The organism is Pseudomonas sp. FR229a, assembly GCF_030209115.1.
Classification (GTDB): Bacteria; Pseudomonadota; Gammaproteobacteria; order Pseudomonadales; family Pseudomonadaceae; genus Aquipseudomonas; species Aquipseudomonas moraviensis_A.
Genome location: NZ_JARVSP010000005.1, coordinates 115,343 through 173,013, shown reverse-complemented (window position 1 = coordinate 173,013; position 57,671 = coordinate 115,343). Strand labels below are relative to the sequence as shown.

Sequence of the window (57,671 nt, the reverse complement as noted above, 5' to 3'; positions counted from 1 at the left end):
CAGTTGGCCGTTGTAATCGAGGTTGACCCGCACGTCCTTGCTCAACGCCAGACTGGCCTGCACGCCGACCAGCGCCGCATCGCGTACCAGCGCCGAGCTCTCCACCGCGTACGGCGTGCCGCCATTGGCAAAGCGCACATGTTGCTCGGAATCGATATCGCTGAGGCTGTGCTGCCAGCCGAGACGAGCGCTGACGTCCAGCGCTTGCTGAGTCGAAAGGTTGAAGGTTTTGCTCGCCCGTACGCCCAGAGTGCTCAGCACCACATCGCGCTGATCGCCCGAGCTTTTCAGCGCAGCGGCATCGCCCTTTTCGGTGAAGCCTTCGGTGTCCAGATGCAGGTAAGTCAGGTTGGCGAACGGTTCCAGCGCCAACGGTTGCAGCTGCAAGCGATACGCTGTCTCGCCGAAGACCTGGGTGGTGGTCGCATCAAGCTTGGCTTTCTGCTTGGCGCTGACTTCGTCGTATTGCAGATCGCGCTTCACATCGCCGCGATGCCAGCTATACGCCGCGCCGGTGCTCAAGCGCCACGGGCCGAGGTCGTGGCCGGCGTAAGCGCCGAGGTGATAGCTGTCGACTTTCGCCGAGGAATGCGTGCCCGAGCCCATGCTCAGCGAACTGTCGCTGTAGCCGGTGACCAGACCGATTCGGGTCTGCTCGTCGAGCGCGCCGTCGACACCGGCCAGCAGGCCGCCGATCGAGGTGTTGTAGCCTGCGGTGTCGTGGCCCGAATCGGTGCTGCCCCACGCGCCAAGGGCTTTGATCCAGCCGTTGCCGCGGGTCGCGGACTCATCGCGCAGGCGCTCGCCGACTGCATCACGCAACTGGCGGCTGTCATTGATCAGCATCGTGCCGAGCGCCGGATAAATCTCGCCGCTCAGCTGTTGAAAGGCTTGCTGCGCCGAGGCTTGGGTGGGTGCACGCAACACACTTTCGTAGACGGAATTACCGGCGCCCAAAGCTTCGACGGCCGCCGCCACCGAACGCTGGTTGGGCGTTTGCCCGACGCTGGCGAAGCTGGTCGCGTTGCGTTCGATGTTCAACTGAATGCCGCTTGCGGCGTAATCGAGGGCACCGCCGATGAACAGGTAGTTCGGTACTACCGAAGCGAACTGCCCCTGAACGCCGCCGGCCGCTTGCAGGATGTTGTACTGGCGACCGAGCAGGCTTTGCGCTTCGGCGCTGCTGAGCAGTGTCGGGCTATCTTCCAGCGCGAGACTGACGCTGGCGCCGCTGACGGTTGCCGTGCCGCCAGCAACGATACGGTCGCTGCTGCTTGGCGATAGCTCTACGGCGTAAGTCGAGCCCGGTGCGAATGTCACATCACCGGCGACGTTCAAGGTGCCAATGGAATTGCCCGGCGCGACCCGGCCGCCGCGGTTGGCGGTCAACGCGGCAATGCGTCCGGAGCCGCCGAGGGTCCCGCTGTCGTTGACGGTGACCGCTGAGGTCAGCGAACCGTTCACGGTGAGCAGCCCGCCGTTTACGGTGGTCGGGCCACGGTAGGTGTTTGCGCCGCTGAGCAGCAATTGACCGGCGCCGGACTTGATCAGGCTGCCCTGATACACCCGGTTCGCCGCTGCTGCATCGCGGAGCATGCCGACCGCGTAATCGGTCTGATCCTGCTGGCTGGCGCCGGCCGCAACGCCGTTCTGCCAGCCTTTATCCTGCAGGGTTTGCTGCCAGGCGCTGTGCTCGGCGAGGTCTTCGCTCTGACGCTGGATCAGCGCCTTGTCGGAGATGTCATTGCTCCAGACATCGCGCTGCCCTGCCTCCAGATTGGCATCGAACGCGCCGAGCAATTGCCCCGGCCCGCGCATGGCCCGGTTGAGGTTGGCGACGCCCCAGCCGACGCGCTCGTTCGGTGCGTCGGTGACCGAGCCATCGAGCTGGGTGGCGGTGGTCAGCAGCACTTCCAGCGCCTGCTGGTTGTTCATGTACGGATAGCGTTCCATCACCAGCGCCAGGGCACCGGTCGCGTGCGGTGCGGCCATCGAGGTGCCGGACTTGATCCCGTAACCGCCACCGGGAATGGTGCTGTCGATCTTCGCCCCCGGTGTGGTGATGCACCAGTATTTGGCGATGCCGCACTGGTTGTACTTCTGCTGATTGCTCTGATCGAGCCCGGACACCGCTAGCCAGTGGCCTTCCAGATCGGGCTGAAAGTACGGCAGCGCTGAGCGCACGCTGGCATTCGGGTAGCCGCTGTTTCCAGCGCTGAACACATTGATCACGCCGCGCCGCGACACATCGGCAGCGGCGTCGAGCCACGTGCCCTTGTTCCAGTGTTGCGCGTAGGCGGCGTGCAGATCCGCCAGCGTGCGGTAGCTGACATCCGGCGGCTGACTGCCCCAGCTGTTGTTGATCGCCCGCACGCCGGCGTCGGCCAGGCTGTCGTAGACCGCTTTGAAATAGCGCGGATCGGGGCCGGGGCCGAAGAGGAAACTGTCGTTCTTGTTGGTATTGCCGACGTAGATTTGCGCGTTATACGCCACGCCATGCATGCCGCTGCCGTCACGCGACGCGCCCATGGTGCCGACCACGTGGGTGCCGTGGGAGTCGTTGTTCGGGTTGAGCGTGCCGTCGACGTTGAACACTGAGCCATCGACGTAGCTGCCGCTGGCGGTTACCGGGTGATAACGGTCGGCGGAGAATTCGGGGTGGGCGGCATCGAAACCGGAATCGAGCGCGCCGATTTTTACGCCCTTGCCGGTGATGCCGGCGGCGTAGGCTTGATCGGCCTGCATGCGCTCCAGACCCCAGTCACGCAGAAACTCGGCGCTGCGCCAACTGGCCGGATCACCGGGCTGGCCGGATTCCAGGTATTGGGCCTGAACCTGGTTTGCAGAAATCACAAGCAACAGCGTGCCGACCGAGATCGGCTTGATGCGTACGTCCATGTTCATCACTCTCGTTTTTTGTTTTTTTGTACAAGGCTGACTGCGGTGTCGCCTGTTTCCCCTCACCCCAGCCCTCTCCCCAGGGAGAGGGAGCCGATTTGTGTTGATGTCAAAACCTGAGTTCGACGCGGTCGTTCATGTCGATGCAGCTATCGCAGGCAACTCGGTCGCTCCCCTCACCCCAGCCCTCTCCCCGAGGAGAGGGAGCTGATTTGTGTTGTCTTCAGTCATCCTCGACCTGAAAAAATAGCCGACTATGGATTCAGTGCCGCTCGTTCAAGTCGGTGTATCTTTTCAATCTCCCCGGATCGGTCCCCTCTCCCTCTGGGAGAGGGTTAGGGTGAGGGCTGTTGCGCAACCACAAATGCCTCATCCACCCGGGCCAGATCCTGCTCGTTCAGGGTGCCGGCGTAGTAATGCAATTTGGTCCAGGCCATCAGGTAGTCGTAACGCGCCTGGGCCAGATCCCGGCGGGTGGTGAACAGTTGCTGCTCGGCGTTCAATGCGTCGAGATTGGTCCGTTCGCCACCCAGAATGCTTTGTCTGGTCGACACCACCAGCGCTTCCGCCGACTTCAAGGCCTTCTGATAAGCGCGCAATTTGTTCACGCCCGACAGACAGGCGCTGAATTGTCGGCGCAGTTCGATCAAGGTCTCGCGGGTCTTGCCATCCAGTTCGTATTCGGCCTGTTCCATGGTGCGGCTGGCTTGACGGGTCGAAGCCGATACCCCGCCCCCGGCGTACAGCGGCACGCTGACTTCCAGGCCGATGGTGTTGGTTTCGTAGCGCTGGTTATAGGTATTGCCGCTCTCCGACTCGTTGTCGCGCATCGAGGCGTAGGCGCTCACCTTCGGCAGATGCCCGGCGCGGTTGCGCTCGACTTCATAGCGCGCCACCTCGACAGCCTGGCGTTGCGAAGCCAGGTTCGGGTTGTTGCTGATCGCCAGTTCATGCCAGGTGTCGAAGTTGGCCGGTTGCAGCGTGAAGGTCTGAAACTGCTGACCGAGCGGGGCCAGGTCGCCGATGTCCACCGCTGGCACGCCGACCAGCGCCCCCAGTTCGCGCAAGGCAGCATCCTGCTCGTTGCGCGCTTCGATCTCCTCGGCAGTTGCCAATTCATAACGCGACTCGGCTTCGAGAATATCGGTGCGGGTGCCCTCGCCCTGCTTGAACATGTGTTCGTTCTGCTGGAACTGTTGCTCGTAGGCCTTCTTCTTCGCCTGGGCGATGTCGATCTGATCTTGGGCAAACAGGGCTTTGGTGTAGTTATCCAGCACTCGCACCAACAGCTCCTGACTCTTGCCGCGAAACGCTTCGTCGGCGAACAGCGACTGGGCGACACCCTTGCGATACGCCGCGTAAGCCTCGTAATCGAGCAGCGGTTGTTGCACGGTCAGCGCCGAACCGTAACTGCTGTAGTTGCGCTCGTCGGTGCGGTTGCGTGCACGATCATCAAGGGACGTAGCCTTCGAAGAGTTGCGCCCCTTGTTGTAGGTGTAGCCGATCCGAGGCAGCAGCCCGGCGCGGCCGATGGCGCGGTTTTCCAGGCCGGCATCGCGCTCCTTGATCGCGCCAAGGAACACCGGGTCGTTACGCAACGCCTGTTCGTAGATCTCGAACGGCCCCATGGCCGCGACTGCCGAGTGACTGGCCAGCAACATGACTGCTGCCAGCATTGAAAGCTTATTCATACAGCCGAACATCCTTATTCCTCGGTCAACGCGGAACCGGCGCGATCGAGCAGCGGTTTGAACAGGTAGTTGAGGAGTGAACGCTCACCAGTGCGCACGAACATTTCCGCTGGCATGCCCGGTTTGATCACCAGGCCGTTGAGTTTTTCCATCGCCTGATCGCTGACGCTGCTGCGCAGCACGTAATAGGGCACGCCGGTTTTCTCATCGACCATCTGGTCGGCGGAGATCAGGCTGACTTCGCCGGGCACGCGCGGGGTTTTGCTCTGGTTGAAGGCGGTAAACAGAATGTCCACCGGCAGATGCGTGCCGACCTTGTCGATCAGGTTGATTGGCAAATGCCCTTCCACTTCCAGGGTGGTGCCTTGCGGAACGATCTCCAGCAGCGTTTCGCCCTGACGCACCACGGCGCCTTCAGTGTGCACGCCGAGATTGACCGCTACGCCATCGGCAGTCGCCAGGATCTCGCTGTGCTGCAAATCGAAACCGGCGGAGGTCAGTTGCTCGGACAGGGTCACGCTCTTCAACTGCGCGTCGGCCAGTTGCGTGCGGACCTCCTTCTGGTATTCCTCGCCGTGCTGTTGCAATTTCAGGCGCGACTCAAGGATGCCCTGCTCGACACGACCGCTTTCGCCGGTGTTTTCCGCCAGTTGCTGTTGCACTTGCGACAATTGCCGCTGGTAGTCCATCAAGCGGTTGCGCGGAATGTAGCCGTTGTCGGCCAGCGGTTGCAGGTTGCTCAATTGTTGCTGCAAAGAGCTGGCCTGGGCATTGAGGTCGCTGCGCGCGCGGCGCATCCCGGCCAGTTGCGCAGTGGCGCCTTCGATATTGGCGCGCAGTGCCGCCTGCTCCCGCGAGAACGCTTCGCGGCGGCTGCTGAACAGTTGCCGCTGGCCTTCCAGCACCAGCGCCAGACGCGGATCCGGGTCGTCGCTCAGTTCGGGCGGAAAGGTCACTTGTTTGAGGTTGTCGCGCTCGGCCTGCCAGCGCGCAAGGCTGGCCCAGGCCATGCGGTATTGCGCCTGCAGCGATTGCACATCGGCCGCCACTTGCGTCTGGTCGAGGCGGAACAGCGGCTGGCCCTGCTTCACGATTTCGCCTTCGCGCACCAGAATCCGGCTGACCACGCCGCTGCTCATCGACTGCACGGCCTTGCGCTTGCCCGAAACCACCACCGTGCCCTGCACCGGAATGCCCTGATCCAGCGGCGCCAGTGCCGCCCAGGTGAAGAAACTGCCAGCGCCGACGATGGCCAGAATCCAGCCCATGCGCGCGAAAAATTTCGCATCGCGTTCCGGACGCTCAGTGAGATAGGCGTGTTCCATGTTTGCTTCGTTTTCAGTGTTCATGCTGGCGCTGCTCATACACCCGAATTCCTGGTCGTGGGCTGATACTGCCGGCTCATGCTGAGCCCGCCCGGTGCTTGTGCAGCTTTTTCGCGTTGCTGTTCCTGTTGCCCGGACAGTGCCTTGAGCACATCCTGACTCGGGCCGAACGCCTGCAGACGACCGTCGTTGAGTACCAACAGCTTGTCAGCCTGGGCCAGTACCGAAGAGCGGTGCGTAACCAGAATCACGGTGGTGCCCTGCGCCTTGAGTTGTGCGATGGCACTGGCCAGTGCAGCCTCGCCGACCGTATCGAGATTGGAGTTGGGCTCATCCAGCACCACCAGACTCGGCGTGCCATACAGCGCACGGGCCAGTGCCACGCGTTGCTTCTGGCCACCGGACAAGCCACTGCCGTCCTCGCCCAGCTTCGTGTCGTAGCCCTGCGGCAGGCGCAGGATCATCTCGTGGACGCCGGCCTGTTGCGCAGCAGTGACGACTTTTTGCGAGTCGGTTTCACTGAATCGCGCAATGTTTTCCGCGATGGTGCCGCTGAACAGCTCGATGTCCTGCGGCAGGTAACCGATGTAAGGGCCAAGCTGATCGCGATTCCAGCGGTGGATATCGGCGCCATCCAGACGCACGGTGCCGCCCAGTACTGGCCACACGCCGACCAGCACCCGGGCCAGCGTCGATTTGCCGGAGCCGGAAGCGCCGAGCACACCGAGTACTTCACCGGCACCGAGGTTGAAATTGACCATATGCAACGTCGCGGAACGTTGTCCCGGTGGGCCGGCGCTGACCTGTTCGAAGGAAATCTGGCCCTTCGGCGCTGGCAGCGCCATGGCCTCGTCGCTTGGCGGGAACGCCTGCAACAGCGCATCCAGACGGCGGTAAGCCAGCTTCGCCCCGCTCCACTGTTTCCATACGGCGATCAACTGGTCGATCGGGCTGAGCACGCGGCCCATGAGGATCGAGCCGGCGATCATCATCCCGGCGGTCATATCGCCTTTGATCACCAGCAAAGCGCCCAGGCCCAGCACCAAGGATTGCAGGCACAGACGCAGGGTCTTGCTCAACGAACTGATCACCGCGCCGGTGTCGCTGGCCTGGTTCTGCAAGCCGAGAAAGCGCGAATGCACCCCGAACCAGCGTTTGCGCAGCGACCCGAGCATGCCCATGGCCTGAATGGTTTCGGCGTTGTGCAAATGGCTGGTAGCCAACTGACTGGACTGCTGGGAAAACCCGGCGGCCTCGCCCAGCGGCTTCTTGGTCATGTATTCGTTGAGGCACGCCAGTGCAATCAGCAGCAACGCACCCGCCGTGGCCAGCACGCCGAGCCAGACGTTGAACAGGTAGATGACAAACAGATAGACCGGAAACCACGGCGCATCGAAGAAGGCGAACAATGCAGGACCGGTGACGAACTGACGGATGTGGGTCAGATCGCCGAGCGACTGCCCGGCATTGCCCTCGCCCTTGAACAGGTTGCGCTCGAATGCAGCCTGATAGACCCGCAGGTTGAAACGGCGCTCCAGCTGGCTGCCGATGCGGATGACGATAAAGCTGCGGATCACTTCCAGCAGCCCGATAAAGGCGAAGAAACCGACGACCATCAGCGACAGCATCGCCAGGGTGGTTTCGTTCTGCGACGACAGCACCCGATCGTAGACTTGCAGCATGTAGATGGACGGCACCAGCATCAGCACGTTGATCAGCGCGGTAAAACAACCGACGCTGATCAAGATGTTCTTATAGTCGCCCAATGCCTTGATTAACGGAGCGGTGGCTGGGGCCTTCGCCATCTTCATTGATTATTCCTGAACATTATTCATCGCCCCTGCGAGGCGACACTTCAATTAATAAAGCGAGCCATCCGCGGATACACTTTCGCGGCGGCCACTTACACTTTCATAACAACTAACGCCGGATATTGCGGCGCAGTTGCCTTTATTGACCTTGCTTATAACCGTGTGACCAATCGCTATAGCTGTATTGGTTTGTAAAAAGGCCGATCAGTTATCGGGCGCCGTACGTTCCAGCGTGACGATCAGCCCGGACTTCAAAGTCGCCAGATACAACCCATCACGTTGTCGGCTGAAAAACTGGATTCTTGAGCCTTCGTTACCGGTGATCGACAAGCCGTCAGGATCAGGAAACCAGCCGATCGGAGCTTGCTCGAGCCACGCACCCAGACAGTCTGCTCCCTTGCCAACGGTCTTGTTGGCGAGCAGTTCGACGCTACAGGTATTGGAGGGTTTGTCCTGCAGCTTTTGCGTCCGCAGGTCCTCGACTGTGCTGGACAGTGTTGCCTGCCACTTTCCGGCAAACACGGAGGGCTCTTCGAGTCTGAGGCTGCTTGCCATCGCTGTTGCTCCTGAAATCGTAACGAGCGCCGCTGAAAGCCACGCCGATGCCTTGTAGGTAAAAGCTCTGTAGATCATGGGAAATTTCGCTCCAGCCCTTAGCGTTGCGTACAGCGCCTACCGATGCAAGTAAAGAAAGCGACGCCTTGGGCGCCGCTTTCCCTTCACATCACGCCACGATGTCGCTGGTCGCTGCCTGGCCAACGGTGCTGACGATGAAGTCCGCCACGCCGTGCCCGGAGAAATCCACCGACAACAGGCTGTTGCCGCCCGACGAGGTCAGCACTGCATCGCCAGCGGAACCGGTGAAGCTGCTGACGAAGTGCAGGCCCGCCCCGTTGGTGATGCCGGTCAGGTCGATTTTGTCCAGACCGCTGACGAAATCGAGGATCTGATCGATCGCACCCGGCTTGGAGTCCGAGCTGGCAGCGAACACGAAAGTGTCCGAACCGGCGCCGCCCCACAGCTTGTCGGCACCGCCCGCGCCGTAGAGGATGTCGTTGCCGGCACCGCCCTTCAGCTCGTTGGCCACACTGTTACCGATCAACAGATCGCTGCCCGAACCGCCAATGGCGTTTTCGATGATCGCGCCCTTGGCAATCGACACGTTGCCGACCAGCCCGCCCACGTCGGAGAACGAAGCGTCATTGAGGTTGATCTTCTGGTTCTGAGTGAAGCCAGAGAAATCCAGAGTGTCCTTGCCGCCGGCGTCCCACACCGAGAACACCACTTTGTCACTCGACGACGAAGCGCTGAGGAAATCGCGGCCGGCGTTGGAATTGAAGCCGTAGGTGGTGTCGCCGGTGCGGGTGCTGGTGTTGGCACCGTAGAGTTTCTGGATGGCGGCGATATCGTCCATCAGCGGGCCGGACGAATAGGCTTCGACGCCGCCCTTGCTGAAGTTCTGGTTGGTGTTGCTCTCGCTCCAGTAACTCATGACGCTGTAGCCGCGCGTATCCTGGCCGTAAGTAGCGTCATTGTAGGTCGGGTTGCCATTGCCGGCGTTGTAGTCGCCAGGGTGAGCCAGGCCCAGGGTGTGGCCGATTTCGTGGGTCAGGGTCTGACGACCGTAGTTGTTCAGATCCGGGTTCTTGTTCTGCGTGTAGCCGCTGTTGATCAAGTACCACGAAGTACCGTCATAACCTGCGCCGGTACCTGGCAGGTAGGCGAACGCCGCCGCGCCATCCTGGCCGCCACTGTAGTTACCGAACGTCATGTGGCCGTCGCCGCCCGAAGCTTTCTCGGTGAACGTGACATTGGCCACGTCGGCCCAGGATTGCATGGCGAGCTTGGCCTGCGCCTGCTGCTGCGCGCTGAACTGACTGAACCCACTGATCCCGTGCTTGTTCATCGTGCTGTTCGATGCAGACGTCAGGAACGTATAGGTGAGTTCGATTTTGCCGCTGCCGTCCTTGTCCTGGTAGGCAGCGCCATCACGCAGCAATTGCGTAGCCGCCTGATCGACGGTGTACGAGGGTTTGCCATTGACCGTGAGGTTGCCGCCACGATCGTATTGATGGCTGAAGCTATTGATCTGGTTGTACGCCGAGCTGAAGGCGGCCAATTGGAAAGCCTGTTCGGCGGAATCAACAGCGTTGGTTTTAACTTTTGACATAAACACACTTCCTTGTTTAGCAATGGAACAGTTTTTGTCCGACAGGACGATCTTTGGCGAGATCGTCCTATCACTCGCCCAATGAAGGCGTAACGAACCTGACACAATTTGAAATCTGTCGTAAAGGATTTTTTTGCGATCCAATTTCGATATATCAGGAAACTGCCGTAAACAAAGCGCACAGGGAGGAAAGATTGTTGTTAGTTGCTGGGGACAGGGCAAATCGTCTGACGATTTCCTATTTAAATATTAAATATCGGTAAGTTTGGATTTGTTGGGCAAGTCACACTTTCAGACAGCGGTGCCAGTGCTTTGATATCAACTACTGGCTTCACGCAATATCATTGTGGGAGCGAGCCTGCTCGCGAAGGCGCCTGCCCAGTCAACATAATTGTTGAATGACAGACCGCTTTCGCGAGCAGGCTCGCTCCCACAGGGGTCTTGTGTGTTCGTCCTGGAAAACTCAGCTACCGGTGCGGATCTTGTTCCAGACCCGCGTACGAATCCGGTCGATATTCAGCGGCATCGCCTCCAGCGCGAACAGCTTGCCCATCATTTCCGGGCTCGGGTACACCTTGGTGTCGTTCTTGATCGCCGGATCGATCAGGCCGTCCGCCTGTTCATTGCCATTGGCGTAATGCACGTAGTTGGTAATCCCGGCCATGACGTCGGGGCGCAGGAGGTAGTTCATGAAGGCGTAGCCGGCCTTCTCGTCCGGGGCGTCGGCGGGCATGGCGACCATGTCGAACCAGATCGCCGCGCCTTCCCTGGGAATCGCATAACCGATCTCGACGCCGTTTTTCGCTTCCCTGGCGCGGTTCTCGGCTTGCAGGATGTCCCCGGAAAACCCGACCGCTACGCAAATATCACCGTTGGCCAGGTCGCTGGTGTATTTCGATGAATGAAAGTAGCTGACATAGGGCCGGACTTTCATCAGCAGCGCTTCGGCTTTCTTGTAGTCCTCGGGATTCTTGCTGTGGTGCGGCAGACCGAGGTAGTTAAGCGCCGCCGGGAGCAATTCCGGGCCGTTGTCGAGAATCGCCACCCCGCACTTCTGCAGCTTTTCCATGTATTCGGGCTTGAAAATCAGGTCCCAGGAATCCACCGGCGCATTGTCACCGAGCACCGCTTTGATCTTGGCGATGTTGTAGCCGATACCGGTGCTGCCCCACAGGTATGGAAAGCCGTGCTCGTTGTTCGGGTCGTTGGTCTGCAAAGCCTTGAGCAACGCCGGATTGAGATTCTTCCAGTTCGGTAGCTGACTTTTGTCGAGCTTCTTCAGTGCCCCGCCCTGAATCTGCCGCGCCATGAAGTGGTTCGACGGGAAGACCACGTCGTAACCGGATTTGCCGGTCATCAACTTGCCGTCGAGGGTTTCGTTGCTGTCGTAGACGTCATAGGTGACGCCGATGCCCGTGTCTTTCTGGAAATTCTTGGTGGTGTCCGGGGCGATGTAATCGGACCAGTTGTAGACCTTGACCGTCTCGGCCGCGTGACTGACGGAAACGGCCAGCAGCAGCGGCGCCAATGCGAGGGTTTTCTGGATCATGGGGCGATTCCTGTATGGGCTTTTTTTGTTGGCAGGCAATCAAACGATCGAACAATCAGAAAATCAGCACGTAGCTCTTGCGCACGGTTTCCTGGATATCCCAGATCCCGAGCGTGTTGGCTGGCAACATCAGTGCGTCGCCGCCTTGTATGTGCAGGGTTTCGCCGCCACCGTCGGGGGTGAACGTGCAGCGCCCGGAAATGAAATGGCAGAACTCCTGCGCAGTGATCTGTCGCCGCCAGCGCCCTGGGGTGCACTCCCAGACGCCGGTTTCAACCCCGTCGTCGCGCTCGACACTGGTGGTCGAGGCGATTGCGACGGGCTCGCCGAGGGGCACGGCGACCGGGCTGGATTCTTCGAGGGCCAGCGTGGCGGTGTTCTTGAATTGGGTGATGCTCATGGCGTGACCTGTTTATTGAGGGAAACGGCGTTTAGTGCATGAAACCTTCCATGAAGCCGGCGACCCGGCTGGCCAGCTTGCGCCGCCAGGGTGCGGTGGCCGGGTTGGCCAAGGTCTGGTCTTCGTGCACGAAGCTTTTGATGATCGCGTTGTAGCCCAGCCAGCGGCACGGCTCCGGCTCCCAGGCGCGCAGCGCATGAATGCCGCCATCGGGCAGTACCCACGGCTGCCGGGTCAGTTCGCTGTCGCGTTCGAGAATCAGATCGGCCAGGGTGCGTCCGCCGAGATTGCTGGCACCGACGCCCTCACCGCCGTAACCGCCGGACAACGCGACGCCATTGGCACGGTCGCAGAGCATGTGCGGCTTGAAGTGCCGCGACATGCCGAGGTTGCCGCCCCAGGCGTGGGTGATCTGCACGTTTTTCAGTTGCGGAAACAGTTCGCCGAGCAGGTAGCGGCGCAGTTCGACCTCGTCGCCGGTCAGGTTGAAGTCATGACGCAGCTTGCCGGCGAACTGATAACCGCCACGGGCGCCGAAAATCAGGCGGTTGTCGGCACTGCGCTGGCCGTAGGTGACCTGACGGCTGAATTCACTGAACGCCTGGCCGCGATTCAGGCCGATTTCATCCCAGGTCGCAGCCGACAGCGGCTCGGTGGCGACGATCAGGCTTTGCACCGGCAACTGATAGCGGCCCAGCGGCGGCAACGTCACCGAATAACCTTCCACGGCCGGGACAATCCAGCGACCGCGCACGCTGGCTTTGGCGGTGCGCAAACTGCCTGACTGCCAGTGGCTCACCGGGCTGTTTTCATAGATTTTCACGCCCATGTTCTGCACGGTCTGCGCCAGACCGCGCACCAGTTTCGCCGGGTGAATGGTCGCAACGTGAGGGGCGAAGATGCCGCCGTAGGGTTTCGCCACGCGGATCTGCTGAGCCAGTTGCTCGGGGCTGAGCCAGCGGTAATCGTCGTCCGTCAGCCCTTGAGCGTGCAGCTTGCTCAGGTAATCGCGCAGCACAGTTTCCTGTTCGGGATAGCGCGCGGCGCAATAAAGCACCCCACCCTTGCGGTAATCGCAGTCGATGCCTTCACGTTCGATGACGATTTCCACTTCATCAGGAATGCTGTGCAGCAGGTCGTAAGAAGCCCGGCGTTGTTCGGGCGACAACCCTGCCAGCAGACGATCCTCGCCGAGCAGGTTGCCCATCAGCCAGCCGCCATTGCGGCCGGAAGCACCGAATCCGGCGGTTTGCGCCTCGATGATGGCGATATCCAGGCCGGGCGCGTGTTTCTTCAGGTAGTACGCCGTCCACAGTCCGGTGTAACCGGCGCCGATGATTGCCACGTCGACGTCCAGATCCCGCTCCAGCGCAGGCCGGGCCACCAGCGGCTCTTCGAGCTGATCCATCCACAAACTGATCGTGCGCCACGCCGACATGCCAGACTCCGCCACTGAAAACCTCGATGGCGTCGATCCTAGTGGTTGTCTTCAGTGGCTGTCTTGCGCGCGTGCCCGCAGAGAAATTTGTCTGGCGTAGGCCTTGGGTGACTGACCGGTATGCTCGCGAAAGCATTTGTAGAACGCTGACAGCGAATTGAAGCCGGCGGCGAACGCCAGCTCATCGATACGCAACGGCGGCGTGGCGCTGTCCAGGGCGCGCAGCAAATGCTGCAGGCGCGCCTGATTGACGTAGCGATAGAAGCTTTGCCCAAGCACTTGGTTGAGCAGATAGGAGATCTGATTGCGGCTGTACCCGCACTCCTTCGCCACCCGTTGCAGGTCGAGCTCAGGATCCAGATAAGGTTGCTGGTTTTCGAAATACTGCTGCAGGTCTTCGGCCATGAAACTCAATTGCCGCGGTGACAGCCCTAGACGACTGACCGCCGGGCGCTGGCTGGGTGCCGAACTGCCGTCGGCTTGCGTACGCACCAGCGAGGCGTACTCGTTGACGCGCCAGATCAAACCGTCCTTGACCGTGATCGCTTCGCTGGAACGGAACGACACCAGGCCATCGCCACCGCGCAAAGTCACCTCGTACTGAATGAACGCCGTGTTGCCGTCCACCCGGATGCGGTCGCAATGTTCGAGCAGTTCGTCGGATTCTCGCGGCATGCTGACGCGCACGTATTCGCGCAACTCGTCCAGAGCAAGCACGCGATTCTGAAAGAAATCGTTGTACTGGATATCGGCGTGATAAAGCGCCATGACGCTGTCCAGATCTCGGTGTTTCCAGCTCAGGTGATAGCGCATGACCGTGGCGGCCGTGGCTTGGGTCTGTTCTGGGCCGTCGTCATCGGCGTGCATAAGCGGCTCGGCGAAAAAGAACCGAGCTTGCCCAACTTCCTCTGCCGCTTCAATGAAAAATCCATGCTGGCGTTTTGGCGATAATCGATGAGCCAGTGACTTACATCAAAAAATGCGAATCAATCGCTAAACGGACTGAAAAAACTCACAGTTTTTCACACACGGATGCTACTTTTAAAGCTCAAGCACTGGTTGAGCCAATGAAGGCTCTTCCCACCTAACATGAGCAAAAGGAAGCGCTCGATGAAGCAGGCGGGCAACACCATGAATAAAGGGTCCAGCAAAGTCACCTTTCCCAACGCTTGCCAGCTGATGCGCTGGCATTTTCATCCCATGGGATTCGAAGCGACGATGGATGCACCGGGCAGCCTGATCGCCCGTCTGTTCGATCGTGCCAGCGGCGAAACCATGATCGCCATCGCTGGCATTCCCTGTGCGACGGTGATGAACGCGGCGGATGTCGAGCGAATCATCGAAGCCATCGAGGATGAACTGGAAGCCTTCACTCCTCCGGAATCTCTGAAGAACTACGCATAACCGACTGATTCAAAAAGAAAAGCCCGCAGCGATGCGGGCTTTTTTATGCTTAGACGGTGGTCTTCTCCGCGCGATGATCGACGAAGAATGGCTTGCCCCTGGTGACTCGATCCGAAGCTCTCGGCATATTCACCGCTTGGGGTTCTTGCGGTTCGACGTACCAGTAGCAATGGCTGACAGCCCGGGTAATGCCCACGTAGGCCAGACGCAGGATCTCGTCTTTTTGCGCACTGTCGTACGGCTCGCTGTCGCCGGTTTTGCCCAGTCCGGCCATGCGGTAGACCTGATTCTTGTACGGCGAACTGGTCAGGTGCTGGCAGTCGCCAAGCAGAAACACTGCATCAGCCTGCAAACCCTTGGCACTGTGATAGGTCAGTTGTTTCAGCCGTCGCGCTTCGTAGGGCAAGTTCGAATCTACATTAAGTACCGGCTGAATATGCTGTTCTATCAATAACTTATCGCTGCTTTTTCGATAGAGCATCAAGATCGAATCGCCGCGGCGGTAATGTTCCGCCAGTCGTTGACCCAGCGCCTCGTCATTCCGCTCAAGCACGTTGACCGGCTGCAATGGTTTGGGCTCACCACTGGCCTTGGCCTTCTTGCCCGCGATGGCCGGCGCTGCGCGGACAATGTGCTCGGCGGCATCGATGATGTGTTGATGACTGCGGTAGTTGTCACTGAGCATCACCCGCGTGGTGCTCGGCGAAGGAAACTCCTTGTTGAACTCCATGAAGTAGCTCGGCGAACTGCCGCGCCAGCCGTAAATGGATTGCCAGTCATCGCCGACGCACAACAGCGACGAACGCTGCGCACCGCGCCCGACGTGCATGGCCGGGCCACGGCTGCGGATTTCGTTAAGGCTGGCGCGTATCCACGAAACGATCTGCGGCGAAACGTCCTGAAACTCGTCGATCATCAAATGCGACATCGGTCGCAGCAGTTCATCGCTGAGCAACTTGAGGTTTTCCGGTGAATGCTCACTGAACAGGGCGAACATGCGGTTGTAGGTCATCACTGGCGGTTTCTGGTCCAGCAAGTGATCCTCGAACGCGCGCCAGAACAGGCTCAGGGCTTCGAAGAAAAACCGATCGGGATCGTCCTTGGCAAAGCTCATGCGACTGACCGCGTCGGGTACATCCAGGCCGAGGTTTTCGATAAAGCCTGCCGCGCCGACAAAACAATCGAGCAGCGGCGCCGATGCCAACTCGCCTTTAACCTTATAGTCGAAGCCAGGACCGGCGCTGGCATCGCCGGCCAAGGTCGCCAGAACACGCCTTGACGACTCGTAACTATCCAACCATATCAATGGCTTACGACAGAAAGCTTGAAACAGTGTGCGCTTGACTGCCCATTCTGCGCGGACGCTCAGTTTGGCGTTTGGCCGACATAGCTGGGCGTTTTCCCTAGAGTCAAACCCGAGCACCACCCAGGCATCTAGGCTTGGGATATAGCCGTGACAGTGGAACGTTGAACCGTTGATCTCGAACGTTTGCCGACTGGGTTCGATCCCCTTGATGGGCCACGCACCCGCGCGAAACCACAGATCCTCAATGACGTCGCACAGCTCTTCATCGCGCTTGGCCGCAAGCTCGGTGACCGCCATGCGCTTCTGCACATCGGGGTGATCGCGTTCCAGCTCCTTCAACTGCAGCCCGGCGCGGGACAGCGGCTGGATCAGCTGGCGGAAACGCTCATCTTCGTTGAACAAGCGGTGATAGCAGGCATTGATTTGCTGTCGCTGCGCGTCATTGATGCGCAGGTCGAACGGATTGCTGTCGACCTCTTCCGCGCTGCTCTGCGGACGATCACTGAGATTCTCGAACGCCTGCAGGCGCTCGAACCCCGGCAGACTGCGGACCATTGGCAAGATGCGCGAGTGGAAGGTTCGCACCAGCTCACGGGCCTGTTTGAGGTTCAGCGGCTGGCCCCACAGCGTGAAGATTTCAATGAGTTTGTTGATGAAATCCTTGCGCGATTCGCGGGTGAAGGTCACCACAGTCATCGAATCCAGCTCAAAACCCAGGTAGTGGCTGAGCAAGAGAATGCGCAGCACCAGCGTGGTCGACTTGCCCGCGCCAGCACCGGCCACCACCGAGGTGGACGGCGTGTCGCTGAAAATCATCTTCCACTGCGCGGCGCTGGGCTGGGCGTGGGCCGGGAGTAATCGGGCCACATCGGCCTTGATGCGCCTCTTCAGCTCCGCCGTGAGCGGCAGGCGCCAGTCATCGAACAGATTGTTATCGACGCCGGGCGGACGATGCTCGGTGTTGCGGCTGTCGCGAATCAGCAGGACCTGACGGCCCTCTTCCAGCCCCTCGAGCTTGCCTTCCCTGAAGCCGTATTCAACGCCAGCAGTGTGCCCGCTGCGAAACCCGTCGGCTTGCCCGTGCAGCCACGAGGCGCGGTGCTGGGCGCGCAGTTTTGTCAGGCCGTGGCCGAAGAAACGCGCGGCCAGACGCTTGAACCAAGGCATCTCGGCCAGTGGACGAAGTTCAGGAGGAAGATCGGGAATGTGTTGCACCACGCTGACGGACTCCAGGGTGTGAGGCTGTGGCGGCTATGGTGTCTGGATTTGTCGTCCAGTTCTAGCGAAATGCTTACAGGTCATCGGTTTAGGCGACGAATTGAAAGTCAGATGAAACGATTTCGAGGCTGAATTCCATCTAATAACCTGATCATGATGCGGCAGTTTTTGCGCTTTTTATCGATGATTGCCTGATAGATGATCGTCGTCATCAACCACGGGGCCCGCCCCCTGACGAACCTATTGAGGAGACGATCATGCTTGAACTCAGACCCTTCAGCTCGCTGGGCGGCGCCCATCATGGCTGGCTGGACGCGCATCACCACTTTTCGTTTGCCGAGTACTACGACCCGCAGCGGATGAGCTGGGGCAATCTGCGCGTGTGGAACGACGACATCATCGCTGCAGGCACAGGTTTTCCGCAGCATCCGCACCGCGACATGGAAATCATCACCTACGTACGTGAAGGCGCGATCACTCACCAGGACAATCTCGGCAACAAGGGCCGTACGGAAGCCGGCGACGTCCAAGTGATGAGCGCCGGCACCGGCATCGCCCACAGCGAGTACAACCTGGAAGACAAGGAAACCAAGATCTTCCAGATCTGGATTCTGCCGACCGAAACCGGTGCCCCTCCATCCTGGGGAGCCAAGCCGTTTCCCAAAGGCGAGCGCGAAGGTTTTGTCACTTTGGCCAGCGGTAAGGCTGGCGACGATGAAAGCCTGCGCATCCGCGCCAACGCACGTCTGGTGGCGGCGAACATCAAGGCTGGTGAAACTGCCGAATACCGTTTGGACGAGGGACGCCGCGCTTATCTGGTCCCCGCCACTGGCGTGATCGAGGTCAATGGCTTGCGTGCGCAAGCGCGTGACGGTGTCGCAGTGGCACACGAGCAAGTGCTGACGGTCACGGCGATCGAAGACAGCGAGATCGTACTGGTCGACCTGGCCTGATCCGCAGGCAACAAAAAGGGCAACCATTACGGTTGCCCTTTTTCATGCGTGCATCACTTGGTGGAAATAGCGCCATCCACCAAAGTTTGCGCTTCGGCCACCAATTGCTTGAGGTGGTCGTCGCCGAGGAAGCTTTCGGCGTAGATCTTGTAGATGTCTTCGGTGCCCGACGGACGCGCCGCGAACCAGCCGTTTTCGGTCATGACTTTCAGGCCGCCAATGGCCTGATCGTTGCCCGGTGCGTGGCTGAGAATGCTCTGGATTTTCTCGCCCGCCAGTTCGGTCGAAGTGACCTGCTCCGGCGACAGCTTGCTCAACAGAGCCTTCTGCTCAGGATTGGCCTTGGCGTCAACGCGCACCGAGAACGGTTCGCCCAGCTCATCGGTCAATGCGCGGTAGGCCTGGCTTGGATCGCGCCCGGTGCGCGCGGTCATTTCGGCGGCGAGCAAGGCAGGAATCAGACCGTCCTTGTCGGTGCTCCAAACGCCGCCATTCTTGCGCAGGAACGAGGCGCCGGCACTCTCTTCACCGCCAAAACCCAACGAACCGTCGAACAGACCGTCAGCGAACCACTTGAAGCCGACCGGCACTTCGTAAAGGCGACGACCCAGGCGCCTGGCCACACGATCGATCAGACCACTGCTGACCACGGTTTTGCCCACGGCGGCATCGGCGCGCCATTGCGGACGGTTCTGGAACAGGTAATCGATCGCCACCGCCAGGTAATTGTTCGGTGCGAGCAGACCACCGGACGGCGTGACGATACCGTGGCGATCGTGATCCGGATCACAGGCGAATGCCACGTCAAAACGTTCTTTCAGACCGATCAGGCCCTGCATCGCGTGGCTGGACGATGGGTCCATGCGGATCTGGCCATCCCAATCGACGGTCATGAAACGGAAAGTCGAATCGACCTGTTTATTCACCACTTCCAGGTCGAGACGGTAATGCTCGGCAATAGCCGACCAGTAGCGCACCCCTGCTCCGCCCAGCGGATCGACACCCAAACGCAGCTTGGCGTCGCGGATGGCATCGAAGTCGATGACGTTGATCAGGTCGGCGACATAGGTGTTGAGGTAATCGTGACGATGGGTCGTGCTGGCCTTGAGCGCTTGCTCGTAGCTGATGCGCTTGACCCCGGCCAGCTCGTTCGCCAGCAGTTCGTTGGCCTTGGCTTCGATCCACTTGGTGATGTGGGTGTCGGCCGGGCCACCGTTGGTAGGGTTGTATTTGTAGCCACCGCTCTGTGGCGGGTTGTGCGACGGGGTGATGACGATCCCGTCTGCCAGGCCAGAAGTACGGCCGCGGTTGTAGCAGAGAATGGCATGGGAAATCGCCGGGGTCGGCGTGTACTCATCACCTTCGGAGATCATCACGGTGACGCCATTGGCGGCGAGGACTTCCAGTGCGCTGGCGCCGGCCGGGGTCGACAAGGCATGGGTGTCGATGCCGACAAACAGCGGACCGGTGATGCCTTGGGCTTCGCGATACAGGCAGATCGCCTGGCTGATGGCCAGAACGTGCCATTCATTGAAACTCAAATCGAAGGAGCTGCCGCGGTGGCCGGAGGTGCCGAACGCCACTCGCTGGGTAGAAATCGATGCATCAGGCTGGCCGGTGTAATAGGCCGTAACCAGTCGCGGGATATCGACCAACAGTTCCGCCGGTGCCGGTTTGCCCGCAAAAGGACTGAGTGTCATGCAAAAACCTCTGAAATCGGAGTGGTTCAGGAAATGCTGCGCAGTTTACTGGCAGTTTGACCACTGTGCGACGGGATGTATCCAAACCTCGCCCGATGTTTTTTAACGTTATTTGCCCGGCGACAATCGCAGTGCATCGCCGAGAAGTCCGATCACGCCTGGCAAATCCCGATCGCCCTGGTTAAGCGCGCTCAAACGCAGTGAGTCCGCATACAGGCCTTGGAGGCTGAACAGTTCCCCCGGCGCCACGATGACCTGTTGCTTGAGCAGTCGATGAAACACATTCGACATGTCGACGGGGCGTAACGAGCGCACCCACACCGTCGCGCCGCCCCGAGGTTCGACAATCTGCAGCGTATCGCCCAAACGCTCGCGCAACACCTGTATCAACAGCGTACGGCGCTCACTGAGCAATCGCCGTAACACGCATAAGTGCTGATCAAGCCGTCCGCCGCTCAACAGCCTGGCAATCGCCTTCTGACGAATGGGCGACAGGCGAAACGCGCGTAACAGGAAATGACGTTGTAACTCGTCACGCCAATGCCGCGACAGCACAAAGCCGAAAGGCGCTTCGGCACCGATGAATTTCTCGAAGGTGGAAAACACCAGCAAGCGCTGAGGGTCGAGCCAGTTCCGCAGTCGCTGTGAATCACTGCACTCGTCAAGCTCGCTGTAGCAGTCATTCTCCAGCACCCAGACCCCATGTCGCTCCAGCATCCTGGCGATGGCCTGCTGCTGCTCATCACTGAAGCCACGGCCCAGAGGCATGCTCAATACCGATGACAACAGGATCAAACGTACCGGCTCGTTCTTCAAAAGCGATTCCAGTGCCGACAGATCGAGCGCGCCCTCAGCCTGCGAGGCCCACTCGATCACCCGCACGCCGGACGATTCGAGCAGGCGCAAGATCGCCCAGTCACAAGGCGATTCGACGACGACGGCGGCCTGACGCAATTCCAGTACCGAAATCAGAATCTCCAGTATTCCCCGCAAATCAGCACCGATATAGACATCATCGGCATGCCAGTAATGCTCCGTCGAACAGGTATAACGCGCCGCCAGAGCGACCCGCAGCTCCAGCTCACCGCAAGGCTGGGCCAATGTCTGGGGCTGACGCGGGTATTGACGCAACAGCTCCCGCTCCAGCGTCAATAAAGGGCTGTCCAGTGGTTGCAGCGACGCCGGCTCGTCGGCGCTCAAAACACACATGCCGGGACGTCTCGCATTGACGTAAACGGTTTCCAGCAGATCACTGCCATTGCCGAGCGAGTCCACGCTGAACAGCGCGTTCGCGTAATACCCTGATTTGGCTATGGAATAGACCCGACCTTCTTTTTCCAGGAGCGAATACGCGTATTGCACCGTTGAAATGGACACATTGAGCCGGTCGGCCAGTTGGCGCAACGAGGGCATGCGTACCGCCGTGCTCCCAGTGGCATCATCAATCAGCGTCGTCAGATATCGATAAACTGCCTGATAAACAAAATCATTGTCCCGCGCGCCCTTCACAACCTCGTTTCCGTAGACATTGGTTCACAACCCAACCCTTGGTTCACCGTCAGCGTTCCGTAGACCGCTCGACTCGCGAAACTGGCTCTGTCTCTCCCGGATCTGCATTTTCGCAGGCAAATTCTTCGGGCGCACAAAGCTGCACAGGTCCCATCGCATAGAGACGGATAACCAGTCTGACTGGCAACCCACTGACCTCCATGATCCATTTCAGCACTTGCTCAGGGGCATGCAGGCCTTGCAGGGCGCGGTGCAGGTCCGGCATCGCAACCAGCATGCCGGGGTGACAGTTGCGCAGGAACCGCTCGAGGCCTCTACCGCTGTCGATGAACGGTGCAAACAACAGGCACACCAACTGCGTTTCGTTCAGTCCGAAACCGTGCAAAAGGTAATCCTCCGCATGCATTCGCAGATGCTCGGGCTGCCGAACGTTGTCAAAGCACGACAGCAAATGTTCGCAGACGGACTCCGCCACCTGCTGTCGGCGCATGTCGGCCAGGGTATTACGCAGGTAGTCGTCGATACCTGCCTCATAGGTGCGCCCCTCGATGAACCGTGCGTACAGCCCTTGCACATGCGCCGAGATCAGGGGGTCGGCAAACACCGCTTCGCCTTGATACAGCGCCCGGTCATCCGGTTCAAAGCCGAGGAATTCGCCCAACAGGGGCCAGCGGTCCTCCAGCTTGCCTACCATCATGTCGTTGATGTCGATAAAACTGGTGCGCCGGCAGGCTTCGAACTCACCCTCAGGTCGCCAGGCAGTCCGGTCATCTTCAGCCCGCAGTTCGCGGTAGAAATCGTCGCCCAGCCCGTCCAGCAGCGGAAACAGCGCCTCGAATCCGCTGTGGACCAGTCCGGGACCTGCGATCGCCACTCGCTGCATCGCACGGTTGAGGCCTTCGAGGAAATGCTGCTGACTGCTCTTGGTTTCGGTACTGATCATGGCGTCGACACCATTGTTCCAGCGGGCGATCTGGCTGTAGTACTCGGCGGTGGCGAGATAGGCGTCATCCCACAATTGGGGCGCTTCGATCCAGGTCCGACAATGCCCGACCAGCAGCAGATTGATTCGACTGGCTTCACGACCGTCGTCGCTGACAGGCGTGCGGTGATCGAAGGCCAGCACCTCGCGGTTATCGACCATCAGCAGCTCGACCCGAGGGTCGTCATATAGAAACAGTGCACTGTAGCTGCGATGCAGGTTGTGCAGGGCAACGGGACTGTCGCCATTCCAGCGCAAGGCGGCGACGCGCAACTGGAACGTCGCAGGCGCACGGCTGGCAATCGTCAGTTGCGCTGCACGGAGCAAAGCCAGGGTGTAGCAGCTGTCACGCGAGCCGGACTGATGCACCAGCACCTTGAACTGCCCGATGTTGTCCATTCCGCCAGCAGCCACGACCAGGCGCTGAATCAGTAACTGCAACGCCGTGCGCTCGGCTCGGGAAAAGAAACTCAGCAAACGCTGCAATACTTGCTGATAGACATAGTTCATTGCCTGATCATGGATCGTGCTCATCGGTATTTACCCGGTATCAAAAGATTCATGCCACGCAAACATCACAGTGAGCGCAACAATTGGATCAATAAGTAATAGACGCTGAAATGCTAACACTTACAAAGTTGTAGTTATTTGAAACACTTCACCTGAAAAAACTGTCATGAAGGCCCGTCGGCGCGCTCAACCGCCCGTATTTGCTGGCCTTTCTCGAGCCAAAAATAATCTGAGGAAACTTCCCACAGCGTCCCACGACAATTCATTACAAGAAATAGAGAAGCAACTTCCGAATCGCCCTACAGCAATTAAACAGAAATTGACGAAGCCAGCCGAGCTAGCCGTTTGATATTGCCCCGGACAAATTGAATGCACAGCCATAGCTCATTCCTTGAGATGAAAGTAATCATTCAATTATCAGCGCTTAGAGTGTGATTAGAAGATACAGATGAACAGCAAAAACCAGTTCAGTTGCTGAAATGGTCGGAGGTGCGGGATGGGGAAGGTCTGCTGACTGGGGGAAACATAAACAAAAAAAGAGTCCGTGAGGCCACGGACTCTGATCTCCGGATCTACGCCGGCTCGACTTGCAGTGCCACCCGTTCGCGGCATGGGCATTCGTCCATGTAGCGGTGTGCTTCGACGAACTCGTTGAACGGGAATACACGGGTTTTGAGCGGAAGCAACACACGGTCAGCGGTCAATTGGTTGATGTCGCGCAAGGCGCGTTGCAACGCGACGTGGTCCTGGACAATGCCCAGCTCGGGTTTGCCGGTGAAGTTGCCGATACAGTGGACGAAGAACTGGATGTTCTTCTGAAACGCTGCGCAAGCCGGGAACGGGGTCTGATTACCGCCCTGCAGGCCATACAGGACCAGACTGCCGCGTGGCGCCAGGACATCACCAAGTAACGACATCTGCGGGCCGCCCAGGCCATCGAAAACCACATCGACGCCACGGTTGTCGGTGATCTTGTTGATGCGCATCAACAGATCTTCCTCTTCGGTGACGATGACTTTTTCCGCACCGAGGGACAGCAGGTACTCGCGTTCCTCCGCCGATTTGGTCGCCGCGATCACTCGCACCCCCAGCGCTTTACCGAGCTGGACAAACGAGGGGCCGGCGCAGTGACTGGCATCCGTCACCAGGGCAAACTGCCCGGGTTTGACCCGCGCCAGATCGGCATAGGCAAAGTAGGCAATCAGCAGCGGCGTGTAATGCACGCTGGCTTCGATCGGGCTGAGCACATCCGGGTAACGGGTCAGCGCCGTACGCGGCAGGACGATGGACTCGCCGTACACCGGATAGTCGTTCGGGCTTTCCGCCGGAAAACTGGCCACTTTGTCACCGACGGACAGGTCGTCTACATCAGCGCCCACGGCAGTGACCACACCGGCCATTTCGTGACCGAGGCCCGATGGCAGACGTGCCTGGGACGACGCCAGATTCTGACGCCACAGGGTGTCGTACCAACTGATGCCGATCGCCTCGACACGCACCTGCACTTCGCCAGGACCTGGCTGAGCGGCCGCATGCTCTTCGCATTTGAGCACCTCGGCCGGACCAAACTTGTGAAAACGGATCGTGCGGGACATCGCAAACCTCGTCAAAGTAACCTCTAATGCCATGAACTCTATCTGGGCTTTTGACCCAAGACCATCAGTGGCTATTAATAGTCGACATGCCTGTCATTGATTCCGCAGCAGGAGCGGCATTGGCAAAATCCATGAAAAAAGGCCTGCCACCGTCGCAGTAAAGCTGAATTTTCCGGTGCAGAGTACCAGCCTTTCCCCGTAAGATTCATGCCGGCCATTGTTCTCATATGGCCGCCCTCGTCAAGTTTGATGACTCTGCCAGGACTCCAGATGAATCGTAATGACCTGCGTCGTGTCGACCTGAACCTGCTGATCGTGTTCGAAACATTGATGCACGAACGCAGTGTGACTCGGGCCGCGGAAAAATTGTTCCTCGGCCAACCCGCCATCAGCGCGGCGTTATCGCGCCTGCGCAGCCTGTTTGACGATCCATTGTTTGTCCGCACTGGCCGCAGTATGGAACCGTCCGCGCGCGCCGTGGAAATCTTCGCCCTGCTCTCGCCCGCACTCGATTCGATCTCGACCGCCGTCAGTCGTGCCGCCGAATTCGACCCGGCGACCAGCACGTCAGTGTTTCGCATCGGCTTGTCCGACGATGTTGAGTTCGCGCTGCTGCCGATGCTGCTCAAGCGCCTGCGCGCCGAAGCACCGGGCATCGTCCTCGTGGTGCGCCGCGTCAACTACATATTGATGCCGGGCCTGCTCGCCTCCGGCGAGATTTCGATCGGCGTCAGCTACACCACCGACCTGCCGGCCAACGCCAAGCGCAAAGTCCTGCGCCGCAGCGCACCGAAGCTGCTGCGTGCCGACACCGTGCCGGGGCCGCTGAGCCTGGACGACTACTGCGCCCGACCGCACGCACTGGTGTCGTTCGCTGGCGACCTCAGTGGTTTTGTCGATGAAGAACTGGAAAAGCTGGGGCGCAAACGCCACGTGGTGCTGGCGGTGCCACAGTTCAACGGATTGGGCACGTTGCTGGCGGGAACCGATATCGTCGCGACCGTACCGGATTACACGGCGGAAGCACTGACGGCAGCCGGCGGCCTGCGTGCTGAAGATCCGCCACTGCCGACGCGCACCTTTGAACTGCACATGGCCTGGCGCGGGTCGCAGGATAACGACCCGGGGGAGCGGTGGTTAAGGTCGCGGATTCAGATGTTTTTTGGCGACCCGGATAGCCTGTAGCCGGATCTACTTGCCACCCGTCACATCCAGAAATGTCCCGGTGACAAACGAGGCCTCTGCGCTGGCCAGCCACAAGATGGCCCGCGCTACCTCTTCCGGCTGTCCGCCCCGACCCATCGGGATCGAATCCTTCACGCGATCAACCCGACCCGGTTCGCCGCCGCTGGCGTGCATGTCGGTATAGATGTGCCCCGGGCGAATGCAGTTGACCCGAATTCCTTCCCGCGCGACTTCCTTGGCAAAGCCGATGGTGAAGGTTTCCAGCGCACCTTTCGATGCTGCATAGTCGACGTATTCATTCGGACTGCCCAGCCGCGCCGAGGCAGACGAAATGTTGATCACCACGCCGCCCGCTCCGCCGTGGCGCTGAGACATGCGCTTCACCGCCTGCTGCGCGCACAGGATCGGTCCCAGAGCATTGACCGCGAAAATACGCTGCATGCGTTCGAAGCTCAGGTCTTCCATACGTGACTGTCTCGCCAGCACACCAGCGTTATTCACCAGAACGTCGATGCGCCCGAATGAACGATCGATGGCCGCGAACAGGTCAGCGACCTGCTGCGGGTCAGCACTGTCAGCACGCACCGCCAGCGCCTTGCGCCCCAATGCTTCAACATCGGCCACCACCGCCAGCGCGGCGGACTCGTTGGCGACGTAGCTGATGGCAACGTCGTAGCCTTGTGCTGCGGCAAGTCTGGCGGTGGCGGCGCCTACTCCGCGACTGCCACCGGTGATCAGAATCAGCGGTGCTTGCGAGGCCTTATCCATGTGACGTTCTCCTGAACAGTTGGGCTGTGTCAGCCGATGATGATGGCGCCGCAGGCGATGACCACGCACGCCAGCATTCGGCTGACGGTGAGCTTTTCGCCGAGGAACAAATAGCCGAGCAACGCAGCGAACAGCACGCTGGTTTCGCGCAGGGCCGATACCGCGCCCAGTGGCGCTTCGTTCATGGCGTAGATGACGATTGCGTAAGCCAGCAGCGAGACCAGTCCGCCGACCACCGCGGTGAGCATTCCGGGCCGCACGGAAAACAGGCTACGGGCGTCGCGCAGGCCGATATAGACCACCGGCATCAACACGCCCCACAGGGCACTCATCCACACCGTGTACGCGAGTGGCGCTCCGGAAAGCCTGGCGCCAATGCCATCGACGACGCTGTAGGCGGCAATGAAGCACCCGGTGCCCAGTGCATAAGGCAAGCTCGGCACCGACAGGCTGCGTCCCCGGAACGCCAACGAAATAATCCCCCCGGACACCAGGCCAATGCCGAGCAGCTCAGCGGGAGTGATGGTTTCTCCGGCAAACAGTGCGGCGCCGAGGGTAATCAGCGCCGGCGATGAACCGCGGGAAATCGGGTAGATCTGCCCTAGATCGCCAACCCGATAGCTGCGCACCAGAAACAGGTTGTAGCCGACATGCAGCAGTGCCGAGAGCAGCGCATAACCCCAGCTCTCAGGTGCAGGCGGGGCCATGAAAACGGCGGCGACGGCGCAGACGATGGCGATGGCGACGCACATCATCGTCATCGACCAGAGCCGATCGGCGCCGCCGCGCAGCAGCGCGTTCCAGCTGGCGTGCAGGAGCGCGGCGAACAGGACGAGGAGTACGAGATGGATAGGCATGGCGCATTCTAGGCATCCCCGGCGCCGGTGTTACAGAGAAGTCTGCTCATTGCACCATGAGCAGAAGCTCATACTTCACAGTTGTGCGCTCTGCACCTTCAACGCTTCCCCAAGCAACCATTGGCGAAATCTGAGGATGTGCGGCTGGGCTTCGATGCCTTTGGGGCAGACGAAATAGTAGGCAAGCGGCGATGGGAACGGCACGTCGAACAGCCTCACCAGGCGACCGTCGCCGATTTCATTCTCGACATGGCCGCTGCGCACCAGCGCCACGCCCTGGCCGAGCAACGCGGCTTCCACCGTCATGTTGGTGTCGCCGAACCTGACGCTCTCGCGCAGCGGCGAAAACCCGAGACCGATGGATTGAAACCACACCTCCCATTTCGGCACCAGCTCGGCGCCGTCGCGGGTCAGCAAGGGCATTTGCAGCAACTCTGCGGGACTGCCCGGCATGCCGACGCGCTGCAGCAGCTCGGGGCTCGCCACGGGAAACACCTGCTCGCCAAACAGGAACTCCGTGTACAGACCGGGATAATTGCCTTTGCCCAAGCGGATCGCGACGTCGGCTTCGCCGTTGGCGAAATGGATGATCTTGTCCGTGGTGTCCAGTGACACCAGCAATTCCGGATGCTGGCGTGACAGGCTCGGCAAGCGTGGCAGCAACCACTTCAAGGCAAAGGAGTAGGTGGTGCTGACGCGCAGCCGCACCCTGCCCTTTTGTTCGCGCAAATCGTCCAGCGTCGCCTCCAGACTGATGAAAAACTCGCGCACGATCGGCGCCAGCGTAGCCCCCGCTGCCGTGAGGCGTAACGCCTTGCCGCGTTCGAACAACTGCAGCCCCCACAGATCCTCCAGATGCCGCAGCTGATGACTGACTGCGCTCTGGGTCACGTGCAGTTCCTGCGCGGCAGCGGTGAACGTCGGGTGTCGGGTGGCGACTTCAAAAGCGCGCAGCGTTGCGGTCGGGGGCAGGTCTCGCATACAGAAGGGTTCCGGAGATGGGCGAAGGATCGGAGCATGAGTTTCCACTCATGTTAGAGCGAAACGCCACTGTTTTCAGGCAGACGTGGCTGGTCACACTGCCATAACGCGATGATGGCAAAGAGCCGTGACAAATCGCGCGATAGAGATTAAATTACCGCCGCCCCGCCGATGGAGGGTCGGGCATTCGCATTCAGTTAAGGAAAACGATGGCAATGGTCTATTGTCGTGCTTGCGCCAAGGAGCTCCATGAGACGGCGCTCACCTGCCCCCAATGCGGGGCGAGCCAACAGGCCTTTGTGCCATCTTCGCAAGCCGGGATTCCCTGGCTGGCCATCGTTTCGCTGATCTTCGGAATTATCTGCGCTATCACTCTGTTTGATGATTCCGATTGGGACTTCGAAACGATCCTCGGCGTCGGACTGTTCAGCGTCGCAGGTCTGGCTTGCGGCATCATCTGCATCAACGAAAAACACCCCGGAAGAAACCTCGCGATCGCCGGCATCATATTGTCAGGCCTGACCGCGCTGGTTCTTTTCTGTCTATCGATCCAATAATTTTAGGGAAAAAATATGAGCATGGTTTACTGCCGCGGTTGCGCCAAGGAAATCAGTACGCTGGCGCTGGCGTGCCCTCAGTGCGGCGCGCCTCAGGCGGCTCCGCAGGCCTACCCAAGCGGCCCTGCCATCACGACAGGCAACCCTTACCTTGAGGCGTTGAAGAATTACGCCGTGTTCAACGGTCGCGCCACGCGCCGTGAATACTGGTTGTTCTTCCTGATCAACATGGGCGTCGCCTTCGTGGTGGGCTTCATTGACGGCTTTGCCAACACTGGTGGCGTGCTGCAAGGCCTTTATAATCTGGCGCTGCTGATCCCGAGCATTGCTGTCGGCGTGCGCCGTATGCACGACACGGATCGCAGTGGCTGGTGGTTGCTGCTGCCGATCGTCAACATCGTTTTCCTGGCGCAGGACAGCCAGCCTGGGCCGAACCGTTTCGGTGCCAACCGCAAAGGCATCAACTGACACAACGGCAACACGCTGACCGGAACGGCCTTCACGGCCGTTTCTTCATTTATGGCCAAGGATTTTCAATTGCGGTGAATCATTGCGAATCGCGCAACACAGAATTGCCTTGAAGCCGATTGATAGGCACCTAACGAAAGGTGCATGCTAGAGGGCTGTCTCGGCGCTTATATCATTCCGAATGATAGTTACCTTCGCTTCATTCGATTCGTGCCATCACACCCCCGCCGAGCATCATCCGCCCATCTTCAATACTTCGGCGGATTGCATCCATGGAACAATCACTCAAACATTTGCGCTTCCCGTTGGCTATGCTGGCCGTACTGGTGATGAGCGCCTGCGGCAAAACTCCGGAGACTGCCGGCGCCCCGCCCGCTGCCAAAGTCAGCGTAGCCAAGGTGCTGGAACAACCGGTCAACGAGTGGGATGAATTTACCGGGCGTCTCGAAGCGCCGGAAACCGTAGAGATCCGGCCACGGGTTTCGGGCCAGATCGATCAGGTCGCCTTCACCGAAGGCGCACTGGTCAAGAAAGGTGACCTGCTGTTCCAGATCGACCCGCGTCCGTTCCAGGCCGAGGTACGCCGCCTCGAAGCCTTGGTCGCCCAAGCCCGCGCCACCGCCACTCGCAGCGAAAACGAAGCAGCTCGCGGTGAACGCCTGCGCACCAGCAACGCCATTTCCGCTGAACTGGCCGACTCGCGCACCAGCGCCGCCCAAGAGGCCCGCGCCGCCGTCGGTGCTCTGCAAGCACAACTGGACCTGGCCAAACTGAACCTGAGCTTCACCCGCGTTACCGCACCGATCAGTGGCCGCGTCAGCCGCGCCGAAATCACTGCCGGCAACCTGGTGACCGCCGACACCACTGCGCTGACCAGCGTCGTCTCCACCGACAAGGTCTACGCCTACTTCGACGCCGACGAACGCGTGTTCCTCAAATACACCCAACTGGCCCGCAACGGCCAGCGCGGCGCAACCACGCCGGTGTACATGGGCCTGTCCAACGAGGACGGCAACCCGCACCTGGGCCAGATGAACTTCGTCGACAACCAGGTCAATCCGAAAACCGGCACCATCCGTGGTCGCGCCGTGTTCGACAACGCTGACGGCACATACACCCCGGGCCTCTATGCACGACTGAAACTGGTCGGCAGCGGCACCTATAACGCCATGTTGATCAACGACGAAGCCGTTGGCACTGACCTGGGCAAGAAGTTCGTGCTGGTGATGGATGGCGACAACAAGACCGCCTACCGCGCCGTCGAGCTCGGTCCGAAGATCGAAGGCCTGCGCATCGTTCGTAACGGTCTGAACAAGGACGACACCATCATCGTCAAGGGGCTGCAGCGGGTTCGTCCTGGCTCTCCGGTTACCCCTGAAGTGATTCCGATGGCCAGCGAGCAGACCCTCGCCGCCCTTGCTCAACAACGTCAAGCGCTGGAAGCCAGCAACCTGCCCAAAGTTGCCCCTGCCAAGGGCGCATCGGGTTCGGCTGCGAAGCTGGCTGCTACGACCCCACGCGGTTAAGGGACGACAACTCCGATGAATTTTTCCCAATTCTTCATTTCCCGGCCGATCTTCGCAGCGGTGCTCTCGCTGTTGATCCTGATCGCCGGTGCGATCTCGCTGTTCCAGTTGCCGATCAGTGAATACCCGGAAGTCGTGCCGCCGACCGTGGTCGTACGCGCCAACTTCCCGGGCGCCAACCCAAAGGTCATCGGTGAAACCGTGGCCGCTCCGCTAGAGCAGGCGATCACCGGTGTCGAGAACATGCTGTACATGTCCTCGCAATCGACCGCAGACGGCAAGATCACCCTGACCATCACCTTCGCCCTGGGCACTGACCTGGACAACGCGCAGGTGCAGGTGCAGAACCGGGTGACCCGAACCGAGCCGAAGCTTCCCGAGGAAGTGACGCGCATCGGTATCACCGTCGACAAGGCTTCGCCCGACCTAACCATGGTTGTGCACTTGACCTCGCCGGACAAGCGCTACGACATGCTCTATCTGTCCAACTACGCGATCCTCAACATCAAGGACGAGCTCGCTCGCCTGGGTGGTGTCGGTGACGTGCAGTTGTTCGGTATGGGTGACTACTCGCTGCGGGTCTGGCTCGACCCGAACAAGACCGCTTCGCGCAATCTGACCGCGACCGATGTGGTGACCGCGATTCGCGAGCAAAACCGTCAGGTCGCCGCCGGTCAACTGGGCGCGCCCCCTGCTCCGACCGCGCAAAGCTTCCAGCTGTCGGTCAACACTCAGGGCCGCCTGGTCTCCGAGGAAGAGTTCGAGAACATCGTCATTCGCTCTGGCGACGACGGGGAGATCACCCGTCTCAAAGACATCGCTCGCGTCGAACTCGGCTCCAGTCAATACGCCCTGCGTTCGTTGCTGAACAACCAGCCGGCCGTAGCGATTCCGATCTTCCAGCGTCCGGGCTCCAACGCCATCGACATTTCCAACGAAGTGCGCGGCAAGATGGAAGAGCTGAAGAAAGGCTTCCCGCAGGGCATGGACTACAGCATCGTTTATGACCCAACGATCTTCGTCCGCGGTTCGATCGAGGCGGTGGTTCACACCCTGTTCGAAGCACTGATCCTCGTGGTGCTGGTGGTGATTCTGTTCCTGCAGACCTGGCGCGCTTCGATCATTCCGTTGGTCGCGGTGCCGGTATCGTTGATCGGTACGTTTGCGGTCATGCACCTGTTCGGTTTCTCACTCAACGCCCTGTCGCTGTTTGGCCTGGTACTGGCCATCGGTATCGTGGTCGACGACGCCATCGTGGTGGTGGAGAACGTCGAACGGAACATCGAACTCGGACTGACCCCGGTCGAAGCCACCAAACGTGCCATGCGCGAAGTGACCGGTCCGATCATCGCAACGGCACTGGTGTTGTGTGCAGTGTTTGTTCCGGCGGCGTTCATTTCCGGCCTCACCGGGCAGTTCTACAAACAGTTCGCACTGACCATCGCCATCTCGACCGTGATCTCGGCGTTCAACTCGCTGACCCTGTCGCCCGCGCTGGCCGCTGTGTTGCTGAAAAGCCACGACGCGCCGAAAGACCGCTTCTCGAAGGTGCTCGACAAGATCTTCGGCGGCTGGCTGTTCCGTCCGTTCAACCGCTTCTTCGACCGCGCCAGCCATGGCTACGTCGGCACCGTGCGCCGGGTCATCCGCGGCAGCGGCATCGCTCTGCTGCTGTACGCAGGCCTGATGGTGCTGACCTTCTTCGGTTTCTCCAGCACGCCGACCGGTTTCGTACCGGGCCAGGACAAGCAATACCTGGTGGCCTTCGCGCAATTGCCGGACGCCGCGAGCCTGGATCGCACCGAAGACGTGATCAAGCGCATGTCCGACCTCGCGCTGAAACAGCCAGGCGTGGAAAGCGCCGTAGCGTTCCCGGGCCTGTCGATCAACGGCTTCACCAACAGCCCGAACGCCGGCATCGTCTTCGTGACCCTGAAACCGTTCGACGAGCGTAAAGACCCGAGCATGTCCGCCGGCGCGATTGCCGGTGCCTTGAACGGTCAGTACGCGAACATTCAGGAAGCGTACATGGCGATCTTCCCGCCACCGCCGGTACAGGGCCTGGGCACCATTGGTGGTTTCCGCCTGCAAATCGAAGACCGGGGCAACCTGGGCTACGACGAGCTGTACAAAGAAACCATGAACATCATCAACAAGAGCCACAACGTGCCGGAACTGGCCGGTCTGTTCACTAGCTACACGGTGAACGTGCCGCAGGTCGATGCCGCCATCGACCGGGAAAAAGCCAAGACCCACGGCGTGGCCGTCAGCGACATCTTCGACACCCTGCAGATCTACCTGGGCTCGCTGTATGCCAACGACTTCAACCGCTTTGGGCGTACCTATCAGGTCAACGTTCAGGCCGAACAACAGTTCCGCCTTGAATCCGATCAGATCGGTCAACTGAAAGTACGCAACAACAAAGGCGAAATGATCCCGCTGGCGACCTTCATCAAGGTCAGCGACACCTCCGGCCCGGATCGGGTAATGCACTACAACGGCTTCATCACCGCGGAAATCAACGGTGCCGCAGCCCCCGGCTACAGCTCGGGCCAGGCGGAAAAAGCCATCGAGAAACTGCTCAAGGAAGAACTTCCGAACGGCATGACCTACGAATGGACCGACCTGACCTACCAGCAGATTCTGTCCGGCAACACCGCACTGTTCGTGTTCCCGCTCTGCGTACTGCTGGCGTTCCTGGTACTCGCCGCGCAATACGAAAGCTGGAGCCTGCCACTGGCAGTGATCCTGATCGTACCGATGACCCTGCTGTCGGCCATCACCGGTGTGATCATTTCCGGCGGTGACAACAACATCTTCACCCAAATCGGCTTGATCGTACTGGTGGGACTTGCCTGCAAGAACGCGATTCTGATCGTAGAGTTCGCCAAGGACAAACAGGAAGAAGGCCTCGACCCGCTCGCTGCGGTACTGGAAGCCTGCCGCCTGCGTCTGCGGCCGATCCTGATGACCTCCTTCGCGTTCATCATGGGGGTGGTGCCACTGGTGTTCTCCAGCGGTGCCGGTGCCGAGATGCGTCACGCCATGGGTGTGGCGGTGTTCTCCGGGATGCTTGGGGTGACCTTCTTCGGTCTGCTGCTGACGCCGGTGTTCTACGTGCTGATCCGTAACTTCGTTGAACGCAGTGAGCAGCGCAAAGCGGCCAAGGCACACACTCTTCAAAAGCCACTGGAGGCGCACCAATGAGTCTGAAAGTCTTCCTGCCGAGTCTGCTGGTGCTGGCCCTCAGCGCCTGCGCCGTCGGCCCCGACTACAAGACCCCAACCACGGAGGCGGCCAACATCACGACCGCCACCGACGGCGCCGCCGGACAAAAGAACTTCGACCGTTCGAAATTCGAAGGCATCTGGTGGCAGCAATTCGACGATCCGACCCTCAACCAGTTGGTAAGTCAGTCGCTGCAAGGCAACCGTGAACTGCGCGTGGCGTTCGCCCGCTGGAAAGCCGCCCGGGCGATCCGCGACGACGCCAGCAACGACGCGATGCCGACCATCACCAGCCGCGCCAGCAGTGACTTGGGCAAAGGCCAGATTCCCGGCCAGACCACCGACCGGGTCAATAGCGAACGCTATGACCTGGGTTTGGACATGGCCTGGGAGCTCGACCTGTTCGGGCGCATCCAGCGCAATCTGGAAGCCAGCGACGCCGACCAGCAGGCTGCCGAAGCCGATCTGTACCAGTTGCAAGTCACCATGATTGCCGAACTGGTCGACGCCTACGGTCAACTGCGCGGCGCCCAGCTGCGGGAAAAAATCGCCGTGGCCAACCTCAACAACCAGGAGGAGTCGCGCAAGATCACCATCAGCCTGCGTGATGCCGGTGTCGGTGATCAGCTCGATGTCGAGCGCGCCGATGCGCGTCTGGCCAACGTCGAAGCCACCGTGCCGCAGTTGCAGGCGGAACAGGTCCGGCAGAAAAACCGTATTGCCACCCTGCTCGGTGAACGCCCGGACAAACTGACCGTGGATCTGAGTCCGAAAGACTTGCCGGCGATTGCCAAAGCGCTGCCGATCGGTGATCCGGGTGAACTGCTGCAACGTCGTCCCGACATCCTCAGCGCCGAGCGGCAACTGGCTTCGGCCACTGCGCGCATCGGCGTGGCCAAAGCCGACCTGTTTCCCCGGGTCAGCCTCAGCGGCTTCCTCGGCTGGACGGCGGGGCGCGGCTCGCAGATCGGTTCCTCGGCGGCCAACGCCTGGGCGCTCGGCCCGAGTATTACCTGGGCTGCGTTTGACCTCGGCAGCGTCCGCGCTCGTCTGCGTGGCGCTGACGCCGATGCCGAAGGCGCACTGGCCAACTACGAGCAGCAAGTGCTGCTGGCTCTGGAAGAATCGGAAAACGCTTTCAGTGATTACGGCAAACGTCAGCAACGCTTGATTTCGCTCATTCGTCAGAGCGAATCCAGCCGCAAGGCTGCCGATCTGGCGGAAATCCGCTATCGCGAAGGCACCACCGACTTCCTCGTCCTGCTCGACGCCCAGCGTGAACGCCTGAACGCCGAAGACAGTCAGGCCCAGGCCGAAGTCGAGCTGTATCGCGGCATTGTCGCGATCTACAAAGCCCTTGGCGGTGGCTGGCAACCGGAGACGGTCGCCAGCCAGTAAAGATTGTTAAAGAGCTCCTTTGGTTGGCCGCAACCAACCAAATTTTTTGCCCCGCGCATCATTCGGTCGCGGGGTTTTTTTATGCCCTTGAGCAGCGCTTGAATTCCTTGTGGGAGCGAGCCTGCTCGCTCCCACAGTGGTTCATGGGCGGTCTTGAAATTTGTGATCCTCCAGGACCGTCACTGTGGCCGTCGTGCCCGCGCGCAGGCGGTTCTTGCCGGCAAAATCACCATCAATACCAATGCGCACCGGCACCCGCTGCGCCAGTTTCACCCAGGTGTAGCTCGGGTTGATGTTCGCCAGCAGTCGACTGCCCGGCGCGTTCTCGCGGTCGGCAATGGCGAAGGCGATGCTTTCTACCGTGCCGCCGAAGCTCTCGCCGCTCATCAACTGAATGCGCACCCGGTCGCCCTCCTCGATTCGCGGCAGCTTGGTTTCTTCGAAATAACCGCTGACGTAGAACGAATCACTGTCGACCAACGCCAGCAGTGCTCCGCCTGCCTGTGCGTAGTCACCCTGGCGGGTCAGCAGGTTGGTCACGTAACCGCTGACCGGCGATTCGACACGGGTGCGCTGCAGATCCAGTTCGGCTTGAGTCAGCGCGGCAATCGCCAGTTGCACATTGGCCTCAGCCAGCCCGAGGTTGGCCTGATTGCGCAACAGATCCGCCTGGGCAACCGCCACGTCGGTGCTGGATTTCTCCCACTCCTCACCGGAAATCGCGAAGCCCTGCTTCAGCGTGCGTCGCCGACGTTCTTCGCTCTGGCGTTGTTTGAGCAGGGCTTCACTGGCGACGATCGCCGCTTGCGATTGCCCCAGCGAAGCCTTGGACACTTCCACCGAACGCCGGGCATGCTCGACCGCCAATTGATAGCGCGCCGGATCGATCTCCAGCAGCAATTGGCCCTTGTCGACATGCTGGTTGTCCTGCACCGCCAGTTTGACGATACGCCCCGAAACATCTGCCGACAGCGTCACCACATCCGCCCTCACCCGGGCATCCCGCGTCCACGGCGCGCGGGTGTAATACTCCCAGGCGAACCAGCCAAGGACGATCGCCAGGATCACCACAGCCACGGTCATCATTCGTGCAACTAGCGCTTTCAAGACATCAGGCTCCCATCAACAGAATCAGCGTGGCACAGACACAGGCGTACAGCGCGCCCTCGAACAGCGCTTCATGCCAGACCAGGCGCAGTACGCCCAGGCGCCGCAGGCACCAGTCCAGCAACATGAAAATCGGAATCGCCAGTAACAGCGCTTGGGCAATCGGAGGCAGATAGACGCCGCCAATCTCGAAATCAATGGGCAAGTTGCGGTTCTCCTTGCAGAACTTGAGGTTGCAGATGCTCGCCGTGGCGCTCGAGGAACGACACCACAATCAGCAGCGCCACGCGCATACGGAACACCGACCATAAATGTTCGTGACTGTCGGCGTGCAGCTCGTCCAGCTCCTCTCCGAGTTGGTGCAGCGTGGCAAGCAGTGCGGCGAGTTGCACATCACCGCGTCCGGCAACCAGGCGACCGGTTTTGCGTAACGCCGACGCCAGGCGCTGGCCGAACGCGTCGGTGAGCAATCCATTGTTCAAAGCCTGCTGCCGCAGTTGATGCATGGCGACGCCCACGGCCACGCAAGCCAGACTGATTTCGTACAGGCGCTGCATGGCGCGGTCGTTCGCCGCTGGGAGCAGACCGAGCATGCTGGTCAGGCGATCGGTCATCCGACTCTCGAAGGCGAATTGTTGTTCATCGGTCGCCGGCATTTTGCTGAGCTGGTACACCTGCTCCCGCGCTTCGCCGTACAAACGGCGAATGCGCAAGTCCGGGCGGAAGGGAAAGATCAGTGCATAGACGATCAGGGCCAGCATCGCTGCACTGACATAAGCGCCGGCAAATTCGAACCATTGGATCGCCGTGTTCTGCCCGGTGCCGGTATTTTGCGGTCCGAGCATGAGAAAGCTCGACAGGCCGAGGCCCATGCCGATCCCGGCGGTGGCCGGACTGGAAATGCCCACGGCAATGGCATACAGCAGCGGCGCGAGCAGCAAGGCGAGCATCTCGAAATCACTGATCGCCGGCACCAGCATGAACTGATAGAACGCCGACACCACCAGCGCCAGGCCCAGGCCCCGCGCATAGCTTTGCGCAGCCATCAGCGGACGCGGGAAGGTCGCCATCAGCGAGCAGAGAATCCCCACCAGAATCATCCCGCCCCGGGCGCCATCCCACGCGGTTTCGATCCAGATCAGCCCGCTGACCAGAAGCGCGGTAAAAGCGCGAATTGCGTTCATCGAGGCCAGGGTGAAATCCAGGTGCAACGGACTGCTCTGGCCGCGATACAGACAACTGGCCGGGCGCCCTTCCTGTATGGCGTCGCTCAGTTCGAGAATCTGGTCGAGTTGCTGCAGCAGCCGCGCCTGCTCCCAACGCAACGCCCAGGCTAGTGAACGGAGGGTCGCGCTCATGTTCTCGGTCTGCTGCTCGGCCTTGTAGGCCAAGGCTTCGAACTGTTGCTGCAACGTGACGAAGCGCTGCCGATCGGCGCCAGACAGCGCGCGACCCTGTTGCGCCAACTGCTCCAGCAATGCCAGTTCCTCGGCCCGCAGTTGCTGAACCTCCAGCGGCAGATCGCCCTCCCAGCGCTCGATGAGCAATTCGCGTTGATGCCGCAGCGCGGTCAGTCGCGACGTCAGCAACGTCAGCTGATTGCCGAGCAGCAATACCAGGTTGTCGGCACTGCGCAGACGCGGCGCATCGAAATACAAATGGCGCCGCAACCCTTCCAGTGCGCTGATTTCACCGAGCAGTTGCATCTGCCGACGCTGGAACTCGGCTTCGCCTTCTTCCGTGCGAAGCACCTCGGCGGCGTGACTGGCCGCCAGTTTGATCACCTGATCGATTTTGGCGAAATAGCCCTTGGCGACCGCTTCAGGCCGGGCCGTCAGCAAGCTGACCACGCACACGCAGGCCACCGCCAGCAGGGTTTCGGTGACTCGGGTGACGGCGAGCAAAAAGGTGCCGTCCTGATCCGGAATCGCCAGCAACGCCACAACCACTGCGGTGTAGCCACTGAGCACGAACGCCTGGGAGCTGGTGTAGCGCAACAACGTGCCGCCGGCCGTGCACAGCGCCAGCCACAACGCCAATGTGGTAATGAACGGCAGCGGCGCCTGAGGGAATATCGCCATGATCAGCACTGCCACCGCCGCACCCACGGTGGTGCCGATCACCTGACCGAAACTGCGCGCCAGCGCCATCCCCGCCAGTGGCTGGCTGACAATCACCACCGCCATGATCGACCATTTCGGCTGTTCGAGATCGAAAATGAACGCCAGATAAAGGGTCAACAGCCCGGCGGCGATGGTCCGCAGGGCAAACAGCAAAACAGCCTGACCTGGATAAATCAAAGCCTTGAAATAGGTGAACAGCGCTGACATGGGCACACTCTTTAAAACGACTTCTGCAAGCGTAGACACTGCAACAAAAGCCTGACGGATTTCACAGTCGACACGTGTCGTAGGACGTTTCGCTGGCAAGGGTTTGACTCACGCGCCAAGCTGACCGAAGCTTGCCGCTCTGCTCAAGTTCGAAGCTTTCGGAAACCCGCATGACTCAGTCCCGCCGCAACCTGCTGATCGGCCTAGGCCTCGTACTGATCCTCGGCGTCATCTGGCTGTCCTTGCGCAGCAGCACAGCGACCATTCCCGATGCTATCAAACATGGCTACAGCGAAGCGCTCAACGCCGCCCGTACCGGTGAACCCGGAGCGGCGCGCCAGTTGTACCAGCAATTGGGCCGCCCGGACATCTCGGTCAAGCGCCGGGTCTGGCTGCATGGCGAGCTGCCCAATTATCCGAGTCCGCAGGCACTGAAACTCGCTGATATCGACTTGCACCACGACGCGCCACAAGTGCGCGTCGCGGCGATCAAAAGCATCGTCGGCCTCGTACCCGGCGGGCAGCGCAGTCTGTTGCTCGGGCCGTTGCTCGACGATGAAGAACAAACGGTCCGTTTCGCCGCAATCAATGCCCTGCTCGGCCTGACGCCTGACGAGCTGGGCCTGTATTTTGCGCCGCTGCAGCAGGCCATCGATGGCTGGCAGCAGAATCTCGAAAGCCAGCCGGAAAGCGCCGCCCATTATGCGCAATTGGCCCGCTTGTATATTCACAACGCCGAGTACAAACAGGCTCAAGAGGCCTTGGACAATACCTTGCGTCTGGAGCCCGGCAACCTGCCGGCGCTGGTCATGCAGATCGATGTACTCGATCGCCAGGGGCAAAGCGATGCCGCTCGCCAGTTGCTCGCCCGCCAGCTCAAGGCGCAGCCTGATTCGGCCTATCTGCAGCACGCCCTCGGTCTGTGGCTGCTGCATCACGGCCAGCGCGAATACGCCCTGCTTGGCCTGTCCAAAGCCGTCGAGCTGGAGCCCGACAACAAGGATTATCGCTACGACCTTGCCACCACTCTGCACAGCGCAGAAGAGCTGGAAGCGGCGCAGAAACAATTGCAGGAAATCGTCCAGCGCCACCCCGCCGACCGCAAGGCGCGGGTGCTGCTGATCAATTACTGGAAGGAAAGCGGCCAGTTGCAGAATGTACAGATTCTGCTGGCGCAACTCGAACAACTGAATCCAGACGACCCGGCCCTGCAACAAGGTCTTTAATCAAGCTATAGCGGGTGCAATCGGCCACCTGCCCAAAGAAAAAGCGGAACCGTGAACACGCCCTGAGGTCAAGTTACTCAGGCGGCTCACCTAAGCCAGCCGCCGATTACCCTAGTCATAAGAGGGCATTTTTTGACTACATCAAACGAGTTGATCAGTGCGAAAGCTGCCGTTGGCATCGCAGGTCTGGATGACATCCTCGCCGGTGGCCTGTCTCGCGGCCATGTGTTTTTGCTCGAGGGTGAACCCGGGACCGGCAAAACCACGGTAGCTCTGCATTTCCTCCGCGCCGGAGCGCTGGAGGGGGAACGCTGCCTGTACATCACTCTCTCGGAAACCGAGAAAGAACTGCGTCAAGGTGCACTCTCCCATGGCTGGGAGCTGAACGAGAACATCCAGATCTTCGAACTGACGCCGCCGGAAAGCCTGCTGAACGCCGAGCACCAGCAAAGTCTGCTGTACTCCTCGGACCTTGAGCTGGGTGAGGCGACCAAGCAGATTTTCGAAGTGGTCGAGCGCTTCAAACCGACCCGCGTGGTGCTCGACAGCCTCTCGGAAATCCGTCTGCTGGCGCAAAGCTCCTTGCGTTATCGTCGGCAGATCCTGGCGATCAAGCACTACTTTGTGCGCTACGACGCCACCGTCCTGTTGCTCGATGACCTGACCACAGAGTCCCTCGACAAAACCGTGCACAGTGTCGCCCACGGCGTCATCCGCCTTGAAGAGCTGACACCGAGCTACGGCGCCGAGCGTCGTCGAGTACGAGTGGTCAAGTATCGCGGACAGAAATACCGTGGCGGTTTCCATGACTTCACCATCATGGGCGACGGCGTCCACGTTTTTCCACGCCTGGTGGCGGCCGAACATCGCGGCGATTACGCACGTCTGCAGTTGTCCAGCGGTATCCCGCAAATGGACGCCCTGCTCGGTGGCGGTATCGAAACCGGCTCAAGCACGCTGATTCTCGGCCCGGCCGGTACCGGCAAATCACTGATTTCGATGATCTTCGCTGCCGCTGCGGTGGCTCGCGGCGAGAAAGCCGCGCTGTTCATTTTCGATGAAGAGCTGGGCTTGCTGTTCGAGCGTATGCGCCATATCGGCATCGACCTTAAAGCCTTGCAAGCGACTGGCAATCTGCTGATCGAGCAAGTGGACGCCGCTGAGCTGTCGCCCGGTGAGTTGTCGCATCGCGTGCGCCGTTGCGTTGACGAGCGCGACATCAAGACCGTCGTTATCGACAGCATCAACGGCTATCAAGCGGCGATGCCGGAAGAAAACGCGCTGGTGCTGCACATGCATGAGCTGCTGCTGTACCTCAACCGCAAAGGCGCGGCGACCTTCATGACAGTTGCCCAGCATGGTCTGGTCGGCGACATGCAGGCGCCGGTCGACATCACTTACCTGGCCGACACGGTGATCCTGTTGCGCTACTTCGAAGCCCTCGGCAAAGTCCGCCGGGCCATTTCGATTATCAAAAAACGCACCGGCAGTCACGAATCGACCATTCGCGAATACCGGATTTCCTCGCGCGGCATGACCATCGGTCAACCGCTGGAATCCTTCCAGGGCGTGCTGCGTGGCGTGCCGACCTACATGGGAGCGGGTAATCCGCTGCTCGAGGATGAAAGCTTGTGACGGTCAATACCCCGTTGGCCGAACGGGTGCTGATACTGGCGCCCATGGGTCGCGACAGTCAGATTGCGCTGATGATCCTCAATGAGGCCGGTTACGGTGGCCTGATTGCGCCGGATCTTGGCGCCCTGCGGACCGAGCTGGAACTCGGCGCAGGGCTGCTGCTGATTGCCGCCGAAGCGCTGCGCGGGCCGGAACTCGGTGATCTGATCGAATACCTCGATCAGCAACCCGCATGGTCGGATCTGCCAATCGTCCTGCTGACTCATCACGGCGGCGAGGAACAGGGGCCGCCGTCGCGACTGAGCGCACTGCTGGGCAACGTGACGTTTCTCGAACGACCTTTCCATCCCGCGACGCTGGTCAGTCTGGTCTCCGCCGCCCTGCGCGGGCGGCGACGACAATATGAAGCGCGCGATCGTCTGATCGACCTGAGTGAAAGCGAACGACGCCTGCAATCGACACTGGAAACCCTCGAGCAGCAGGTCGAAGAACGCACCGCACAACTTCGCCACAACGAAGAAGCGCTGCGCCAATCGCAAAAGATGGAAGCGGTCGGCCAACTCACTGGCGGCATCGCCCACGACTTCAACAACATGCTCACCGGCATTATCGGTAGCCTCGAACTGCTGCGCCGACGTCTGGCCAGGGGGCGTACCGAGGATCTCGACAGCCTGATCGATCTCGGCGTGACGTCCGCCAACCGCGCCGCCGGCTTGACCCATCGCCTGCTGGCGTTCTCGCGCCGTCAGTCACTCGACCCGAAAGCCGTGCAAATGAACACGCTGGTGCTGTCGATGGGCGAGTTGCTGCAACGCAGCCTCAATGAAAGCATTCATCTGGAAATGCGCCTGGACGACAACCTCTGGGTGGCCGAAGCCGATCCCAATCAACTCGAAAGCGCCCTGCTCAATCTGGTGATCAACGCCCGTGATGCGATGCCCGAGGGCGGGAAACTGGTGGTGGAGACCAGCAATCAGGTTCTGCATCGCGACTTCACGGCGGCCTACAGCAATCTGGAACCGGGCGATTACGTGATGCTCAGCGTCACTGACAACGGCAGCGGCATGCCGCAGAGCGTGGTCAGCCGTGCGTTCGATCCGTTCTTCACCACCAAGCCGATCGGCCAGGGCACCGGGTTGGGCCTGTCGATGATCTATGGCTTCAGCAAGCAATCACGCGGGCACGTTTCGATCGACAGTGAAGTCGACCAAGGCACCACCGTCAAACTGTACCTGCCTCGTTTCCGTGGTGAGGAAGTAGAAATACCCGCCTCGGATTCGCAGCAAGCTCCGTATGCGATGGATGGCGAAACCGTGCTCATCGTCGAGGACGACCCGGCAGTGCGCGTGTTGGTCAGCGCCGTGCTCAGTGAGTTGGGTTACGCGTTCGTAGAGGCCGGTGACGCCGATGGCGCGGTACCGATCCTCAACTCGACGCAGCGTATCGATCTGCTGATCAGCGACGTCGGCCTGCCGGGCATGAATGGTCGGCAACTGGCGGAGGTCGGTCGGCAATATCGACCGGGTCTGAAAGTCTTGTTCATTACCGGTTATGCCGAGCACGCGGCGGTGCGTGGTGGCTTCCTCGACTCGGGGATGCAGATGATCACCAAGCCCTTCACCTTTGATCTGCTCACCGCCAAGGTGCGCGAGATGATCAATAGCTAAAACAACGGGCGCCGTGATGACGGATTACGGCGCCCGTCGTATTAATCAGGCCAGCAATTCCTGAATCTTTTCCTGCAACACATCCAGATCGAACGGTTTTTCGAGAATCGGTGCCTTGTTGGTGATCGGACTGCCAGTCTCGCGGATTTCCTGCGGGTAGCCGCTGATAAAGATCACCTTGAGGTCCGGTCGCAATTTGACGGCCGGCTCGGCGATCTGCACGCCGGAGATTCCCCCCGGCAGGCGAAAATCGGTAATCAGCATGTCCAGGTGAGGTTTGCTGGCGAGGATCTCGAAAGCCTGCTCGCCATTTTCCGCTTGCAACACGCGATAGCCCTGCCCTGACAGGTAATCCGTCAGGACCATCAAGATAACCGGTTCGTCTTCGACGACGAGTACTACATCTTGCGCATCTACGCTCATGGGAAGCCTATGTTCGGTCAATAGCTGCTGATACGACCGTGTGGTCACTCAGAGGTTGCGTCGGATATGCCGTTTTCCTGGATCGGCAGACAAACGCGAAACAGGGCGCCCTCGTTGATTTCACTCTCGACGACGATGGAGCCGCCATGGGCGGCGACGATCTGCTCGGAAATGAACAGACCCAGCCCGAGCCCGGCCACCACCGTCTTGGCGGACACCCGTTCGAACTGCTGAAAAATACGCTTCTGATTCTCGGCGCTGATACCGATGCCGTGGTCCTGAACTTCGACCCGTGCCTCTTCACCTTCGCGATAAACGCGCACCTGAATCGGGCTCCGCCCGCCATAACGCAAGGCATTGGTCAGCAGATTGGACACCACTTGCTCGATGCGGAACTCGTCCCAGCAACCTTCGACCGGCGCCGCCGCTTCGAAGGACACACTGGTTTCCGCCGCTTCCATCTGCGGGGCAAAGTTCTGTAGCAGATTGCTGACCAGTTGCACCAGATCGAAACGACTCGGGCGGATCGACAGTTTGCCGGTGCGGATTCGCGAAACATCAAGCATGTCTTCGATCAGGCGAATCAGGCTTTTTATCTGGCGCTCATCGCGATCGACCATCGCCTGCATCTTGTCGAGGGTGAACGCCGAGGCGTTGTCCCGGGCCAGGTGCATCTTGCGCAGCTGGGTTTCGAGAATCAGGCCATTGAGTGGTGTGCGTACTTCGTGGGCAACGATGGACATGAAGTCATCGCGCATGCGCACCGCTTGCTCGAGCTCAAGCTGAGTGCTTTGCAGCTGTTGCAGCAGCGCTTCCTGCTCACGGCGGGCCTGCTCCAGCGCCTCGACCTGCTGCTTCATGGCTTTGCTCTGGCGATACAGATCGACGAAAACGTTGACCTTGCTCTTCACCGCGTGGATATCCAGCGGCTTGTGCAGGAAGTCCACCGCACCGCTTTCGTAGCCTTTGAACGCGTAGTTGAGTTCACGGCCGGCGGCGCTGACGAAGATGATCGGGATGTTCTTGGTCTTCTCGGTGCCACGCATCAACTCGGCCAGTTCGAAGCCATTCATGCCGGGCATCTGCACGTCGAGAATGGCCATGGCGAATTCGTGTTGCAGCAGCAGCGACAGCGCTTCGTCCGCCGACAGAGCCTTGTAGACCGTGCGATCCTCGCGCTTGATCAGCGCTTCCAGCGCCAACAGGTTTTCTGGCAGATCGTCGACGATCAACAGTTTGGCTTGGATATTACTCAGCATGCGATTCGTTCCAGCTCGACTAGCAGACGGCCGATGCCGTGAATGGGTAGGACATGATCCGGCTGCAGAACGTTCAGTGCAGCCTGGGGCATGGTGGCGACTTGTGCATCCTTGGGATCTTGAACAATGCTCAGGCCGCCGCAGCGCTTGACGCAGGCCAACCCGCGCGCGCCATCCTGATTGGCGCCGGTCAGCAGTATGGCGGCGAGTGTCGGGCCGTAAACGTCGGCGGCGGACTCGAACAGGTAATCGATTGAAGGCCGCGAATGGTGCACGCGATCCTCGAGACTCAGCGACAGGCTGCGATCCGCTTCGATCGACAAGTGATAACCGGGCGTGGCGAAGTACACTGTGCCGGCTTCGATATCCTGCTTGTCTTCGGCTTCTCTGACCGGCATCGCCAGGCGCCGGGAAAACACTTCAGCCAGATGACTGCGGCGCTCCTCCGGCAGATGCAGAACGATGATGATCGGCAGCACATAGCCTTTGCGCAGCGGCCCGAGCAGGGTCAGCAAGGCTTCGACACCGCCTGCGGAGGCGCCGATCACGACAGCCTCGATGCGAGGCAGGCTCGGGGTGTCGTTCATAGTTTGCGGTAGATCCGTTCTTGTTTGACCAACGCTTCGAACTGGTTCGAGTAGTTGGAAAAATCCAGGGTTTCCTTGCTGCCCAGCACCAGAAAGCCGCGATGCGACAGCGATTCATGAAACAGCCCGAACGCCCGGTCCTGCAGCTTCTTGTTGAAGTAGATCAGCACATTGCGGCAAGAGATCAACTGGGTTTCGGAAAACACGCTGTCGGTCGCCAGGCTGTGGTCGGCGAACGTCACGTTCTCGCACAGGCTCTTGTCGAAAATCGCGTAGCCATAGGCTGCGGTGTAGTAATCGGCAAAGGAACGCTGGCCGCCCGCCTGCTGGTAATTGGCGGTGTAGGCGCGGACATTTTCCATGGAGAAAATCCCTTGCTTGGCCTTTTCCAGCGAGCGCGGATTGATGTCGGTGGCGTAGATGATCGTGCGGTCGAGCAGGCCTTCTTCGCGCAGCAGAATCGCCATCGAGTAGACCTCCTCGCCCGTGCTGCAGCCGGCGATCCAGATCTTCAGCGACGGATAGGTACGCAGCAGCGGCACCACTTCGTTGCGGATCGCCAGAAAGTGCGAGGGATCGCGGAACATCTCGCTGACCGGGATCGTCAGCAGTTGCAGCAGTTGCATGAACGCCGTCGGGTCGTGCAGGACTTTCTCCTGCAGCGCCGAGATGGTCGCGCATTCGAACTGACTCAGCGCGTGCTGCACCCGGCGCTTGATCGAGGCGCCGGAGTAGTCGCGAAAGTCATAGCTGTATTTCAGGTAAATCGCCTCGATCAACAAGCGTAATTCGATTTCGCTGTTGCGCTCGGCTGAACTGCTGCGTTCCACTAGATGCGTTCCATTTTCGGTAACCACACACGTATCAGCGAGAACAGACGATCCAGGTCGATGGGCTTGGCCAGGTAATCGTTGGCGCCCGCCTGCAGGCAGCGCTCCTGATCGTCCTTCATGGCCTTGGCCGTCACCGCGATGATCGGCAGCTTGCGCCAGCGCGGATCCTTGCGGATTTCCATGGTGGCTTCGAAGCCATCCATTTCCGGCATCATCACGTCCATCAGCACCAGGTCGATGTCCTCGACTTCGTGAAGTTTCTCGATCGCTTCGCGGCCATTACGGCCGATCACCACGACCGCGCCCTTGTGTTCCAGTGCGCTGGTCAGGGCGAAGATGTTGCGCACATCGTCGTCTACCAGCAGCACTTTGCGACCTTCGAAGACCTTGTCGCGGCTGCGCGCGGTCTTGAGCATCTTCTGCCGTTCATGGGACAGCTGCGATTCGACTTTGTGCAGAAAGAGTGTGACCTCGTCCAGCAGCCGCTCCGGCGAGCGCGCGCCCTTGATGATGATCGAACGCGAATACTTGCGCAGTTCGGCCTCTTCATCGCGGGTCAGGTTGCGTCCGGTGTAGACAATGACCGGCGGGAACGAGCAGATGTCCTCGGTGGACATGCGCTTGAGCAGATCGTTGCCGAGCATGTCCGGCAGCTTCAGGTCGATGACCATGCAGTCGTAGATGGTCGTGCGCAGCAGCTCCAGCGCGTCCTGTGCCAGACCGACCGCGGTGATTTCGATGTCTTCATCGCCGATCAGCCGCGCGATGCTTTCGCGTTGCAGATCGTCATCCTCGACCAACAGCACGCGCTTGACCTTCTGCGTCAGCTTGGCTTCGAGACGGGCGAACACGTCCTTGAGCTCTTCGCGGGTGGTCGGCTTCACCGCGTAGCCGATGGCGCCCATGTGCATGGCGGCCTCGACGCGGTCTTCGACGGAAATCACGTGCACCGGAATGTGCCGGGTTTCAGCGCGTTCTTTCAGGCGTTGCAGCACGGTGAGGCCAGAGTGATCCGGCAGGCGCATGTCGAGCAGGATCGCATCCGGCACGAACTCGCGGGCCAGGTCGTAGCCTTCGTCGGCGCCGTGGGCAACCAGGCACATGTAGCCCAACTCATGGGCCAGGTCATAGAGGATACGGGCGAAATTCGGCTCGTCTTCCACCACCAGAATGCAGCGGGTGGCGAACGGCGCCTTGTTGCGGTCATCGGCGAAGCGCGGGATGACCGCCGGAATTGCCGATGCCACCGGCGCCGCAACGGCAAGCGGTGTCGGCGTCGCAGGTGCGGGGTGGAAGGTCAGCGGCGCCGCCGGCGAGTCACCGAATTCGTGGTACTGACGCGGCAACACCAGCGTGAATGTACTGCCCTGCCCCGGTACGCTGTCGACGCTGATCGAACCGCCCAACAGTGTCGCCAGATCCCGCGAGATCGACAGGCCCAGACCGGTGCCGCCGTACTTGCGGTTGGTGGTGCCATCCGCCTGACGGAACGCCTCGAAGATACTTTCCTGCTGATCGGCGGCGATGCCGATCCCGGAATCCTTTACGCTGAAGGCAATGTGGTCGTTCGGCTGCGCGGTGATGGTCAGACTGACTGCGCCGTGCTCGGTGAACTTGATCGCGTTGGACAGCAGGTTCTTGATGACCTGTTCCAGGCGCTGCCGGTCGGTGAACAGCAAGGCCGGCGCGTCCGGCTGAACCTCGACGCTGAAGGCCAGTTTCTTATCGGCGGCCAACGGCTCGAACATCGAGCGCAAGCCGTCGACCAGACGATCGACGCGGGTGTTTTCGGCCAGCACTTCGAGCTTGCCGGCCTCGACCTTGGAAATATCCAGAATGTCGTTGATCAGGTTGAGCAGATCGTTGCCGGCCGAATAGATCGATTCGGCAAACTTGACCTGTTCCGCCGAAAGATTCTGCTGCGGGTTTTCCGCCAGCAGCTTGGCCAGAATCAGCGAACTGTTCAGCGGCGTGCGCAGTTCGTGGGACATGTTGGCAAGGAATTCGGACTTGTACTTGCTCGAGCGTTGCAGCTCTTCGGCACGCTCTTCGAGCTGGATCTGCGCCTGATTCAGTTCGGTATTTTTCTTGTCCATCGCATCGCGCTGTTCGGCGAGCTGCTCGTTGGTCTGCTCCAGCTCCACCTGCTGGGTTTCCAGATGCGCCTGGGATTCCTTGAGAATCCGCGACTGCTCTTCCAGCTCTTCGTTGGCAGTCTTCAGCTCTTCCTGCTGCACTTGCAGCTCTTCATTGAGCTGCTGGGTTTCGGCCAACACTTCCTGCAAACGTTGACGGTAGCGTGCTGCTTCGATCGAGGTGCCGATGTTGCCGGCAATCAGCTCCAGCAGCTCGATGTCGCGCTCGCTCAGCGGACGCAGGAAACCCAGTTCGATCACACCGTTGACCCGGTCGTCATCGCTGGTCGGCACCACCAGCACACTGTGCGGCAGGCCGGCGCCGAGGCCGGAGCTGACTTTGAAATAGTCGGCCGGGACCGAATCGAGACGGATCAAGCGTGCTTGTTCTGCGACCTGGCCGACGATGCCCTCGCCACTGTAAATCGTTTGATTCAGCTCTTCCTGCTCGCGGGAGAAGCCGTAAGTAGCGACGCGCTTGAGGCCGCCATGCTCTTCGCGCACATAGAGAGCGGCGACGGCGGTGCCGAGGTATTGCGCACAGAATTGCAGGATGTTGCGCCCCAGCAGATTGAGCGTCAGTTGCCCCAGCACCTGCTCGGCCAGTTGTGTCTGGCCGTTGCGCAGCCACGCCTGTTTCTCCAGGCGCTCGGCGCTGGCCTGTTGCGCAGCGAGGTTGGCGCTGTAATTGGTCGAGAGATTGACCAGGTCCCGTCGACCGATGTAAGCCAGCAACCCGCTGATACCAACGATGAAGATCACGTAAAGCGTGATGCTCCAGATCGTGGTGCGGCGCACGTCTTCGTTGCGTGTGGCACGCAGCACCTGCTCGGTCTCGATGACGTCTTCGAACTGCTTGCGAATTTCATCGGTCAGGCGCTTGCCCCGCCCGGCCTTGACCGCACCGCGATAATCGCCGCTGCTGCGCTGCAGATCGATCATCGACTGCGCGTAATTGGCCCACTCCACCTGCAACGCCTGCAAACGCCGCAGACGATCGGTCTGCACCGGATTGTCGGCGGTCAGCTCCAGCAACGTATGGAGGGCGACATCGATACGCGGTTTGGCGATTTCATACGGGTCGAGGAAGTGCTCGTCACCGCTGAGCAGATAACCGCGCATGCCGGTTTCCAGATCGACAGTGAGTTTCACCGCCTCATTGGCGTTATTGATCACCCGGTCGGTGTGCTCGACCCATTGGATGACGGACAGCAAATAAGTGATCAGCGAGACGAAAAACACCGCACTGAGCACGCCGACGCCCAGCGGCAGGCTGACGTTGCGACTCAGGAGTTTGCGGAACCGTTGTTCATCAACCGAGGACGGAGAGGACATGGGGCAGCCTTGTCGAACTGTTGAAAACCCGAGAGTTTGCCCCAAAACCCTGGCATGGATCCATTTTTCTCACACATTTGATGGCATTTTCCTACGCACGCCTGCGCATTGGACGACGCCAACGGTTATCCTTGCCGCACCGCACGTACGTGTTCTTTTTTGTATCAGCCTGGGAACTTGTGGCTATGCGCCACTTACTCATGCAAGAGCCCGGCAATTTCGATCACCCGGTATCCCCCGATTTCATTTTTTGAGAGTCCCGCCATGTCTGCCAATGCCCCCACCATCCTTGTCGTAGAAGATGACAACATCGTGCGCATGCTCATCGTGGATGTGCTTGAGGAGCTGGGATTCACTGTGCTGGAGGCTGAAGACGGTAACGCGGCACTCAAGATTCTCGCGAAGGCTGGCAAGCAGATCGATTTGATGATGACCGACCATGGCCTGCCTGGCATGGATGGCCGCGAACTCGCTGACAGGGCGCGGGAACTGCGCCCTGCTCTGCCCATCCTGTTTGCCAGCGGTTATGCCGAAAATATTCCGGTGCCCGCCGACATGCATGCCATCGGCAAACCGTTTTCCATCGATCAATTGCGCGACAAAGTCAAAAGCATCCTGAAAAAATCCTGATAGTTGTTTCACTGGAAGCAACTTGTCATATCCGATAACACCCGGTAATCAACTATCACCGCCATTATCCGAGCTGCATCTCTATCCTGAATGAACTTTGGCCACGTTAATAAATAACGAATACCGCCAAGGAACTTTCCATATTCATTCAGGATAGAGCCCATGCAGTTCATCTCATCCGACGTGCCTGCCGCCGTCGATCGCTCCGCATACAACAAACAGGAACGCGCCCTTATTGCCGGGGCGCTTGCCAAAGCTCTTGAAGCGAGTGAATTCAGTGTCTCTGCCGGTGATTACTCGGCAAGCGCCTCACTGCCTTCCAGCAGCGTATTCAATGTGCAGGATCGTTTCGTACCCAGGGTTATCGGCAGCAGTTTTGATGAACGCTGTGAGCCGGCACGCAATGCCTTTGAAACAATGATCGAGGCCCCCGAGTTTGCTCAGCTATTACGCAAACACTCGTACGCCGCTGATATCCAGCTAGGAGTTGACGCCAACGCCAGCATTTTCATTGTTTATGCTTCGGAGTTTGAATCCCATCGGTTCAGCGTTGCATTCGATAGCGCGCAAACGTCAATCTTTTCCGAAGAAGTCAACATGCTTGCCGATCTGGCAAAAAGCATTGGCGGAGTGGTTTATTCCGGCCAAGTGATCGGCATAGTGCAGTGGTTGAGTTTCCACGGTTATAACGTGCCGACCACTATTGGCGAGACCAGGTCATTGATTGAATGGCTGGCCTTCGAACTGCCTGAGCCACCCATCCTGGGCGATTACCACGAACTGCTCCACGCCGATCAATCCTCGCCGTTTCATTTATCGATCACAGACCGCCACGTCATCACCCATACCGTGCATGAGTTGACCCGAGGTGCGACTAGCCTGTTGCAGACACTGGCGTTCGCCAACTTCAACCTGATCCCGGCGCCGGACATACGCGAGCACGCAGACAAGTTTCTGCAAAACTTCCTGCGTGGCAAGACCGCGCGCGCACTCGGAGCCACGTTGCATGAGCGGCTCGGCTGGCATCTGGAAGCCGATGACCCGGACGTCCGCGATCGCCAGCTCGACGAGTTGGTGCTGGCGGCGCTGATCATCGACATGCAATTACGCTCCGATCAACCCCTTGTCGCGGGTTATGACTTCTATCAGCCAGCGAATGCCGGACGAAGCGCCGCGCAAGTCCGCGTCTTGTTCGAACAGCATCTGGTTGACCAAGGCCTGAGCGAAGCGCACAACGCCCCACTGGCAGCGCATCTGTTACTGGCTGGCGGAGCTCCGGAGCTGCTGATCGGACAGATCCCGCCCGGGCTGATACTGGACAAGCCTGGCTGGGTGACTGTTCGCCAGACCGTCGCGGTCATCGAACATGCCGCCCCTGGCAGCACGCGCGCCATGACATTTGCGCAACTCAAGACGTTTTCCGAGCTGACTCCGGCCTCCCCTGAGCTCGACAAGCTGTACGAAACGGCAGCGATCGCGGCGGTGGTGGACTGGGCGGTACTGACCGGGGTTATCCCCTACCGCAGTGCCAAGGACTACGACAAGGCAGCGGTGATCAACGCCAGCGCGTATTTTTCGCGCTACATGGGAGCCCTTGCCCAATCCGAGAGCGGGTTGTCCAGCGCGCCCCCCGACCGGCGCAAAATCGCCTTGCGGGCACTGGAGGAAGTGATGCCCGCCGGCCCCTATCTCGAACAGCAGGCCTTCGAAATAAAGTACCTGGACAGTTTCGGCGAACGTAGCTGGCTGGAAGGTCTCAAGGCTGCGCATCCAGCGGGAATCCTCAGCGAGTTCTGGGACTTCCTCGCCAGTGCCACTGACAACAACGAATACGCAATCAATGGTCTGCTGCGCATGCGCCTGTCGATTCTCGATCTGTATCTTTCCGGGGATCTGGTTGAGGACGGACAGCTGTCGGACAAATTCAAGACCCGCGATAACTTCCACCCCCCAGCCGATGCTTTCGCCCGCCTCGCCGAACTGCAATCGCCGTTGCCATTGTTTGAACAGGCGTTTGATCGTTACTACGAGAATGTGCGCGAGGGCTTGTCGTCGCTGATCAAAATGGCGATCACGCAAATGCCGGAGCGCGATCGTCTCGCCTTGACCCGCGGAAAAATGACTCTTTACACCGTCAGGAAAGAAGTCAATCCACTCAATCCGAATCAGGAAACACAAATCCAGCGGGATGAAGCCAACGGGCGTTACGGGATCATTCTGTGCTGCACCCACGGCGATCAGGTCCGCGCCTACGAACTGTTCACGCTGCGCGGCCTCTGCTGCGAGCGTCCCGATCTGGCGGTCCGGTTGCAAGACAGCGGCCTGCTCAACCAGCGTCCGACCCTCTCGTATACCGGCAGCAAATACGATTTCCAGGACAAAAACAAAGCCAGCGAGTGGCCCCTGGATTACGCCGCCTACCGCGAAGGCAGCGAACCACGTCAGGGCGTGACATCCAGAGTGGTGGTTGAAAAGCTTTGGCAGTTGCAACTCGAAGCGACCGATGTGCGCGCGGTTCCGCTGTTCTTCTCAGCGCAACTGGATGAGATCGCCGAGTGCGTGCTGGACAACCATCCGGTTGCCCGCCGCGAAGAGCTGTATGCCGCTCTGGATGTACGCAACGGCCTGGAAGAATGGCGCGACACCAGGGAAACCGTCGAGAACCTGGCAGTCAATGTCATCGTGCCGTTCAAACAGTGCATTGAAGACATTCGTTCCGGACGCACAGATCGTGTGGCCGAAGGCATCGGTGGCTGCGTTCTGGACGGCCTGTCGGTCATCGGTCTGCTGGTCGGTCTTGGCGCGTCGGCAGCGAGCATCATCGCCAAGACCGGGTCGACCACCCTCAAACTGCTGAAGGTCGCCAAAGCCGTGGCCCGCGCGGCCGTGTCGTTGATCAACCCGCTCGACGGCTTGCCCACCCTCGCCCGCAAGGGCTTGCGTCTGGTCAAGCGCGGTGTCGTATTTGCCGGGGAAAACGCGCTCGACGCCGCGCACAGCGCCAGCGTGCAATTGAGACGATTGATGCATGGCACTGAGGGTCGTGACTGGATCAAGCTTTCCCACACCCGCGATGTGCGTCAGGCGACCTGGCGAGGGGCCGACGCGCTTGGCGAGGCGATCGACATCGCAGTGCTCGAGCGCAACCACGATTGGCACGCGCTGAACATCCGCACCGGCGGCGCCTGGGGGCCGCGCCTGAAAATACTCGACCTCGGGAATTTCCCCCCGCTGCGGCGCCTGTTCGGCCGCTTCAAGCCGTTCAGTTACACCCGGGGCTATCTGAAAAAAGCCATTCCCCGTGCCCGGACCAAACTGGACAACGCCATCAGCGCGCTGTCGCAGCGGTCATCCAACGACGACATCAGCGCGGTGCTCAAGCATGTATTCGGCAACGATTCCGATGAAGTGGTCCAACATCTGTCAAAACACTTCAGCACCATGCGCAAGGATCTCGAATCGATCAGCTTCAGTAACGTAACGTTCCGCCCCCATCAGCCGGACGTGATCGCCTCGCTGTCGCCTGCGGCGTACAAGCGCTGGAAGACGGCGCTGCGCACCGGCGAGAAAATCGACGAATCCGCCGTCAGGTTTCTGTCGATCTATCCGGACAATCTGAACGAGTTCTACAAGTCGTCACGCTACGACGTCGGTTGCGTCGCCGACGTTTTGATTCATGAGATGTCCCACGGTGGCCCGGACACCCTCGATCTGTATTACGGCAAGGTCTACCCCGAGTTGTATCACGCAGAATTCGATGCCGTCGGATTGCTCGAGCTGGCCCGTGATGCGCGCAAGGCACATCCGGACAACCTGATCAATCCACATCATGCAAGTGCGCACCGGGAGGGATTCGTCGAGTACGACCGGGTGAAGGCCAGTCTGCCGAAACTGGTGCAGAAACATCCTGCGCTGGCCAACGCCGAGTCCTACATGCTCGCGGTGTCCCTGCTCGATCAAGCGCAAACCCGTCCGGCCATCTTGAGCTTCAATATGAAGACCATCGATGAGGCCGTGAGGAACACCGCTGCTGGCAAGTTCCTGCAGGGGCCGCTGCTGCTCAATCTCGCCAAACCGGTCAGCTAAGCACTGAAACGGCCTGGCGGTGAACAGGGTGCAATCCGATCACCTCGCTGTGATTTAATTGCGCCCTTTTCCATGGGTCAGAGGATCAGTCGTGAGCCATTCGCATAACACCAAAGTTCTGGTCATCGGCTACGTCTGGCCCGAGCCCCGATCCTCAGCGGCCAGCGGGCATGTCATGCAGATCCTCGAGACGTTCCTCGAGCAAGGATGGAAAGTCACCTTCAGCAGCCCGGCCGGCCCGGGTGAGCACAAGGCTGACCTGACAGCGATGGGCATTGAGGAAGTGCCGATTCAGCTCAACAACAGCAGTTTCGACGCGTTCATCAGCGCGCTGGCGCCGGATATCGTGCTGTTCGATCAGTTCATGATGGAAGAACAGTTTGGCTGGCGCGTGGAGAAACACTGTCCGGACGCCCTGCGTATCCTGGAAACTTCTGATCTGCAAAGCCTGCGTCATGCGCGTCATCAGCGCCTCAAGGACCGGCTGAAAAGCAACGACGAGCAGACTGATTTCACCGGGCTGTTTGCACCGGCATTGCACGAAGAATTCCAGTTGATGGCCGGCACCGATCTGGCCAAACGGGAAATCGCTGCACTGTATCGGTGTGACTTGAATCTGATGATTTCCGAAGTCGAAATCGACTTGCTCGCAGGGCAATTCGGCCTGCCAGGGCAAATCCTGCACTGGTGTCCGCTGATGATCGATCTTCCGGACACCGCCCTGCCAGGCTTCGCCGAACGCGCGCATTTCCTCAGCATTGGCAACTTCCGCCACGCGCCGAACTGGGACGCCGTGCTCTGGATGAAAACCACCCTGTGGCCGCTGATCCGCGCGCGGCTGCCTCGCGCGCAACTGCATGTCTATGGTGCCTATACGCCGCCCAAGGCCACAGCGCTGCACAATCCCGCGCAGGGCTTTCACATCATGGACTGGGCCGAAGATGCCCTCGAGGTGATGTCTGCAGCCCGAGTCTGCCTGGCACCGTTGCGCTTTGGCGCCGGTATCAAGGGCAAACTGCTTGATGCCATGCTGTGCGGCACGCCCAGTGTCACCACGCCGATTGGCGCCGAAGCCATGCATGGCGACACGCCGTGGCCGGGAGCCGTTGCCCTCGACGCGAACACCTTTGCCGAACAGGCCGTGCAACTACACGAAAATCCGCTGCGCTGGCAGCAAGCGCAGCTTGAGGCGTCGACACTTTTGCAGCAGCGTTATCAGCGCAGCGTGCACGGCCCTCGTCTGATAAACAGGATCAACGATTGCCGACAAAACCTGGCACAACTTAGAAACGACAACTTTACTGGTGCCATGTTGCGGCACCATACACTGAAAAGTACCCAGTACATGGCTCAATGGATTGAGGCCAAGAACCAACTACATCCAGCGGAGCGATAATTGCTTCAACTACATCACTTGCATTAAAAGCACACTTTCTCGACCCGTTGAATATGCTTATAAACATCCTGCGCGCAACTTTTTTATCAACTTCATTCGCAGGATATGCAACATGGAAAACTTCGAAAACATTCAAACCTATCAGTGGATGGCTGACGCTCCAGACATTGACAATCTTTCACTCTTCGAAATGACTTTGCCCGGTGCGCATAACGCCGGTTGTGACTGGGACGCCTCTTATGCCCTGATTCCCGGGAAAAACTGGCTTGCCTGTCAGGACGTTTCCTTTTATTCGCAGTTGAATCGCGGCGCTCGCGCACTTGACGTGCGCCTCGTTTACGACAACAAAGCAAAACAGTTGGCCAAATTCCGTTTTCACCACAATGGATATACCTCTTCACGAACTCTCGAAGACCTTATACGGGACGTGAAGGGATTTTATGAAAGAAGTCCGGATGAGTTCATCATCCTCGACTTTCATGAACTTTCCGGCGCTAAAGATCCATTCAATCACGCGGAATTCAAAACGGCGCTAGTGGAAAACCTTGGTGAGCGACTGATTCCCACCGATAATCTGCATCTGACGCTGGGCCAACTAAAAGCCATCAATCCGTTGCAACGCATCATGGTGGCCGCGCCGATGACCTGGGACACGCGGGACTATCGTTTCTACAGCCAGATCAATCACAAATGGATCGGTCAATCGCACGTCAGTACCTCGGATCTGCATGGCTATATCACCAACGTATTGAGCACAGCCGTCAGTACGCTTCGCCCGTGGTCGCTGTCGGCAACCAGTTATACCCTCGGCGGCCCGCAGCGAATCCTCGACAGTCTCGACAGTTGGTTCGACCCGGCTCAGTCGGATTGGGCGCGCAAGTGCAACATCATCAATTTCGACTTCATCAAAAACTCGCACATCGTGCGTTTCTGCCAGATGGCCAACCTGCAAAAGGCTCGCGCCAGGCTCAACCAAGCGGCGTAAACGGGCGACCGTGCAGAAGTGGCACAAATGTCGAAAAACGAGGCATGATCGCGCAGCGATAATAAAAAAGTGCCCGTCATGACCCGAACCGCTCGCGTGACCGATCCTTCCTACGAGTTGATGGACGACCATAACGGTTTGTCCATCATCTACCGCCAGCACGGCTTCCCCTGCCCGCTGGTGCGCTGGCATTTTCACAAGGAATACGAACTGCACCTGATCGTCGCCAGTTCCGGCAAGGTGTTCATCGGCGACTACATCGGCAACTTCTATCCGGAAACCCTGTTTCTCACCGGGCCCAACCTGCCGCACAACTGGATCAGCCAGGTCGCCGAAGATGAAGTGGTTGAGAAACGCGACATGCTCGTCAACTTTACCGACGAATTATTCGAAAGCGGGCACCAGGTTTTCGCTGAACTGAAAAGTCTCGCGCCGCTGCTTGAGCGTGCGCAATACGGCATCGAATTCCGCTGCAAACGCACGATCCGCCAGGCGATGACGCTGATGCAACGCATCGCCGACAGCAGCGGCATCACCCGCCTCGGGCACTTTTTCATCCTGATGGAACTGCTCGCGGCCAGTGACGACTTCCAGTTGCTGTCCGGCGCCAC

The 57,671-nt window shown here is 59.7% G+C and carries 42 protein-coding genes (2 of these 42 running past the window's edge); 16 read left to right on the top strand and 26 right to left on the bottom strand.

Annotated features, from left to right (window positions below; translation table 11 throughout):
- From eprS to QRN33_RS04290, 10 genes are all read right to left on the bottom strand, one after another.
- Positions 1–2,898, bottom strand: the 5' portion of a protein-coding gene (gene eprS / locus QRN33_RS04335; RefSeq protein ID WP_285407318.1) for an autotransporter serine peptidase EprS. Its footprint begins 54 nt before the window's first position; only the first 2,898 of its 2,952 coding nucleotides appear in the window; its start codon is at positions 2,896–2,898; its stop codon lies off the left edge, out of view.
- A gap of 335 nt (positions 2,899–3,233) precedes the next feature.
- Positions 3,234–4,601, bottom strand: coding sequence for a TolC family outer membrane protein (locus QRN33_RS04330; protein ID WP_042610046.1), 1,368 nt, complete (start codon positions 4,599–4,601; stop codon positions 3,234–3,236).
- Between the two features lie 2 nt (positions 4,602–4,603).
- On the bottom strand, positions 4,604–5,953 hold the full coding sequence (locus QRN33_RS04325; RefSeq protein ID WP_042610047.1) for an HlyD family type I secretion periplasmic adaptor subunit: 1,350 nt from the start codon (positions 5,951–5,953) through the stop codon (positions 4,604–4,606).
- The gene (locus QRN33_RS04320) at positions 5,950–7,725 is read right to left on the bottom strand and encodes a type I secretion system permease/ATPase (protein WP_285407316.1); all 1,776 of its coding nucleotides are present in this window, start codon (positions 7,723–7,725) and stop codon (positions 5,950–5,952) included. The genes QRN33_RS04325 and QRN33_RS04320 overlap by 4 nt, the downstream gene beginning before the upstream one ends.
- Positions 7,726–7,929: 204 nt before the next feature.
- Entirely contained in the window at positions 7,930–8,358 is a 429-nt protein-coding gene (locus QRN33_RS04315) for an AprI/Inh family metalloprotease inhibitor (protein ID WP_285407314.1), read from the bottom strand.
- A 91-nt stretch (positions 8,359–8,449) separates the two neighbouring features.
- Positions 8,450–9,895: a serralysin family metalloprotease gene (locus QRN33_RS04310; protein WP_042610050.1), complete on the bottom strand. Its 1,446-nt coding sequence runs from the start codon at positions 9,893–9,895 to the stop codon at positions 8,450–8,452.
- A 463-nt stretch (positions 9,896–10,358) separates the two neighbouring features.
- On the bottom strand, positions 10,359–11,444 hold the full coding sequence (locus tag QRN33_RS04305) for a polyamine ABC transporter substrate-binding protein (RefSeq protein ID WP_285407311.1): 1,086 nt from the start codon (positions 11,442–11,444) through the stop codon (positions 10,359–10,361).
- A gap of 55 nt (positions 11,445–11,499) precedes the next feature.
- The gene (locus QRN33_RS04300; RefSeq protein WP_042610052.1) at positions 11,500–11,844 is read right to left on the bottom strand and encodes a cupin domain-containing protein; all 345 of its coding nucleotides are present in this window, start codon (positions 11,842–11,844) and stop codon (positions 11,500–11,502) included.
- A gap of 31 nt (positions 11,845–11,875) precedes the next feature.
- On the bottom strand, positions 11,876–13,282 hold the full coding sequence (locus tag QRN33_RS04295) for an NAD(P)/FAD-dependent oxidoreductase (protein WP_285407309.1): 1,407 nt from the start codon (positions 13,280–13,282) through the stop codon (positions 11,876–11,878).
- Positions 13,283–13,333: 51 nt separating this feature from the next.
- On the bottom strand, positions 13,334–14,149 hold the full coding sequence (locus QRN33_RS04290) for a helix-turn-helix domain-containing protein (RefSeq protein WP_123419514.1): 816 nt from the start codon (positions 14,147–14,149) through the stop codon (positions 13,334–13,336).
- Between the two features lie 264 nt (positions 14,150–14,413).
- On the opposite strand from QRN33_RS04290, the gene QRN33_RS04285 reads away from it, so the two are divergent.
- Positions 14,414–14,686: a DUF1652 domain-containing protein gene (locus tag QRN33_RS04285; RefSeq protein WP_042610106.1), complete on the top strand. Its 273-nt coding sequence runs from the start codon at positions 14,414–14,416 to the stop codon at positions 14,684–14,686.
- A gap of 49 nt (positions 14,687–14,735) precedes the next feature.
- Here the strand turns inward: QRN33_RS04285 and QRN33_RS04280 are convergent, their stop codons facing one another.
- On the bottom strand, positions 14,736–17,210 hold the full coding sequence (locus QRN33_RS04280; RefSeq protein WP_285407304.1) for a UvrD-helicase domain-containing protein: 2,475 nt from the start codon (positions 17,208–17,210) through the stop codon (positions 14,736–14,738).
- Positions 17,211–17,467: 257 nt separating this feature from the next.
- On the opposite strand from QRN33_RS04280, the gene QRN33_RS04275 reads away from it, so the two are divergent.
- Positions 17,468–18,163, top strand: coding sequence for a pirin family protein (locus tag QRN33_RS04275; protein ID WP_042610056.1), 696 nt, complete (start codon positions 17,468–17,470; stop codon positions 18,161–18,163).
- A 53-nt stretch (positions 18,164–18,216) separates the two neighbouring features.
- Here the strand turns inward: QRN33_RS04275 and pgm are convergent, their stop codons facing one another.
- From pgm to QRN33_RS04255, 4 genes are all read right to left on the bottom strand, one after another.
- A complete protein-coding gene (pgm, locus tag QRN33_RS04270) occupies positions 18,217–19,863 on the bottom strand; it encodes a phosphoglucomutase (alpha-D-glucose-1,6-bisphosphate-dependent) (protein ID WP_285407302.1) in 1,647 nt (548 codons plus the stop codon).
- Between the two features lie 108 nt (positions 19,864–19,971).
- Positions 19,972–21,372 (bottom strand): aminotransferase-like domain-containing protein, encoded by a 1,401-nt coding sequence (locus tag QRN33_RS04265; RefSeq protein WP_285407300.1) that lies wholly within the window; start codon positions 21,370–21,372, stop codon positions 19,972–19,974.
- A gap of 49 nt (positions 21,373–21,421) precedes the next feature.
- Positions 21,422–22,888 carry a hypothetical protein gene (locus tag QRN33_RS04260; RefSeq protein ID WP_042610059.1) on the bottom strand — a complete coding sequence of 489 codons (1,467 nt, stop codon included), beginning with the start codon at positions 22,886–22,888 and terminating at the stop codon, positions 21,422–21,424.
- 548 nt (positions 22,889–23,436) lie between these two features.
- On the bottom strand, positions 23,437–24,459 hold the full coding sequence (locus QRN33_RS04255) for a zinc-dependent alcohol dehydrogenase family protein (RefSeq protein WP_064362651.1): 1,023 nt from the start codon (positions 24,457–24,459) through the stop codon (positions 23,437–23,439).
- Between the two features lie 270 nt (positions 24,460–24,729).
- On the opposite strand from QRN33_RS04255, the gene QRN33_RS04250 reads away from it, so the two are divergent.
- Positions 24,730–25,644 (top strand): LysR family transcriptional regulator, encoded by a 915-nt coding sequence (locus QRN33_RS04250; protein ID WP_042610061.1) that lies wholly within the window; start codon positions 24,730–24,732, stop codon positions 25,642–25,644.
- A gap of 6 nt (positions 25,645–25,650) precedes the next feature.
- Here the strand turns inward: QRN33_RS04250 and QRN33_RS04245 are convergent, their stop codons facing one another.
- From QRN33_RS04245 to gcvA, 3 genes are all read right to left on the bottom strand, one after another.
- Positions 25,651–26,412, bottom strand: a complete 762-nt coding sequence (locus tag QRN33_RS04245) for an SDR family oxidoreductase (protein WP_285407295.1) — start codon at positions 26,410–26,412, stop codon at positions 25,651–25,653.
- Positions 26,413–26,441: 29 nt separating this feature from the next.
- Complete coding sequence (locus QRN33_RS04240; protein ID WP_285407293.1) at positions 26,442–27,269, bottom strand: EamA family transporter; 828 nt, start codon at positions 27,267–27,269, stop codon at positions 26,442–26,444.
- 75 nt (positions 27,270–27,344) lie between these two features.
- Positions 27,345–28,250 (bottom strand): transcriptional regulator GcvA, encoded by a 906-nt coding sequence (gene gcvA / locus QRN33_RS04235; RefSeq protein ID WP_042610064.1) that lies wholly within the window; start codon positions 28,248–28,250, stop codon positions 27,345–27,347.
- A 209-nt stretch (positions 28,251–28,459) separates the two neighbouring features.
- Here gcvA and QRN33_RS04230 point away from each other — a divergent pair, with 209 nt between their 5' ends.
- From QRN33_RS04230 to QRN33_RS04210, 5 genes are all read left to right on the top strand, one after another.
- The gene (locus QRN33_RS04230) at positions 28,460–28,807 is read left to right on the top strand and encodes a hypothetical protein (protein WP_042610065.1); all 348 of its coding nucleotides are present in this window, start codon (positions 28,460–28,462) and stop codon (positions 28,805–28,807) included.
- A gap of 15 nt (positions 28,808–28,822) precedes the next feature.
- Positions 28,823–29,275: a DUF805 domain-containing protein gene (locus QRN33_RS04225; RefSeq protein ID WP_039761551.1), complete on the top strand. Its 453-nt coding sequence runs from the start codon at positions 28,823–28,825 to the stop codon at positions 29,273–29,275.
- A gap of 272 nt (positions 29,276–29,547) precedes the next feature.
- The gene (gene mexE, locus QRN33_RS04220; protein ID WP_039761553.1) at positions 29,548–30,801 is read left to right on the top strand and encodes a multidrug efflux RND transporter periplasmic adaptor subunit MexE; all 1,254 of its coding nucleotides are present in this window, start codon (positions 29,548–29,550) and stop codon (positions 30,799–30,801) included.
- A gap of 15 nt (positions 30,802–30,816) precedes the next feature.
- Positions 30,817–34,008: an efflux RND transporter permease subunit gene (locus QRN33_RS04215; protein ID WP_042610067.1), complete on the top strand. Its 3,192-nt coding sequence runs from the start codon at positions 30,817–30,819 to the stop codon at positions 34,006–34,008.
- Positions 34,005–35,426, top strand: a complete 1,422-nt coding sequence (locus QRN33_RS04210; RefSeq protein WP_285407289.1) for an efflux transporter outer membrane subunit — start codon at positions 34,005–34,007, stop codon at positions 35,424–35,426. Before QRN33_RS04215 ends, QRN33_RS04210 begins: the two co-directional genes overlap by 4 nt.
- A 141-nt stretch (positions 35,427–35,567) precedes the next feature.
- Here the strand turns inward: QRN33_RS04210 and QRN33_RS04205 are convergent, their stop codons facing one another.
- Genes QRN33_RS04205 through QRN33_RS04195 form a run of 3 tightly spaced genes read right to left on the bottom strand, consistent with a single transcriptional unit; the run spans position 35,568 to position 38,863 of the window.
- Positions 35,568–36,512, bottom strand: a complete 945-nt coding sequence (locus QRN33_RS04205; RefSeq protein ID WP_371919856.1) for an HlyD family secretion protein — start codon at positions 36,510–36,512, stop codon at positions 35,568–35,570.
- 25 nt (positions 36,513–36,537) lie between these two features.
- Positions 36,538–36,738 (bottom strand): DUF1656 domain-containing protein, encoded by a 201-nt coding sequence (locus QRN33_RS04200; RefSeq protein ID WP_016774855.1) that lies wholly within the window; start codon positions 36,736–36,738, stop codon positions 36,538–36,540.
- Complete coding sequence (locus tag QRN33_RS04195) at positions 36,728–38,863, bottom strand: FUSC family protein (RefSeq protein WP_285407287.1); 2,136 nt, start codon at positions 38,861–38,863, stop codon at positions 36,728–36,730. The genes QRN33_RS04200 and QRN33_RS04195 overlap by 11 nt, the downstream gene beginning before the upstream one ends.
- 170 nt (positions 38,864–39,033) lie before the next feature.
- On the opposite strand from QRN33_RS04195, the gene QRN33_RS04190 reads away from it, so the two are divergent.
- The 3 genes from QRN33_RS04190 to QRN33_RS04180 all read left to right on the top strand — a co-directional run bounded on the left by QRN33_RS04190 (position 39,034) and on the right by QRN33_RS04180 (position 43,391).
- Positions 39,034–40,089, top strand: a complete 1,056-nt coding sequence (locus QRN33_RS04190; protein WP_285407286.1) for a tetratricopeptide repeat protein — start codon at positions 39,034–39,036, stop codon at positions 40,087–40,089.
- A gap of 132 nt (positions 40,090–40,221) precedes the next feature.
- Complete coding sequence (locus QRN33_RS04185; protein ID WP_042610073.1) at positions 40,222–41,724, top strand: ATPase domain-containing protein; 1,503 nt, start codon at positions 40,222–40,224, stop codon at positions 41,722–41,724.
- A complete protein-coding gene (locus QRN33_RS04180) occupies positions 41,721–43,391 on the top strand; it encodes an ATP-binding protein (RefSeq protein WP_285407285.1) in 1,671 nt (556 codons plus the stop codon). Before QRN33_RS04185 ends, QRN33_RS04180 begins: the two co-directional genes overlap by 4 nt.
- Positions 43,392–43,436: 45 nt before the next feature.
- On the opposite strand, the gene QRN33_RS04175 is transcribed toward QRN33_RS04180, so the two are convergent.
- The 5 genes from QRN33_RS04175 to QRN33_RS04155 are packed head-to-tail and all read right to left on the bottom strand — an operon-like array spanning position 43,437 to position 49,963.
- Positions 43,437–43,814 carry a response regulator gene (locus QRN33_RS04175; RefSeq protein WP_039761562.1) on the bottom strand — a complete coding sequence of 126 codons (378 nt, stop codon included), beginning with the start codon at positions 43,812–43,814 and terminating at the stop codon, positions 43,437–43,439.
- 44 nt (positions 43,815–43,858) lie between these two features.
- Complete coding sequence (locus QRN33_RS04170; protein WP_065616290.1) at positions 43,859–45,073, bottom strand: hybrid sensor histidine kinase/response regulator; 1,215 nt, start codon at positions 45,071–45,073, stop codon at positions 43,859–43,861.
- Positions 45,067–45,660: a chemotaxis protein CheB gene (locus QRN33_RS04165; RefSeq protein ID WP_042610077.1), complete on the bottom strand. Its 594-nt coding sequence runs from the start codon at positions 45,658–45,660 to the stop codon at positions 45,067–45,069. Before QRN33_RS04165 ends, QRN33_RS04170 begins: the two co-directional genes overlap by 7 nt.
- Positions 45,657–46,490, bottom strand: a complete 834-nt coding sequence (locus QRN33_RS04160) for a CheR family methyltransferase (RefSeq protein WP_064362669.1) — start codon at positions 46,488–46,490, stop codon at positions 45,657–45,659. Before QRN33_RS04160 ends, QRN33_RS04165 begins: the two co-directional genes overlap by 4 nt.
- A complete protein-coding gene (locus QRN33_RS04155) occupies positions 46,490–49,963 on the bottom strand; it encodes a response regulator (protein WP_285407284.1) in 3,474 nt (1,157 codons plus the stop codon). The genes QRN33_RS04160 and QRN33_RS04155 overlap by 1 nt, the downstream gene beginning before the upstream one ends.
- Positions 49,964–50,227: 264 nt before the next feature.
- Between QRN33_RS04155 and QRN33_RS04150 the strand changes: the two genes are divergently transcribed.
- The 5 genes from QRN33_RS04150 to QRN33_RS04130 all read left to right on the top strand — a co-directional run.
- The gene (locus QRN33_RS04150) at positions 50,228–50,593 is read left to right on the top strand and encodes a response regulator (RefSeq protein WP_042610080.1); all 366 of its coding nucleotides are present in this window, start codon (positions 50,228–50,230) and stop codon (positions 50,591–50,593) included.
- 162 nt (positions 50,594–50,755) lie between these two features.
- Positions 50,756–54,679: a hypothetical protein gene (locus tag QRN33_RS04145; RefSeq protein ID WP_285407283.1), complete on the top strand. Its 3,924-nt coding sequence runs from the start codon at positions 50,756–50,758 to the stop codon at positions 54,677–54,679.
- Between the two features lie 91 nt (positions 54,680–54,770).
- Entirely contained in the window at positions 54,771–56,075 is a 1,305-nt protein-coding gene (locus QRN33_RS04140) for a glycosyltransferase (RefSeq protein WP_285407282.1), read from the top strand.
- Between the two features lie 112 nt (positions 56,076–56,187).
- Positions 56,188–57,060, top strand: a complete 873-nt coding sequence (locus QRN33_RS04135; protein ID WP_285407281.1) for a phosphatidylinositol-specific phospholipase C domain-containing protein — start codon at positions 56,188–56,190, stop codon at positions 57,058–57,060.
- 78 nt (positions 57,061–57,138) lie between these two features.
- Positions 57,139–57,671: the 5' portion of an AraC family transcriptional regulator gene (locus QRN33_RS04130; protein ID WP_042610084.1), read on the top strand. The gene runs 373 nt beyond the window's last position; only the first 533 of its 906 coding nucleotides appear in the window; the start codon lies at positions 57,139–57,141; its stop codon lies off the right edge, out of view.

Excerpts from the sequence above, each read along its gene's own strand:
- QRN33_RS04325 (WP_042610047.1), bottom strand. The coding sequence starts at position 5,953 with ATGAGCAGCGCCAGCATGAACACTGAAAACGAAGCAAACATGGAACAC.
- QRN33_RS04245 (WP_285407295.1), bottom strand. The coding sequence starts at position 26,412 with ATGGATAAGGCCTCGCAAGCACCGCTGATTCTGATCACCGGTGGCAGT.
- QRN33_RS04305 (WP_285407311.1), bottom strand. The coding sequence starts at position 11,444 with ATGATCCAGAAAACCCTCGCATTGGCGCCGCTGCTGCTGGCCGTTTCC.
- QRN33_RS04135 (WP_285407281.1), top strand. The coding sequence starts at position 56,188 with ATGGAAAACTTCGAAAACATTCAAACCTATCAGTGGATGGCTGACGCT.
- QRN33_RS04155 (WP_285407284.1), bottom strand. The coding sequence starts at position 49,963 with ATGTCCTCTCCGTCCTCGGTTGATGAACAACGGTTCCGCAAACTCCTG.
- QRN33_RS04210 (WP_285407289.1), top strand. The coding sequence starts at position 34,005 with ATGAGTCTGAAAGTCTTCCTGCCGAGTCTGCTGGTGCTGGCCCTCAGC.
- QRN33_RS04285 (WP_042610106.1), top strand. The coding sequence starts at position 14,414 with ATGAATAAAGGGTCCAGCAAAGTCACCTTTCCCAACGCTTGCCAGCTG.
- QRN33_RS04330 (WP_042610046.1), bottom strand. The coding sequence starts at position 4,601 with ATGTTCGGCTGTATGAATAAGCTTTCAATGCTGGCAGCAGTCATGTTG.
- QRN33_RS04275 (WP_042610056.1), top strand. The coding sequence starts at position 17,468 with ATGCTTGAACTCAGACCCTTCAGCTCGCTGGGCGGCGCCCATCATGGC.
- QRN33_RS04225 (WP_039761551.1), top strand. The coding sequence starts at position 28,823 with ATGAGCATGGTTTACTGCCGCGGTTGCGCCAAGGAAATCAGTACGCTG.
- QRN33_RS04145 (WP_285407283.1), top strand. The coding sequence starts at position 50,756 with ATGCAGTTCATCTCATCCGACGTGCCTGCCGCCGTCGATCGCTCCGCA.
- QRN33_RS04290 (WP_123419514.1), bottom strand. The coding sequence starts at position 14,149 with ATGCACGCCGATGACGACGGCCCAGAACAGACCCAAGCCACGGCCGCC.
- QRN33_RS04320 (WP_285407316.1), bottom strand. The coding sequence starts at position 7,725 with ATGAAGATGGCGAAGGCCCCAGCCACCGCTCCGTTAATCAAGGCATTG.
- QRN33_RS04150 (WP_042610080.1), top strand. The coding sequence starts at position 50,228 with ATGTCTGCCAATGCCCCCACCATCCTTGTCGTAGAAGATGACAACATC.
- QRN33_RS04165 (WP_042610077.1), bottom strand. The coding sequence starts at position 45,660 with ATGAACGACACCCCGAGCCTGCCTCGCATCGAGGCTGTCGTGATCGGC.
- QRN33_RS04315 (WP_285407314.1), bottom strand. The coding sequence starts at position 8,358 with ATGATCTACAGAGCTTTTACCTACAAGGCATCGGCGTGGCTTTCAGCG.
- QRN33_RS04300 (WP_042610052.1), bottom strand. The coding sequence starts at position 11,844 with ATGAGCATCACCCAATTCAAGAACACCGCCACGCTGGCCCTCGAAGAA.
- QRN33_RS04240 (WP_285407293.1), bottom strand. The coding sequence starts at position 27,269 with ATGCCTATCCATCTCGTACTCCTCGTCCTGTTCGCCGCGCTCCTGCAC.
- QRN33_RS04250 (WP_042610061.1), top strand. The coding sequence starts at position 24,730 with ATGAATCGTAATGACCTGCGTCGTGTCGACCTGAACCTGCTGATCGTG.
- gcvA (WP_042610064.1), bottom strand. The coding sequence starts at position 28,250 with ATGCGAGACCTGCCCCCGACCGCAACGCTGCGCGCTTTTGAAGTCGCC.
- QRN33_RS04260 (WP_042610059.1), bottom strand. The coding sequence starts at position 22,888 with ATGAGCACGATCCATGATCAGGCAATGAACTATGTCTATCAGCAAGTA.
- QRN33_RS04255 (WP_064362651.1), bottom strand. The coding sequence starts at position 24,459 with ATGTCCCGCACGATCCGTTTTCACAAGTTTGGTCCGGCCGAGGTGCTC.
- QRN33_RS04190 (WP_285407286.1), top strand. The coding sequence starts at position 39,034 with ATGACTCAGTCCCGCCGCAACCTGCTGATCGGCCTAGGCCTCGTACTG.
- QRN33_RS04295 (WP_285407309.1), bottom strand. The coding sequence starts at position 13,282 with ATGTCGGCGTGGCGCACGATCAGTTTGTGGATGGATCAGCTCGAAGAG.
- mexE (WP_039761553.1), top strand. The coding sequence starts at position 29,548 with ATGGAACAATCACTCAAACATTTGCGCTTCCCGTTGGCTATGCTGGCC.
- pgm (WP_285407302.1), bottom strand. The coding sequence starts at position 19,863 with ATGACACTCAGTCCTTTTGCGGGCAAACCGGCACCGGCGGAACTGTTG.
- QRN33_RS04230 (WP_042610065.1), top strand. The coding sequence starts at position 28,460 with ATGGCAATGGTCTATTGTCGTGCTTGCGCCAAGGAGCTCCATGAGACG.
- QRN33_RS04195 (WP_285407287.1), bottom strand. The coding sequence starts at position 38,863 with ATGTCAGCGCTGTTCACCTATTTCAAGGCTTTGATTTATCCAGGTCAG.
- QRN33_RS04205 (WP_371919856.1), bottom strand. The coding sequence starts at position 36,512 with ATGATGACCGTGGCTGTGGTGATCCTGGCGATCGTCCTTGGCTGGTTC.
- QRN33_RS04175 (WP_039761562.1), bottom strand. The coding sequence starts at position 43,814 with ATGAGCGTAGATGCGCAAGATGTAGTACTCGTCGTCGAAGACGAACCG.
- QRN33_RS04170 (WP_065616290.1), bottom strand. The coding sequence starts at position 45,073 with ATGCTGAGTAATATCCAAGCCAAACTGTTGATCGTCGACGATCTGCCA.
- QRN33_RS04215 (WP_042610067.1), top strand. The coding sequence starts at position 30,817 with ATGAATTTTTCCCAATTCTTCATTTCCCGGCCGATCTTCGCAGCGGTG.
- QRN33_RS04310 (WP_042610050.1), bottom strand. The coding sequence starts at position 9,895 with ATGTCAAAAGTTAAAACCAACGCTGTTGATTCCGCCGAACAGGCTTTC.